The organism is Pseudofulvimonas gallinarii, assembly GCF_004343305.1.
Lineage (GTDB): Bacteria > Pseudomonadota > Gammaproteobacteria > Xanthomonadales > UBA2363 > Pseudofulvimonas > Pseudofulvimonas gallinarii.
This window is the reverse complement of the sequence record NZ_SMAF01000010.1, coordinates 1-57,671: the sequence shown is the minus strand read 5'-3', so window position 1 is coordinate 57,671 and position 57,671 is coordinate 1. Positions and strand designations below refer to the sequence as shown.

At 68.4% G+C, this 57,671-nt stretch carries 45 protein-coding genes (1 of these 45 running past the window's edge); 31 read left to right on the top strand and 14 right to left on the bottom strand.

What is annotated here, in order from left to right; genetic code table 11:
• Positions 1–2,603 carry the 5' portion of a S8 family serine peptidase gene (locus EDC25_RS08545; RefSeq protein ID WP_164483892.1) on the bottom strand. Its footprint begins 166 nt before the window's first position, so only the first 2,603 of its 2,769 coding nucleotides appear in the window; the start codon lies at positions 2,601–2,603; the stop codon falls past the left edge of the window.
• 250 nt (positions 2,604–2,853) lie between these two features.
• On the opposite strand from EDC25_RS08545, the gene EDC25_RS08540 reads away from it, so the two are divergent.
• Both EDC25_RS08540 and EDC25_RS08535 read left to right on the top strand, forming a co-directional pair.
• On the top strand, positions 2,854–3,477 hold the full coding sequence (locus EDC25_RS08540; protein WP_164483893.1) for an ECF-type sigma factor: 624 nt from the start codon (positions 2,854–2,856) through the stop codon (positions 3,475–3,477).
• 4 nt (positions 3,478–3,481) lie between these two features.
• Positions 3,482–6,292, top strand: coding sequence for a serine/threonine-protein kinase (locus tag EDC25_RS08535; protein ID WP_164483894.1), 2,811 nt, complete (start codon positions 3,482–3,484; stop codon positions 6,290–6,292).
• Positions 6,293–6,479: 187 nt separating this feature from the next.
• Here the strand turns inward: EDC25_RS08535 and EDC25_RS08530 are convergent, their stop codons facing one another.
• The 8 genes from EDC25_RS08530 to aroQ form a co-directional block, all read right to left on the bottom strand.
• The gene (locus tag EDC25_RS08530; protein WP_123520940.1) at positions 6,480–7,751 is read right to left on the bottom strand and encodes a hypothetical protein; all 1,272 of its coding nucleotides are present in this window, start codon (positions 7,749–7,751) and stop codon (positions 6,480–6,482) included.
• A gap of 310 nt (positions 7,752–8,061) precedes the next feature.
• Positions 8,062–9,657: a bifunctional phosphoribosylaminoimidazolecarboxamide formyltransferase/IMP cyclohydrolase gene (gene purH, locus EDC25_RS08525; RefSeq protein WP_123520941.1), complete on the bottom strand. Its 1,596-nt coding sequence runs from the start codon at positions 9,655–9,657 to the stop codon at positions 8,062–8,064.
• Between the two features lie 74 nt (positions 9,658–9,731).
• Positions 9,732–10,019 carry a helix-turn-helix domain-containing protein gene (locus EDC25_RS08520; RefSeq protein ID WP_377600611.1) on the bottom strand — a complete coding sequence of 96 codons (288 nt, stop codon included), beginning with the start codon at positions 10,017–10,019 and terminating at the stop codon, positions 9,732–9,734.
• A 217-nt stretch (positions 10,020–10,236) separates the two neighbouring features.
• Positions 10,237–11,034, bottom strand: a complete 798-nt coding sequence (locus EDC25_RS08515; RefSeq protein ID WP_123520943.1) for a zinc-ribbon and DUF3426 domain-containing protein — start codon at positions 11,032–11,034, stop codon at positions 10,237–10,239.
• 39 nt (positions 11,035–11,073) lie between these two features.
• Complete coding sequence (gene prmA / locus EDC25_RS08510) at positions 11,074–11,976, bottom strand: 50S ribosomal protein L11 methyltransferase (RefSeq protein WP_123520944.1); 903 nt, start codon at positions 11,974–11,976, stop codon at positions 11,074–11,076.
• A gap of 5 nt (positions 11,977–11,981) precedes the next feature.
• On the bottom strand, positions 11,982–13,346 hold the full coding sequence (accC, locus tag EDC25_RS08505) for an acetyl-CoA carboxylase biotin carboxylase subunit (protein ID WP_123520945.1): 1,365 nt from the start codon (positions 13,344–13,346) through the stop codon (positions 11,982–11,984).
• Positions 13,347–13,351: 5 nt separating this feature from the next.
• Positions 13,352–13,828: an acetyl-CoA carboxylase biotin carboxyl carrier protein gene (gene accB, locus EDC25_RS08500; RefSeq protein WP_132577412.1), complete on the bottom strand. Its 477-nt coding sequence runs from the start codon at positions 13,826–13,828 to the stop codon at positions 13,352–13,354.
• Positions 13,829–13,883: 55 nt separating this feature from the next.
• Positions 13,884–14,324, bottom strand: a complete 441-nt coding sequence (gene aroQ, locus EDC25_RS08495; protein ID WP_132577411.1) for a type II 3-dehydroquinate dehydratase — start codon at positions 14,322–14,324, stop codon at positions 13,884–13,886.
• A 489-nt stretch (positions 14,325–14,813) separates the two neighbouring features.
• Between aroQ and trhA the strand changes: the two genes are divergently transcribed.
• Positions 14,814–15,452 (top strand): PAQR family membrane homeostasis protein TrhA, encoded by a 639-nt coding sequence (gene trhA / locus EDC25_RS08490; RefSeq protein WP_205985009.1) that lies wholly within the window; start codon positions 14,814–14,816, stop codon positions 15,450–15,452.
• A 69-nt stretch (positions 15,453–15,521) separates the two neighbouring features.
• Entirely contained in the window at positions 15,522–16,988 is a 1,467-nt protein-coding gene (gene pyk, locus EDC25_RS08485) for a pyruvate kinase (protein WP_132577410.1), read from the top strand.
• A gap of 329 nt (positions 16,989–17,317) precedes the next feature.
• Here the strand turns inward: pyk and EDC25_RS08480 are convergent, their stop codons facing one another.
• Positions 17,318–19,588 (bottom strand): DUF5916 domain-containing protein, encoded by a 2,271-nt coding sequence (locus EDC25_RS08480; protein ID WP_123522559.1) that lies wholly within the window; start codon positions 19,586–19,588, stop codon positions 17,318–17,320.
• Positions 19,589–19,819: 231 nt separating this feature from the next.
• Between EDC25_RS08480 and EDC25_RS08475 the strand changes: the two genes are divergently transcribed.
• The 17 genes from EDC25_RS08475 (at position 19,820) to EDC25_RS08395 (ending at position 40,688) form a co-directional block, all read left to right on the top strand.
• Entirely contained in the window at positions 19,820–20,824 is a 1,005-nt protein-coding gene (locus EDC25_RS08475) for a class I fructose-bisphosphate aldolase (RefSeq protein WP_123522558.1), read from the top strand.
• Positions 20,825–21,291: 467 nt separating this feature from the next.
• Entirely contained in the window at positions 21,292–21,738 is a 447-nt protein-coding gene (gene mraZ / locus EDC25_RS08470) for a division/cell wall cluster transcriptional repressor MraZ (RefSeq protein ID WP_123522557.1), read from the top strand.
• Between the two features lie 213 nt (positions 21,739–21,951).
• Positions 21,952–22,869 carry a 16S rRNA (cytosine(1402)-N(4))-methyltransferase RsmH gene (gene rsmH / locus EDC25_RS08465; RefSeq protein ID WP_240639680.1) on the top strand — a complete coding sequence of 306 codons (918 nt, stop codon included), beginning with the start codon at positions 21,952–21,954 and terminating at the stop codon, positions 22,867–22,869.
• Positions 22,866–23,141, top strand: a complete 276-nt coding sequence (gene ftsL / locus EDC25_RS08460; protein ID WP_377600603.1) for a cell division protein FtsL — start codon at positions 22,866–22,868, stop codon at positions 23,139–23,141. Before rsmH ends, ftsL begins: the two co-directional genes overlap by 4 nt.
• Entirely contained in the window at positions 23,138–24,907 is a 1,770-nt protein-coding gene (locus EDC25_RS08455) for a peptidoglycan D,D-transpeptidase FtsI family protein (RefSeq protein ID WP_123522556.1), read from the top strand. Before ftsL ends, EDC25_RS08455 begins: the two co-directional genes overlap by 4 nt.
• Entirely contained in the window at positions 24,904–26,397 is a 1,494-nt protein-coding gene (locus tag EDC25_RS08450; RefSeq protein ID WP_123522555.1) for a UDP-N-acetylmuramoyl-L-alanyl-D-glutamate--2,6-diaminopimelate ligase, read from the top strand. The genes EDC25_RS08455 and EDC25_RS08450 overlap by 4 nt, the downstream gene beginning before the upstream one ends.
• Positions 26,391–27,755, top strand: coding sequence for a UDP-N-acetylmuramoyl-tripeptide--D-alanyl-D-alanine ligase (locus tag EDC25_RS08445; RefSeq protein ID WP_123522554.1), 1,365 nt, complete (start codon positions 26,391–26,393; stop codon positions 27,753–27,755). The genes EDC25_RS08450 and EDC25_RS08445 overlap by 7 nt, the downstream gene beginning before the upstream one ends.
• Positions 27,745–28,830: a phospho-N-acetylmuramoyl-pentapeptide-transferase gene (gene mraY, locus EDC25_RS08440; RefSeq protein WP_123522553.1), complete on the top strand. Its 1,086-nt coding sequence runs from the start codon at positions 27,745–27,747 to the stop codon at positions 28,828–28,830. Before EDC25_RS08445 ends, mraY begins: the two co-directional genes overlap by 11 nt.
• Positions 28,830–30,041: a putative lipid II flippase FtsW gene (gene ftsW / locus EDC25_RS08435; protein ID WP_123522552.1), complete on the top strand. Its 1,212-nt coding sequence runs from the start codon at positions 28,830–28,832 to the stop codon at positions 30,039–30,041. The genes mraY and ftsW overlap by 1 nt, the downstream gene beginning before the upstream one ends.
• Positions 30,038–31,114: an undecaprenyldiphospho-muramoylpentapeptide beta-N-acetylglucosaminyltransferase gene (murG, locus tag EDC25_RS08430; RefSeq protein ID WP_123522551.1), complete on the top strand. Its 1,077-nt coding sequence runs from the start codon at positions 30,038–30,040 to the stop codon at positions 31,112–31,114. The genes ftsW and murG overlap by 4 nt, the downstream gene beginning before the upstream one ends.
• Entirely contained in the window at positions 31,111–32,538 is a 1,428-nt protein-coding gene (gene murC / locus EDC25_RS08425) for a UDP-N-acetylmuramate--L-alanine ligase (protein ID WP_123522550.1), read from the top strand. The genes murG and murC overlap by 4 nt, the downstream gene beginning before the upstream one ends.
• The gene (locus EDC25_RS08420; RefSeq protein ID WP_123522549.1) at positions 32,535–33,479 is read left to right on the top strand and encodes a D-alanine--D-alanine ligase; all 945 of its coding nucleotides are present in this window, start codon (positions 32,535–32,537) and stop codon (positions 33,477–33,479) included. Before murC ends, EDC25_RS08420 begins: the two co-directional genes overlap by 4 nt.
• Positions 33,476–34,276 carry a cell division protein FtsQ/DivIB gene (locus tag EDC25_RS08415; protein WP_123522548.1) on the top strand — a complete coding sequence of 267 codons (801 nt, stop codon included), beginning with the start codon at positions 33,476–33,478 and terminating at the stop codon, positions 34,274–34,276. Before EDC25_RS08420 ends, EDC25_RS08415 begins: the two co-directional genes overlap by 4 nt.
• Positions 34,273–35,505: a cell division protein FtsA gene (gene ftsA, locus EDC25_RS08410; RefSeq protein WP_123522547.1), complete on the top strand. Its 1,233-nt coding sequence runs from the start codon at positions 34,273–34,275 to the stop codon at positions 35,503–35,505. The genes EDC25_RS08415 and ftsA overlap by 4 nt, the downstream gene beginning before the upstream one ends.
• A 163-nt stretch (positions 35,506–35,668) precedes the next feature.
• Entirely contained in the window at positions 35,669–36,847 is a 1,179-nt protein-coding gene (gene ftsZ, locus EDC25_RS08405) for a cell division protein FtsZ (RefSeq protein ID WP_123522546.1), read from the top strand.
• A gap of 331 nt (positions 36,848–37,178) precedes the next feature.
• Positions 37,179–38,912, top strand: coding sequence for a type IV-A pilus assembly ATPase PilB (gene pilB, locus EDC25_RS08400; protein ID WP_123522545.1), 1,734 nt, complete (start codon positions 37,179–37,181; stop codon positions 38,910–38,912).
• Positions 38,913–39,023: 111 nt separating this feature from the next.
• Positions 39,024–40,688 carry a sensor histidine kinase gene (locus EDC25_RS08395; protein ID WP_132577409.1) on the top strand — a complete coding sequence of 555 codons (1,665 nt, stop codon included), beginning with the start codon at positions 39,024–39,026 and terminating at the stop codon, positions 40,686–40,688.
• 23 nt (positions 40,689–40,711) lie between these two features.
• Here EDC25_RS08395 and lpxL read toward each other — a convergent pair whose 3' ends face one another.
• Entirely contained in the window at positions 40,712–41,623 is a 912-nt protein-coding gene (lpxL, locus tag EDC25_RS08390) for an LpxL/LpxP family Kdo(2)-lipid IV(A) lauroyl/palmitoleoyl acyltransferase (RefSeq protein ID WP_123522543.1), read from the bottom strand.
• Positions 41,624–41,684: 61 nt separating this feature from the next.
• Here lpxL and waaA point away from each other — a divergent pair, with 61 nt between their 5' ends.
• The 3 genes from waaA (at position 41,685) to aqpZ (ending at position 45,588) form a co-directional block, all read left to right on the top strand.
• Positions 41,685–43,013: a lipid IV(A) 3-deoxy-D-manno-octulosonic acid transferase gene (gene waaA, locus EDC25_RS08385; protein ID WP_205985007.1), complete on the top strand. Its 1,329-nt coding sequence runs from the start codon at positions 41,685–41,687 to the stop codon at positions 43,011–43,013.
• A 152-nt stretch (positions 43,014–43,165) separates the two neighbouring features.
• Positions 43,166–44,674 (top strand): peptide MFS transporter, encoded by a 1,509-nt coding sequence (locus EDC25_RS08380; protein ID WP_123522542.1) that lies wholly within the window; start codon positions 43,166–43,168, stop codon positions 44,672–44,674.
• A gap of 194 nt (positions 44,675–44,868) precedes the next feature.
• On the top strand, positions 44,869–45,588 hold the full coding sequence (aqpZ, locus tag EDC25_RS08375) for an aquaporin Z (RefSeq protein ID WP_123522541.1): 720 nt from the start codon (positions 44,869–44,871) through the stop codon (positions 45,586–45,588).
• Positions 45,589–45,637: 49 nt separating this feature from the next.
• Here aqpZ and EDC25_RS08370 read toward each other — a convergent pair whose 3' ends face one another.
• Complete coding sequence (locus EDC25_RS08370; RefSeq protein WP_123522563.1) at positions 45,638–46,075, bottom strand: MarR family winged helix-turn-helix transcriptional regulator; 438 nt, start codon at positions 46,073–46,075, stop codon at positions 45,638–45,640.
• 93 nt (positions 46,076–46,168) lie between these two features.
• Between EDC25_RS08370 and hppD the strand changes: the two genes are divergently transcribed.
• From hppD to EDC25_RS08340, 6 genes are all read left to right on the top strand, one after another.
• Positions 46,169–47,242 carry a 4-hydroxyphenylpyruvate dioxygenase gene (hppD, locus tag EDC25_RS08365; protein ID WP_240639679.1) on the top strand — a complete coding sequence of 358 codons (1,074 nt, stop codon included), beginning with the start codon at positions 46,169–46,171 and terminating at the stop codon, positions 47,240–47,242.
• A 14-nt stretch (positions 47,243–47,256) separates the two neighbouring features.
• Positions 47,257–48,564, top strand: coding sequence for a homogentisate 1,2-dioxygenase (gene hmgA, locus EDC25_RS08360; RefSeq protein ID WP_132577408.1), 1,308 nt, complete (start codon positions 47,257–47,259; stop codon positions 48,562–48,564).
• A gap of 166 nt (positions 48,565–48,730) precedes the next feature.
• Positions 48,731–49,732 carry a fumarylacetoacetate hydrolase family protein gene (locus EDC25_RS08355; protein ID WP_123522540.1) on the top strand — a complete coding sequence of 334 codons (1,002 nt, stop codon included), beginning with the start codon at positions 48,731–48,733 and terminating at the stop codon, positions 49,730–49,732.
• Between the two features lie 96 nt (positions 49,733–49,828).
• Positions 49,829–50,497, top strand: a complete 669-nt coding sequence (maiA, locus tag EDC25_RS08350) for a maleylacetoacetate isomerase (RefSeq protein ID WP_123522539.1) — start codon at positions 49,829–49,831, stop codon at positions 50,495–50,497.
• Entirely contained in the window at positions 50,481–51,050 is a 570-nt protein-coding gene (locus EDC25_RS08345; protein WP_123522538.1) for a GNAT family N-acetyltransferase, read from the top strand. Before maiA ends, EDC25_RS08345 begins: the two co-directional genes overlap by 17 nt.
• Positions 51,051–51,147: 97 nt before the next feature.
• On the top strand, positions 51,148–52,383 hold the full coding sequence (locus EDC25_RS08340; RefSeq protein ID WP_123522537.1) for a M61 metallopeptidase family protein: 1,236 nt from the start codon (positions 51,148–51,150) through the stop codon (positions 52,381–52,383).
• A 34-nt stretch (positions 52,384–52,417) separates the two neighbouring features.
• Here EDC25_RS08340 and EDC25_RS08335 read toward each other — a convergent pair whose 3' ends face one another.
• Entirely contained in the window at positions 52,418–53,854 is a 1,437-nt protein-coding gene (locus EDC25_RS08335; RefSeq protein WP_123522536.1) for a M28 family peptidase, read from the bottom strand.
• A gap of 115 nt (positions 53,855–53,969) precedes the next feature.
• On the bottom strand, positions 53,970–54,662 hold the full coding sequence (locus tag EDC25_RS08330; RefSeq protein WP_123522535.1) for a fumarylacetoacetate hydrolase family protein: 693 nt from the start codon (positions 54,660–54,662) through the stop codon (positions 53,970–53,972).
• 216 nt (positions 54,663–54,878) lie between these two features.
• Here EDC25_RS08330 and EDC25_RS08325 point away from each other — a divergent pair.
• Positions 54,879–57,671 (top strand): S8 family serine peptidase (locus EDC25_RS08325; RefSeq protein ID WP_165910887.1); only part of this gene is annotated, 2,793 nt, incomplete at its 3' end.

The window sequence follows — 57,671 nt, the reverse complement described above, 5'->3', positions numbered from 1 at the left end:
TGTGCACGCACGAGGACGTCGCCCGCGGTCACGGTGCCCGGCATCGCATCGGCGGCCGTCGTGCAGCGGACGTGGCGGCCGCCACCGACGCATTCCCAGGCGCCATTGTCGGAGCGGCGGACATGCCAGAGGCCTTCCGGCAGTTCCAGGTCCACGCGCAGTTTCTGCGTTTTGCCCGGTCCGGGCTGCACGATGGAGAAGGGCAGCGCAACCGTGCCGCCCGGCGTGACGACCGGCGTGGTCGATGGCGCCTGGAGCGCCAGATCGACGGCTGTCGATTTCGCGTCGATCCGCGTCGTGCAGTTGTAGCAGGCCAGCGCGAAGTCCTGTCGCGGACCGGCCAACTGCGGATTGCGCGGGGCCAGCGCATCGCCGGCGATGTTCGTGGCCAGGACGGCGATCTCGAGGACATCGCCGCCGTGCTGCGCCGGCGACAGGAAGACGCCCTCGAGGTTGTTCGCACCGTCCGGCACGCCGCCAGCGCTGGACCAGCCATCGGCGCCGACCGCATTGCCGCGGAAGGCGTGCGCGCCAGCGCGGACACGCAGGTCGAGGTCGTTCACCCATGCGGCGGTCGCGCCACCCAGGCCATGGCCGGGCGCATCGGTCCACGCGAGCATGACCTGCACCGGCAGGTCGGGATCATCGGCCTCGACCTGCAGCAGCCACTCCTCTCCGGACTCGTGGAACACGTGCGTCTGGTCGACGTGGATGACCTCGGCGGCGGGATTCACGGCGGCATCGAGGTCCAGTCGCCCGAAGCCCTGGAAACGGTCGGGGCGGTGTCCCATCACCACCTCGCCTTGCGTGTTCGCATTGCGCTGGCCGGCAAGGTCGTGCGCGACGGCGGTCAGCGCCGCCTTGACCAGTGCCGGACTGGGCGGCATGCGGGTCCGGGCGTAATGCTGCGCCGAGAACAGGGCGGCGGCGCCGCTGACATTGGGCGCGGCCATCGAGGTGCCGCAGAAACTGCTGGCGCGCGAATGCGAACGATCGCCGGCGGCGCTGGCGTTGTCGGTCGTGCAGCCCGGCGCGACCAGGTGCGGCACGCGGCGGCCGTCGCAGGCATTGCCGTGTGCGGAAACGTGGGCGAGGCGATCGAATTCACCGGCACGCTGGCCGGCACCGTCGAGCAGGTAGGTCGCGCCGACGGCGAGGATGTTCTTGGCTTCGTCCGGCGATCCCAGCGAAGCCGGTGCGCAGGGCCCGGTCATGCGGTCGCCCTGGCCATTCATGATCGCCCACACCGCAAGGAGCGGCTCGTTCTTGGTCGTGGCCGGATCCGCATCGCGGGTGCCGATATCGACCTGCAGGGTCGGGATGTCATAGCCGCGCGCGGTCGATGAAGGTCCCCACGAGTGGTTGCTGATGAGGGCGCCGCTGCGGACGGCTTCGGTGAAGATCACCGACATGCCGTCCGGAACCATGCCACCCTCCTCGTAGGACAGCAGCGGCACGAAGTCCTGCGCGACGATGCGCGCACCGGGCGCGACGCCGATGCCGCGGAGGAATCCCTCTCCATCAACGATGCCGCTGGCGCCGGTACCGGCAATGGCGCCGGCGACATGCGTGGCATGGTCGCTGTAGGCGTTGCCGCTGCAGCTGCTCAGCGGTCCGGGCAGCGGTACGCAGCCCGAGACGTTGTCGGCCAGGTCGAGATGGCTGGCGCGGAAGCCGGACTCGTCGACGACGCTGACGGTGACCGTGCTGCCGTCATGGCCGGTGCCGTCCAGCCATGCCAGGTAACCGGTGTGTGCCCGGCCCGAGGCATCGAGCTGTCCGGCATTGACCTGGTTCTGGATCTCGCCGCGGACGCCGCCATCCATGGGGACATCCTGCAAGGCGTACACTTCGGGAAATTCGGCGATCTCGCCGCCGCGGATGCCGGTGGCGGAGAGATAGATGACGCTGAGCAGGCTGTTGACCGCGGTGATCGCACGGATGGCCGCGCCGACGGCCCCCATGCGTCCCTGGAGCGTCGGCACATACTCGTTGGCGACGAGCGCCATCATTTCGCGCTGGTGGCCGACGGCAGGCGGGAACCCTTCGTCCGGGCGGAACTTGTAGTCGGGGCGGAATTCGGACACCGCGCGCACCTGCGGCAGGCCGGCCTCCTGCAGCGATGCAACCGTCGCCGCCTCGCCCCATGTGACGTAGGTGAACGGGTGGATGTACTGGACCGGCTTGAGCCCGCGCGCCGTGAGGTCGCCCAGCCAGTCGCGTCGCGTCGGGCCGACGAACTGCACCAGCCACCAGCCCGGTCCGGTTGCCGCCGTCGATTCGCGACCGGCGAAGGTCAGGGGGCGGTCGGCGGGATCGAACGACTCGCCACCCAGCGTGATCCGGAAGGGCGCTTCGATGACCGTGACCCGCGCCGGATCGACCGGCGCCCGGGTGGCGAGAAGATGCGCCGGGATCCACTGGAAGGCGCCGTAGTCGACGCCGGCAACCGGCCCCAGCCATGCGGTGAGCGTGTCGCGATCCATTTCGACCCGCGCCCAGGCGTCATCGGCCGCGGGCGGGTTCACGGCTGCGGCGGCACAGGCGGCGGCCAGCGACAGCGCGGTGACGGACGCGGTGACAAGAGGATGGGCGCGGCGCATGGCTTGACTCCTTGGCGGGCAGGTAGCGGGCCGACGGGCGGAATGACCCCATGAAGCAATGCGACGGAAGACGGCGGAACCCGACATCCGGCCGGCGGCTGACCCGATTTTTGCCAAGATTGCCACGAATCGGCTTTCCGGGCCGGCCCAGGCGCCGGTCTTGTCCGGTCGCCGGCCATCCTTCAGTATGCGGGTGTCGCCGCAACGCAGCAGTGGCGCGGGCGGCGTGGCGTTCCGTGGAAGGGCGGGAATGGATGAAACCATCGAGCCGGGCCTCAATCTCGGTGTCGTGACCCAGCAGCTCCGGCGGGCACAGGATGGCGACGCCGAGGCACTGGGCGCGGCCTACAGCACCGTCTATGACGACCTGCGCCGCTGCGCGCGCCGCTACCTGCGCAATGACCGCGTCGCCATGAGCACGATCTCGCTGATCAACGAGACCTTCCTGCGCGTAGCGACGGACGCCGGCTTCCGCCCGAAGGACCGCCCCCACCTCATCGGCCTGACTTCGCGCGCCATGCGCCAGGTGCTTGTGGAAAAGTATCGCAGCATGGTGGCGATCAAGCGCGGCGGTGGCGAGGCGGCCGTGACCCTTTCCGAGGATCTGGTCGGCTTTGGCGAGAACGCCATGGATGCCATCGAGCTGGATCGCGTGCTGGCCGAGCTTGAGGCGGTGGACCAGCGCATGGCGCGCATCGTCGAATGGCGCTATTTCGGCGGCTACAGCGAAATGGAAATCGCCGAGGCGCTGGGGGTCACCGATCGCACCGTGCAGCGCGAATGGCGAAAGGCACGCGCGTTCCTGCTGGTGGCGCTGTCCGGCGCCGACGCCTCTGGCGCGGATGCCGATGGCGCGGAGCACGGAAACGGCTGAGACGGTGTGCAGCGTACCGACCGGGAACACCGATGCCGACGGCAGGCGCTGGGCCGAAGGTCTGGCACTGCTCGACGAATTGCTGGATCTTGCGCCCGCGCACCGGAACGGCCGCATGGCGGAGATCCGCCGGCGCGATCCGCAGTTGGCGGAAGTCGTACGGCAACTGCTGGAGGCCGATGCCAGCGATGACGATCGCCTGGACGCCCGGCCCCGGTGGACGGACGACCTGGTCGAGGAGCCGGTCGATGCCGCAGCCTTCATCGGCCGGCAGTTCGGCGCCTGGCGGCTGATCGAACTGATCGGGCAGGGCGGCATGGGCCTGGTCTTCCGCGCCGAGCGCGCCGATGGCCAGTTCGAACAGCACTGCGCGCTCAAGATCGTCGCCTCCGCGGTCGCCGGCGTAGGCGCGCAACGACGCTTCCTGCGCGAGCGCGGCATCCTTGCCGGGCTTCGCCACGACAACATTGCCAGCCTGATCGATGGCGGCGTCAGCGGCCAGGGCGAACCCTGGTATGCGATGGAACTGGTCGACGGCGTCCCCATCGACCGCTGGTGCGACGAACAGCGCCTGTCGCTGCGCGGCCGCGTCGAGCTGTTCGGCCAGGTGCTGGACGCGGTCCGTTACGCGCACTCGCGGCTCGTCGTTCATCGTGACCTGAAACCGTCGAACATCCTCGTCACCGGCGAGGGACGCGTGAAGCTTCTCGACTTCGGTGTCGCCAAGCTCTTCGATCCGGAGGGTGATGCCACGCCCGGCCAGACCATCGACCTGACGCTGACGCCCGCCTATGCCGCGCCCGAACAGCTGCTCGGCGAGCAGGCGGGGCCGGCCACGGACATCTATACGCTGGGCGTGCTGCTGTATCGGCTGCTTGCCGGTGTCGGCCCCTTCGCCGAGGACGCCAGCGGAACAACCTTGCTGCGCCATCGCATCGGCGGACAGGGCGAGGAGGTCGAACCGGTATGGCAGGCGGTCGCGCGCGCGCCCACGGCCGCGCTGGAAGGGATCGGCAACACGCGCGCCGCCATCCGCCGGGAACTCGCCGGCGGGCTGGGCGCCATCGTCCACGCCTGCCTGAAGCGCGAACCCGATCAGCGCTACCTCAACGTCGATGCGCTCGACGACGACCTCGGGCGCTGGCGGGACCACCGTCCTGTCCATGCCCATACCGGTCGCTGGCGTTATCGCCTCGGCCGGTTCCTGCGCCGGCACCGGGTCGCATTGGCGGTATCCGCGCTGGTCGTGGCCGGTGTCGTCGCCTTCACCGCCTATCGCAGCGTGCAGCTTGCGCAGACGCGCTACGAACGCGACCTGTACACCCGCACCTTCGATTTCGTCACCGATGTGCTTGCGCGTTCAACAGCGGGCGAGAAAGGTGCGGATCTCAGCGTTCGCGACGTGCTGGAACTGCTGAAGACCGAAATGGGCCAACGCGACCTGCCGCCGGAGGTCCGCGCCTGGCTGATGGGCATGATCGCCGACGTCTATGCCGGCGCACGCGACACCCCTTCGGCCGTCGATGCCTCGCAGCGTGGCCTGGAACAGGGTGAGGATCTCGATCCCATCGTGCAGGCGCGCCTGCATGAGGGCCAGGCGATGGCGCTGGAGCTGTCCGGGCGCCACGCGGCTGCGATCGAAAACCTGGATTCGGCGATCGCCCTGGTCGAGCACGCCAGCGAAGACGCGCAGCAGGTCTCGACGCTGTCGCGCCTGCTGACGACCAAGGTCCGGGTCGGAACCCGCCATGGCCTGTTGCCGCCCGCGCAGGCGCGCGAACTGGCACAGCGCGCGATCGCGCTGGGCCGGCCGCGTCGTGGACGGGCGGGCACCACCATCGAGGACCAGGCACAGGCACGCGCGGCGCTGGTCGACGTCCATATCCAGGCGGGTGAGTTCGCCGCCGCGGCCCAGGAGTCGCAACGCCTGCAGGCCACCCTGTCCACGGCCGGGCTGCTCGGCGAACACCTTTTGCTGGACACGCTGCTGGCGGGACACCGGCTGGTACTCGGCCATTCCGATGCCGTGCTGGCCGACTACGGCAGGCTGATCGAACGCTGGCAACGCCAGTACGGGCCGGAGTTCCGCACCGTCGCCAGCGTCCGCGCGCAGCTTGCCGAGGCGCTCGAGCGCAGTGGCCGTTTCCAGGAATCGGTCGCGGAGACGCGGGAGGCCCGTCGCGTGGCGCGTCGCACGCCGACCGATAGCATGGATGTCATCGGGCTTGACCGCTTCCTGGCACGTCGGCTCATCCGCGCCGGCCAGCTTGACGAGGCCGGTGCCGTGGCGCGCACGCTCGAGGGCGAGCTGGACGGACGGCCCCAGCCCGATGCGCGTGCGACACGCGTACAGACGCAGGTCCTGCTCGCCGACGTGGCCTTGCTGCGCGGTGACATCGATGACGCCGGGCGCTGGCTGGCTGCCGCCCGTACAGGCCTGGAGCACGTCCCGTCTTCGCATCCCTTCCGGGAACGTGCGGTCCGCAGCGCCGACCGCCTGCATGCGGAGCTGTGCCTGCAACGGGGCGATCCGCGTTGCGCCAGGATGCTTGCCGGCGCCATCGTCGACGCGAATCCGGACCTGCGCGCCGATCCCACCGAACTGTCGATGGCGCGGCTGATCCTGGTCCGGGCGGCCGCCGCCGACGGCGATGCCGATGCGGCTGCCACGCTGCGTCGGCGCTTCCGCGAGGAAGCGTTCGCGTTCGCCGGCGTGTGCAGCGTCTATGCGCAGGCCATTGCGGACACAACCGGTGAACCGGCCATGCGGGTCATGTCGACCACACCGCCGGCCGACTGCCGCCAACTCGATTGAGCCGGCCTGTCCGGACGGCGATTCCTTCGGTGCGAGCCGCCGCCCGCCTGCGGAGGTTGTCGGTTGCACTTACGATGGAGCTGACAGGTTTTCCGCCAGCCTGCGGCGGCTGCGTGGTCGGATCGCGCGGCGCGTGTGCGCCACGCGATCACGAAGCGTCCCGCCGAAAGCCCGGCGGGGCGCGGCGTCAGCTGTAGCGGCGGGCAGCCACCAGGCCGACGAGCAGCATGCCGACGACCAGCAACACCAGTCCGGACCCATCCACCGCCGGTACCGGTCGTACCGGACCCCCGGGCAGCGGGCCACCCGAGCTGGTGACGCGGAAACCGGCCACCAGCGTGTCGGTCAGGGTGGCGGTGTCGTTGGTGCCGACGACATCACGCGGACCGACCGTGGCCGAAGGTGCGATCGTCAGCGTCGCCGTCGCGGTGGTGTCATTGACGACGACCAGGTTGGACAGCGTGATGCCGCTGCCGAAGTTCAGCTGCATGCCCGGCGCGAAGCCCAGGCCCGAAATAGTCACGTTCACCGTGCTGCCCTGGGCGCCGTTGTCCGGGGTGACGCTGACGACGTCGAACAGGAGGATGCTGGGGATGTCACCGAACGAGGTCAGCGCCTCGACCGTGGTGCTGCCACCCGCCGGAATCGTCCGGTTCCACTGCAGGGCCGCGCCATTGTCGATGCAGCTGGTGGTGGACAGGGTATTGCTGAGGGTGCCGCCGGCAATCTGCGACCAGACGTTGCCATAACCCGAGCCGGTCCATGCATTGGCCGGCGTCTGCGGGATATAGAGGATGTAGTAGCTCGCGGGCGTCCCGCAGTCGCTGCCGCCGACGCTGCCGGAAGCAGACTGGCGGTAGGGAACGCCACTGTCGTCACCGGCGAGATAGATGTCGCCGCCGAGGAAGATGCTCACATCCTGGCTGGCGGCGCTGTTGTTGGTCAGCGTGAACGACTTGCTGAAGTAGTTGTCGCCATTGACGTACCGGACGGTTTCGCGGCTGCTCAGGCCGCTGGTGCCGAGCTGGTTTTCCACCACGACGCGGAAGGGATCGGCAGCGGTGCCGGTGCCGGTGACCGCGCTGATCGTGCGCCCGCTGTAGGCCGTGTACGCGCCGAGGCTGCCGGTCGCCGATCCGGACGGATGGGTGCTGTAGGCGGGTGCATACAGGACGCCGCCGGTACGCACCATCCAGCCCATGTCGGCGGTGCCGGAAGAACTGGACGGATAGATCTGCCCAACGCCCGGGATGTCGGCGTTGATGATCTGGTAGGAGTGCTCGTCGCCGACGCGGATCGTCAATGGAGCGCCATTGATGGCCTGGACGACGGGTCCTGCGCCACGGATGGTGGTCACCGTGCCGGGCTTTTCAGCCAGGGCGGGGGCGGCCGCCGACAGCGTCAGCACTGCGCTGGCGGTCAGGCTGGCGATGGCGGAACGGATACGGCTGGCGTGCATGTAACTCTCCGTCTTGGGCAAAAGTCTGGTACCGGGCAATAACGCGATACGGCGCCAGAACCGGCCACCCTATCGCAGATTCGACAAAGACTTCAGTTTCCGTTCATTAAAAAATCAGGCGCGAGCGCCGGCATGGACACGGCTTCGCATGCGCCGGTGCGGCCAGCGGAGGCGGAGGTGAATGCGGCCCCGGCATAGACCGACGCGGTGTCTGGATGTCGGCCGCGGGTCGCCGTCGTCGCTGTCGGTGCGACGTCGTGGGGGCGACGGTAGGCGAGGCGCGCAGACGTGAGCGCCGCGCCGATGCGGCTCAGTGCCGGAAGTGGCGGACGCCGGTGAACACCATGGCAATGCCGTGCTCGTCGGCGGCGGCGATCACCTCGCTGTCGCGCATCGATCCGCCCGGCTGGATGACCGCCTTGATGCCCGCCTGGGCAGCGGCGTCGATGCCGTCGCGGAACGGGAAGAATGCGTCCGACGCCATCACCGAGCCCTGCACCACCAGGCCGGCGTCCTCGGCCTTGATTCCGGCGATGCGCGCGGAGTAGACACGGCTCATCTGGCCGGCGCCGACACCGATGGTGCGCTGGTCGCGGGCGTAGACGATGGCATTGGACTTGACGAACTTCGCGACCTTCCAGGCGAACAGCAGGTCGGCGAACTGGCTGTCGGTGGGCGCCAGCCGCGTCACCACCTTCAGTTCGTCGCGGCTGACGACGCGGGCGTCGGCGGTCTGCATGAGCATGCCGGAACCGACGCGGCGGGTGTCGATGAATCCGGGCGCCGCCGCGGCCAGTGGAATGCGCAGCACGCGCACGTTCGCCTTGCGCGTGACGTACTCCAGTGCGGCGTCGTCGTAGCCAGGGGCGATTAGCACCTCGACGAACTGGCGGTCGAGGATCGTCTTCGCCGTCTTCGCGTCGAGCGGACGGTTGAAGGCGATGATGCCGCCGAAGGCGCTGGTCGGATCCGTGCCGTAGGCGGCCTCGTAGCTGTCGCCGCAGCCGGCGCCGACGGCGACGCCGCAGGGATTGGCATGCTTGACGATGACGCAGGCCGGGGCGTCGAACTGGCGCACGCATTCCCAGGCGGCATCGGCATCGGCGATGTTGTTGAAGCTCAGTTCCTTGCCCTGCAGCTGCTCGAACGTCGCCAGCGAGCCCGGCGCCGGGTACAGGTCACGGTAGAAGGCGGCCTTCTGGTGCGGGTTCTCGCCGTAGCGCAGGTCCATCACCTTGACGAAATTGCCGTTGGCCTGTGCCGAGAAATGCGCGCGAACGGGCACCTCGGTGCTGGCGTCGGTGATCGCCGACAGGTAGTTGCTGATCGCGGCGTCATACTGCGCCACCCGGTTGAAGGCGGCCACGGACAGCTCGAAGCGCGTCCGGCCCGACAGCTGGCCCGCGTTGCCGTCCAGCTCGGCGACCAGCGCATCGTACTGGTCGGGCGAGGTCGCGACGGCGACGCGCTGGAAATTCTTGGCGGCCGACCGCAGCATGGCCGGTCCGCCGATATCGACGTTCTCCACCGCTTCCGCGAGGGTGCAATCCGGTCGTGCCGTGACGCGCTCGAAGGGATAGAGGTTGAGCACCAGCAGGTCGATGGCGGCGATGCCGTGTTCGGCCATCACCGCCTCGTCGAGGCCGGCGCGGCCGAGCAGGCCGCCATGGACCACCGGATGCAGCGTCTTCACCCGTCCGTCCATCATTTCCGGGTAACCGGTGAGCGCGGACACGTCCTGCACGGCCAGTCCGGCTTCGCGCAGCGCCTTCGCGGTGCCGCCGGTAGAGACCAGTTCAATGCCGTGGCGCGCCAGCGCGCGGGCCAGTTCCAGCAATCCGGTCTTGTCGGACACGCTCAGCAGGGCGCGCTTGACGGGCAGGCGCGAGTCAGGATCGAACGTCATGATGGCAGTCTCGGCAGGGCATCCATGCACCGCCGGAAGCTCAGCCGAGGCGGTGCGGCTCGGCGGTTGGAACGTCAGAGCAGGCCGTGCGCCTGGAGCTTCTTGCGCAGGGTGGCGCGACTCAGTCCGAGCGCCTGCGCGGCGCGGCTCTGGTTGTTGTTCGACCAGGCCATGACTTCACGCAGCAGCGGACCTTCCAGCTCGCGCAGGAACAGGTCGTAGACGTCGTTGACATCGCTGTTGCCCAGGTCTTCCAGGTAGCGGCGCACCGACTGCCCGACGCACTCCGCCAGGGTTACGCGCGTGGCCTGCGGATCGCGCTGGGGCACGGGCAACTGGACGACGGCGTTCAAGGGCGGCACTCCTGGGCAGCGAAATGACGGGGCCGGATTCCGCCCGCGCCTGCAGTGCGGCGTGGTGTCCTCTCCGGGGCGGGCAGTGTACCCCCGAGGCGATGACGATGAAACCTTGACAACGCATCACAGTCGTGGCGAGGCAGGTGTCACGGCAGTGCTGCGATGGTGGCATGCGCGGCCGTACCACAGCGCCGCAAGCGCACGCCGATGCCGGTCGGTTCGATCAGCGTGGCGGCAGGAAGCGGAATTCAAAGGCGACCGCATCCGCGCCCGGGTCGAGCACTTCGAACTCCAGCGGCACCGTCGAGTGCGGTGGCATGCCTGCCGGCACGCGGGCGCGATCGGAGAGATAGTCCTCGGGCATGAAGCGGCGCATCGCCACCGGCCGCTCGTCGAGATCCGACAGGCGCAGCTCGAGGATCGGATAGGGTCGCGCGCGCTCCCCGGTATTGGCCATGGTCGCGGTGATCAGCAAGGCGCCTTCGACCGTCGGATGCTTCCGGATGTCGCGGGAGATGAGGCGGATGTCGGCGATCGCGCGCGTCGAACCGGGCACCAGGCAACCGAAGCGCTCGCACAGCGATTCGGCCCAGGCGCGATAGGTCGGAATGGCCAGCAGTCGCTGGCGTTCGGCATAGACGATCTGGGCGAGCAGCACCACGGCCAACACGACCACCGCCAGCCACAAGGCCACGCGCCGTCGCGTCCCGGCCGCAGCCACGGCCGCGCGCGGCTTGAGGAAGCTTTCCGCCTGCTTGCGGGTATTCGGATCGAACAGCGACGGCTGCAGCGGTTTCGGTCGCAGGACCGCCTGGCGCAGCACCGGCACCGGCATCTGCGGAGGCACGACGTCGAGGCGGTCGATGGGCTCCGGTGGCAGCTCGGCACTCAGCGTCGCCAGTACGTCGAAGGCCTGGTCGCAGCTGCCGCAGGCGGCTTCGCCACGACCACCGGCGAGTTCGCCCAGGGCGACCCGGTAGATGGTCAGGCAGTGCGGGCATTGGCTGTACATGGCGGACATGGTCGGTCGCAGGCCGTCAGCGTAGCGAAGCGCCGGCGATCATGCGTCGACCATTTCCGCATTCGTGGCCAGCAGCACCCAGCCGTCGAGATCACGCCGTTGCAACTCGACGCCGAGCACGGCATAGGCGGCGGCGACGTCGTCCGCCTGCTCGGGCAGGATGCCGGACAGCGCCAGCGCGCCACCGGGCCGGATCGCCGCGACCAGTGTCGGCGCCAGCTCGACCAGCGTATTGGCGAGGATGTTGGCGACGACGACATCGTTTTCGGCCGTGGGCGACCAGTCTTCGCTGGCGACGATGTGCAGCGCCGGCTCGACGCCATTGGCGGCGGCATTGTCGGCGGTGGCCGTCAGCGCCTGCGGATCGTTGTCGGTCGCGACCACGCCGGCGGCGCCCAGGCGCGCGGCGGCGATCGCGAGGATGCCGGAGCCGCAACCGAAGTCGAGCACGCGCCGGCCGTCCAGCTTCTGCGCGTCCAGCCATTGCAGGCACAGCGACGTGGTCGCGTGGGTGCCGGTGCCGAAGGCGAGCCCTGGATCGAGCCGGATCACCACCGAGTCGTCCGCCTGTGCTTCTTCCGGCACCGCGTGCGTGGTCGGCACGATCCACAGCCGGCGGCCGAAACGCATGGGATGGAAATCATCCATCCAGGCGCGTTCCCAGTCCTGGTCCTCGATGCGCTGCACCTGCAGGCGACGCAGGTCCAGTCCGGGCTGCAGCGCGCTCAGCCCGAAGACGATGCCGGCTTCATCGGCTTCGCCGGGAAACAGCGCCTGCATGGTCAGGCGACGCCACAGCGGCGTTTCGCCGGGACGCGGTTCGTAGATCGGCTGATCCGCCGCATCCAGCAGGGTCACGGCGACCGCGCCCAGGTCTTCGAAGGCGCTGCTCAGGCGCTCCTCGAAACGCGCCTCGGTCTCGACGGTGATGGCCAGCCACATGGTACTCAGTGTCCCCCGCGCTGTTCGGCCAGCCGCTTCTCGAGATAGTGGATGTTCATGCCGCCGGACTTGAAGCCTTCGTCGGTCATGATCCGCTGCTGCAGCGGGATGTTGGTCTTGACGCCATCCACCACCGTTTCGCTGAGCGCCACGCGCATGCGTGCGATCGCCTCGGCGCGGTCGGCGCCGTGCGCGATCAGTTTGCCGATCATCGAATCGTAGTTCGGTGGGATCCGGTAGTCGTCGTAGACATGGGTATCGACGCGGATGCCCGGGCCGCCGGCGGCGTGGAAGGTCTTCACCAGCCCGGGTGACGGCATGAAGGTATCCGGGTCCTCGGCGTTGATGCGGCATTCGATGGCGTGGCCGCGCAGGACGACGTCTTCCTGGCGGATGCCCAGCGGGTGCCCGGCGGCGACGCGGATCTGCTCGCGCACCAGGTCGATGCCGGTGATCATCTCGGTCACTGGATGCTCGACCTGGATGCGCGTGTTCATTTCGATGAAGTAGAAGCGTCCGTCCTCATAGAGGAACTCGAAGGTGCCGGCGCCGCGGTAGCGCATGCGGCGGCAGGCTTCGACGCAGACGCCGCCGATCTCGGCGCGCTGTTCCGGCGTGATGCCGGGGGCCGGCGCTTCCTCGACCACCTTCTGGTGGCGGCGCTGCATGGAGCAGTCGCGTTCACCGAGGTGCACGGCATTGCCCTCGCCGTCGCCGAGCACCTGGATCTCGATGTGCCGCGGGTTTTCCAGGAACTTCTCCATGTAGACCTGCGGGTTGCCGAACGCCGCCTGCGCTTCCTGGCGCGTGGTCACGATGGCGTTGAGCAGCGCGGCTTCGGTGTGCACGACGCGCATGCCGCGGCCGCCACCGCCGCCGGCGGCCTTGATGATGACCGGATAACCGATTTCGCGGGCGATGCGCAGGCTGCGCTCGCCGTCGTCGTCGAGCGGGCCGTTGGAACCGGGAACGGTCGGCACGCCGGCTTCCTTCATCGCCGCGATGGCGGTGACCTTGTCGCCCATCAGGCGGATGGTCTCCGGGCGCGGGCCGATGAACACGAAGCCGGACTGCTCGACCTGTTCGGCGAATTCCGCGTTCTCGGCGAGGAAGCCGTAGCCTGGATGGATGGCGCGCGCGTCGGTGACCTCGGCGGCGGCGATGATCGCCGGCACGTTGAGGTAGCTCTGGCCGCTCGGCGCCGGCCCGATGCAGACGCTTTCGTCGGCCATGGCGACGTGCTTGAGGTTGCGGTCCACCGTGGAATGGACGGCGACCGTGCGGATGCCCAGCGCCGCGCAGGCGCGGACGATGCGCAGGGCGATCTCGCCACGGTTGGCGATGACGATCTTCTCGATGCGGTGTGGCATGGCGGTCAGCCGATCACGAACAGCGGCTGGTCGAATTCCACCGGCTGGCCGTTCTCGACCAGGATGGCCTTGACCGTGCCATCACTTTCTGCCTCGATCGGATTGAACATCTTCATCGCTTCGATGGTCGCGAGCGTGTCGCCCTTCTTGACCTGCTGGCCGATGCGCACGAACGGATCTGCGCCGGGCGAGGGCGCGGCGTAGTAGGTGCCGACCATCGGCGAGCGCAGCACCTGCCCGGCCGGCAGCTCGGGCGCGGCGTCGCTGCTGCCGGCCGCAGGCGTCGGCGCCGTCGCGGCGGCTGCGGGTGCTGCGGCCTGCGGCGCCGCGGTCATCACCGGTGCGGAGCTGTAGGTCGCCATCGGCACGCTGGCCGGGTGACGGCTGAGGCGGACCGTCTCCTCGCCCTCGCGGATCTCCAGCTCGGACAGGTTCGATTCTTCCAGCATCTCGATCAGCTTCTTGATCTTGCGCAGATCCATGGGGTCGTCCTTGTTTTGCAGATGAATGGGGTCGGCGGTGCCGCGCTCGCCCGGCTCAATGCGCCAGGCGTGCCAGGGCGGCGTCGAGCGCCAGCCGGTAGCTGTCGGGGCCGAACCCGGCCACCACGCCGACCGCGAGGTCGGACAGATAGGAGTGGTGGCGGAACGGCTCGCGTGCGTGCGGGTTGCTCAGGTGCAGCTCGATGAACGGGATGGCCACCGCCGCGAGTGCGTCGCGCAGTGCGACGCTCGTGTGCGTGAAGGCTGCTGGGTTGATCAGGATGAATGCGGTGCCGTCGGCGCGCGCCGCCTGGATGCGGTCGACGAGCACGTGTTCGGCATTGCTTTGCAGGCACTCGATCTGATGTCCGGCCGCCTGGCAGCGGTCGCGCAGTCCGGCCTCGATCTGCGCCAGCGTCGTATGGCCGTAGACCGCCGGCTCGCGCGTGCCGAGCAGGTTGAGGTTGGGTCCATTGAGCAGCAGCAACCGGGCCACGGTTCGATCCGGAGTGGCGAAGCGGTGAAGTGTGGTGCGAGCGCTGGGTCTTGTCCAGTTCCCGGCGAGTTCGCCGACGTTCGCCGATTTTCACGATCATCCATACGCCTGCGTAGGATGTGGGGCTCGCACGTGGCCGGTCGGGGTGCGGTGCACACCGCCTTGGACGGCAACCGGGACAAATTGACAGATGTCAACGTGTCCATCCGTTTTGCCAGGGCACCAGCGTGGCACGCCGCCCCCCCCCCGGTCCTCGCCCGTCGCCGGTTGATGAAGGTTGACGGCGGAGCCCATCGAAGGCGACCCGGCCGGCATCACTTCGTGTAAGCGGGGCAGGATGGGCGCTCTCCCGAAGGCAGGATCCACGCTCCGCCCCCTGCAGCCTGAACGCAATCCGCCCCTCAATACGCAGGCGTATTGAAACCCGTTGTCATGGATTGGGGCCTGCGCTACGGTGCGTGCTGCAGTGCCGCAGGCCCGGTGACCGTCATGGAATCCCGCTATACCCCGCGCGAGGAAATCGCCAACAGCATCATCCATGGCCTGGGCATCATCGCCAGCATCGTCGGGCTGGCGGTGCTGGTCGGGTTCGCCGCCCGGGCCGGCGACACCCGCGCGCTGGTCGCCGGCAGCATCTTCGGCACCACCCTGATCCTGGCCTACACCGCATCGACGCTCTACCACGGCGTGCCGGTGGCGCGTGCCCGCCCGGTGCTGCGCAAGCTCGACCATGTCGCGATTTTCCTGCTGATCGCCGGCACCTACACACCCTTCACCCTGCTGGCGCTGGATGGCCCCGTGGGCTGGACGCTCTTCTGCGTCATCTGGGGCCTGGCCATCTTCGGCATCATCTTCGAGTTCACGCCGCTGCGCCGTTATACCGGCCTGGCGGTCGCGCTCTATCTGCTGATGGGCTGGGCAGGCATCGTTGCCATCAAGCCGCTGGCGGCCTCTCTGGAACGCGGTGGCCTGATCCTGATGCTGCTCGGTGGCGCCGCCTACACGGTTGGCGTGGTGTTCTACGTATGGCGACGCCTGCCGTACTCGCATGCGATCTGGCATGCCTTCGTGCTGACCGGCAGCGTGCTGCATTACCTGGCCATCCTGTTCTACATCATCCTCGATTGAGCGGTGCGCCCGGCCCTATGGACGTTCCCGTCGGCGTGCTAACTTGCCGCCGAAATGAACGGGACTGCCATGAGCGACGAACTTCGCCGCACCAAGATCATCGCCACGCTGGGGCCAGCCAGCGACAACCCCGTTGCCATGCAACGGCTGCTTTCCGCCGGTGTCGACATCGCCCGGATCAACTTTTCCCACGGCCACGCCGAGGAACACCGCAGGCGCTGCGCGCTGGTGCGCGAGGCGGCGCAGGCGATCGGGCAGGAAGTGGCGATACTCGGCGACTTGGGCGGGCCGAAGATCCGCATCGAGAAGTTCGCCGAAGGTCGCGTTGAACTGCAGTCCGGGCAGGCCTTCACGCTGGACTGCCGCGAGGATGCGCCGCCCGGCGACGAGCAGGGCGTTGGCGTCAGTTACCTGGGCCTGCCGGCCGATGTCTCCAGTGGAGACACCCTGTTGCTGGATGACGGCCTGATGGCCTTGCGCGTGGAACGCGTGGACGGTCCCCGCATCCATACCACCGTGCTGACCGATGGCGTGCTCTCCAACCGCAAGGGACTGAACAAGCTGGGCGGCGGCCTGTCCATTGGCGCGCTGACGCAGAAAGACGAGGATGACATCCGGCTGGCCGCCGAACTGGGCCTGGATTTCGTCGCGGTGTCGTTCTGCCGCAATGCCGAAGACATGGAACGCACGCGCGCGCTGATCGCTGCGGCGGGCGGCGAGGCGGCGGTGGTCGCCAAGATCGAGCGTGCGGAAGCGGTCGAGAACCTTGCCGGGATCATCGACGCCTCCGACGCGGTGATGGTGGCGCGCGGCGACCTCGCCGTCGAGATCGGCGATGCCGAACTGCCTGGCCTGCAGAAGAAGATCATTCGCGAAGCCGTGCTGCGCAGTCGCGTCGTCATCACCGCGACGCAGATGCTGCAGTCGATGGTCGATGCGCCCATTCCCACCCGCGCCGAGGTGCTGGACGTCGCCAATGCCGTCATCGACGGCACCGACGCGGTCATGCTGTCCGCCGAGTCGGCCGTAGGCCGATACCCCGATCGCGCCGTTGCCACCATGGCGCGCATCTGCCGCGGCGCCGAACGCCAGTTCGAACCGGATCCCGGATTCGGTGCGGCAAACGGCAATCTCGAGCGCACCGACCAGGCGATCGCAATGGCGGCCATGTTCCTTGCCGGCCGCGTGCACGTGCGCGCGATCATCGCGCTGACCGAATCCGGCGGCACCGCCCGCTGGCTTTCGCGCTACCGGACGCAGGTGCCCATCTTCGCGCTGTCGCGCAACGAGGGAGCGCGTCGGCGGATGCGGATGCTGCGCGACGTGTTTCCGATCGAGTTCCAGGCGCCGCCAGGCAATCCGCTGCTGGCGGCGCGTGCCGCGATCAGCCGGCTGCATGGCCTGGGCCTGCTCAGCGAAGGCGACCGTGTCATCGTCACCAATGGCGACCACACCGGCGAGCTGGGCGGCACCAACACCCTCAAACTGCTGCGCGTCGGCCCGGGCGGCATTGCCGAAGGCCTGGGAGATCTCTGATCCCGGGAAGAACGGCGCAATCAGATCGACCGCGTGGTCGACACCGCGTTTCGAATGGGGACCTGTGGGCAACCCGAGGAGGTGTCTGTGCCCCACAGCCCAGGCGGCGAAACTGCGCAGCCTGCTCCGCCGGCATCACGACGAGGCAGGCCGGAAGCGGGCAGCCAGGTCGCCGGGTGATCCGGGAGACGGGCTCGACCCGCTGGCGCCGACACCCGGCCCCGCTCGGCGCCTGGGCAGCGGACTCGTGTTCACCGGGTAATCGACGTTCCCGGGCGGATCGCCGGAGGCGCGATACACCGCACCGGCCCAGGCACCGCGTTTCGCCTTCAGAACGCCCAGCGCAGTTTCACCAGCACCTGGTCGGCGTCGCGCAGGTCGGGTATGTCGGCGAACAGGCCGCCCAGTCCGTCGTGGCTATCGCGAGGGTGTCCGTCCTCGTACACGGTGCGTTCGTCGCCGCCGCGGGCGTAGACGACGTAGAGTTCGCGCTGCGGCGCGAATTCGTAGCGGTAGCGCAGCTGCACGCCGAAGGTGTTGCTGGTGAAGGCGGGCACGCTGTCGCCGCTTTCGAGCAGGCGGCCACCGGCACCGATCCGGTAGGCGGTGGGATCGTAGGCGTCGATGCCCAGCCACTGCGCCTTGAGGCGCAGTTCGTGCCGGCTGCCTGGGAACCAGTTGACGTCCAGGTCCAGGCGCTGCTGCTTGCGGCGATAGCTGGCGAACAGCGTGTCCTCGCGCCAGATCAGCCAGTCCTGCGACCAGCGTGGAAAGAACTGCAGGCGCACATTCAGATCGTCGCGGATGAAGTAGCGCGCGATGAGTTCAGGCTGGATCGCGAAGCCCTCGTTGCCTTCCTGGGTGACATACACGCCGGCGAACCACAGCCAGCGTCCCACGCGTGGCGACTCGTAGTAGTTGTAGAAACTGCGCAGGCGCGGCTCCAGCTCGACCTTGCCGTGGCCGCGTGAGACGAGGTCGTCGTGGCCGCGCCATGCGTAGAGCAGGTCGCTGTACAGCGTGCCGCCTTCGCGCAGCGACACGTTGGCGGTGAGCAGCAGTTCCGGCGGCAGGCGGTCACCGCTGTCGTTGTAGCGCACCTGCGGCTCGACGGCCCAGGTGATGCTGCGACGCCAGTCGTCGTCGCCGAAACCGGTCTGGCGGTAGGTGCTGGTCCATTCCAGTTCGTTGAGGTTGCCGCGTCGCTGGTAGCCGACGTCGTTGAAGTCCAGGCGGCGGTCGAAGTGCGTGATTTCCAGTTCGTGCTGGAAGCGCGGTTCCGGCGTGTAGAAGGCGCGGAACCAGGCGCCGCTGCCGTTGCGGGTTTCGCCACCCTGTTCGATGGAACTGCCAAGCACCTGTCCGGACACCAGCCATTTCGCGGAAGGTCGCCAGATCGCATCGATGGCGTGCACCTGCGCCTCGCGATCCAGCCATGGCCGGTCGGTCCAGGTGCCCAGGTAGCCCAGCGTCGCGTTGCCGAGGTTGCGCACCAGCCGCTGTACGAAGAAGGCGCGGCCGATGTCGTCGGCATGACCGGATTCGATGGCCACCAGCGTGCCATAGTCGAAGCCGCCAGCGCTGCCGTTGAGCTTGATGGCGGCATCGATGTCGGCGGCGCCCTCGCCGTCGTCGCGGCCGCCACCGATGCGCCGGGTATAGACGAGGCGGCCGCTGTCGGGCGTGGTGACGTTGAAGATGCCCTGGTTCTCGGTGAAGAACGGCCGCTTGTCGGAGAAGAACACTTCGATGGCATCGAAGTTCACCACCAGGTCGTCGGCCTCGACCTGGCCGAAATCGGGATTGAGCGCGGCGCTGAGCTGGAAGCGCCCGGACGGCTTCCAGAACAGGTCCAGCCCGGCGCGACCCTCGCCGCGGTCGTGCAGCAGGTCGTACTGCACGGATGCGTAGGGCACGATCGCAAGCACGCCGCCGCCGCGATGGCGTGGCACCTGCACGCGCGCGAACTCCGAGACGAAACGCGGACGTGTATAGCTGGCATGCGGAGCCGCGCTGCGTTCATTGCGCGCGGCGATGACGCGGTCGAAATAGACCGCGATGCTGCGCTCGGCGCCTTCGCCCTCGCGCATCGCGGCAACGCTCCAGGGGATCAGCATCTCCACCGACCAACGGTCTTCGCCTTCATGCAGTGCATGGCGCCAGACGCCGTCCCAGTCGGCGTTGTACTGGTTCTCGTTGGTGATCACCTCGTCGCCGATGGCATTGCCCAGCGTGACCATGAAGTTGTAGGCCAGGCGGCCGTCACCATCGAGGTCGACGGCGAAATTCACGCGGTCGGCGTTGCTGCCGCCATCACGGTTTGCGCGGGGTTTCACGCGCGGCGTGCCTGCCGGCTGGTCACAGACGAAAGCGACGGCCAGTCCTTCCGGCAGCGCCAGCAGGCGTGCGACCGTCGCGTGCGTCGGCGGCCCCAGCGTGTACGGGTTGGTGATCCGGAAGTCGTCGAAAACCTGGGCGTCATGCCAGATCGGCTCGTCCGGGATGCCGTCCAGCTTCAGTACCGAGGCGGCAGCAGGACCGGATGCAAGCGCCGACAGCAGGGCCAGGGCAGGAAGGACCGGAGACGGTGCAGCCGACATGGGGGTGCTTCGGGACAATGGTGGAATGCGCCCGCACTCCGGCCGGGATGTCCGCTTGCCGCCTGGAAGCCGGGCGCAGTCACGGACATGCGGAAAATGTTCCCGGTCGCGCCGGCCAGCGGCAAGTGCCATTGGTCGTGGCGACAGGTCCGTCCGGCGCGGGCGGGCTATACTTGCCGGCCCATGCCGGCCGCCTGCGCGTCCGGCACATTTATGCCAGGAGTTGCAGACATGAGCATCGAAGACCTCGAAGACATCGCCCAGGCCATGGTTGCCCCCGGCAAGGGCATCATCGCCATCGACGAATCCAATGCGACCATCAAGAAGCGCTTCGATTCCGTCGGCGTCGAGTGCACCGAGGAAAACCGCCGCGCGTACCGCGAGATGCTGCTGACCGCCCCGAACCTGGGCCAGCATATCTCCGGCGCCATCCTCTATGACGAGACGATCCGCCAGGCCACCCGCGACGGCGTGCCGTTCACGAAGGTGATGGCGGATGCCGGCATCCTGCCGGGCATCAAGGTCGACAAGGGCACCGCGGCGCTGGCCGGCTGTCCGGGTGAGCTGATCACCGAAGGCCTCGATGGCCTGCGTGGCCGGCTCGAGGAATACGCGCGTCTCGGCGCCCGTTTCGCCAAGTGGCGTGCCGTCATCAACATCGGCGAGGACATCCCGACCGGCACCTGCATCGAATCCAACGCCCACGCGCTGGCACGCTATGCCGCGCTCTGCCAGGAGCAGGGCCTGGTTCCGATGGTCGAGCCGGAAGTCCTGATGGACGGCGTCCACGACATCGAAGTCTGCTACGACGTCACCGAAGCCACGTTGCGCGCGCTGTTCACGGCGCTGTACGAGCACAACGTCATGCTGGAAGGCACCATCCTCAAGGCCAGCATGGTCATCGCCGGCAAGGATTGCGAAGAGCAGGCCGAGGTCGAGGATGTCGCCGACCTGACCGTGCGCTGCCTGCGCGCGTCAGTGCCGGCGGCGCTGCCGGGCATCGTGTTCCTGTCCGGTGGCCAGAGCGACGAGCAGGCCACCGCGCACCTCAACGCGATGAACCAGTACGAAGACCTGCCGTGGCCGCTGTCGTTCTCCTACGGTCGCGCCATGCAGTCCGCGGCCCTGAAGCTCTGGGCGGCCGACATGAGCGGCAACTACGCCAAGGCCCAGCAGATGGTGTTCGAGCGTGCGCGCGCCAACGGCCTGGCCGCGCTCGGCGAGTGGGAAGGCTGATCCGGGTGCGTCCCGCGGTCTAAGCTGCCGGCGGCGGATGGCCCGTTTCCCCGGCGGCAGCTGCCGCCACGCAGCATCGCAACGGCCGCCTTCGAGGCGGCCGTTGCCGTTCTGGCCGGCGCAACGGAAGCGGCGGCCGGCCGCCGACCGCCCCGTTCATCAGCTGTGGCCGCGGGGGGGGGCGAAGGTCGGGCCGCGGCTGGAAGTGTCGGTTGGGCGCGCCCCTTTCCTGCCGGAACGGTCGCGGCGCCGGCCCGCCATGCTGCGGCGCAAGAAAATGTGATCAATCCATGAACAACAAGGCCTGTTGTTCGAATATTCAAGGGCTTGCGAGTAGAAGCTAATGTGCTCAGAAAAGTGAGCTAAGTCCTTGGCGCGCCTTGGATTTTCTTCTTGACAGCGCTTTGGGGCACGCGTAACGTGCGCCAGGTGGAGTTTTGTGGGAAATCGTGGGTAAACAGGCGGGCATGTTCCAGGGTGAGTCCAGCATCAGCGTCGACGACAAGGGACGGATGGCCATTCCGACGGCCTACCGCGAAGCCCTGTCCGTCGCCTGCGGCAACTGTCTGGTGTTCACCTACAACCCGTTCGATGCCCACTGCCTCTGGCTGTTCCCGGTTGACGAGTGGCAACGCGTCCGCGACCAGGTGAACGCGCTGTCCAGCTTCAATCCGGCCCATCGCGAGCTGAAACGCAAGCTGGTGGGTGCAGCCACGCACGTTGAGCCCGACGGCCAGCATCGCCTGCTGTTGCCTCACAGCCTGAGACAGACGGCCGCCATCGAAAAGCGCGCGGTGCTGCTGGGGCTGGGCGACAAATTCGAGTTGTGGAGCGAGGAGGCGCATCTCAAACGGATCGCTACCCCGATCTCTCCCGAGGACATCACCGCCGAAATGCAATCACTCAACTTCTGACGCCGAAACTGGAATCCGCCGATGTTGTGCACCGGAACGGCCGTTGTCCGTGACGCGCTATCCAGTTCGATGCATCGAGCGTCGGATGTGTTCATGCGCTTCGCCGGCACGACGGTCGCGGGCGCGGCGGCATACGCGGTCGCCGACGTGGCGGCCGGCGCCAGGACAAAGGTGGAGCAGCCCGCCGTTGCAGCGACGGAAGGAAGTCCTGACGTGAATACCTACAGCCATCAGCCCGTTCTGCTCGAGGAGGCGGTGGCCGCCCTCGCGCTGCGACCCGACGGTCGCTATCTGGACGGCACGTTCGGCCGGGGCGGCCACGCCCGCCTCGTGCTGTCGCGGCTCGGCCCGACCGCTCGACTGCTGCTGATGGATCGCGACCGCCAGGCGATCGACGAAGCCGAACGCGCGTTCGCCGCCGATGCGCGCGTCGCCATCCGGCATGCGCCGTTTTCGACCATGGCCGAGTGGGACGAGGTGCGCGCCGGGCTGGATGGCGTGCTGCTGGATCTGGGCGTCTCCTCGCCGCAGATCGACGATCCCTCGCGCGGCTTCAGCTTCCAGGCCGACGGCCCGCTGGACATGCGCATGGACCGCAGCCGCGGCGAACCGGTGGCGTCGTGGCTGATGCGCGCCACCGACGCCGAGATCGCCGACGTTCTCTGGCGCTTCGGCGACGAGCGCCGCAGCCGCGCCATCGCACGCGCCATCGTCGCCCAACGCCAGCAGCAGCCGCTCGAGCGCACCGCGCAGCTGGCCGCCCTCGTCGCGACCGTACCCGGCACCCGGGATGGCCACAAGCATCCGGCAACGCGCACGTTCCAGGCGCTGCGCATCTTCATCAACGACGAGCTGGGCGAGGTCACGCGCGGCCTGGACGCCGCGATGGCGGCGCTGAAGCCAGGCGGCAGGCTGGCGGTGATCAGTTTCCATTCGCTGGAAGACCGGCTGGTGAAGCAGTTCATCGCCGCCCATGACGGCCGCGCCACCGGAGGCCGCCGCCTGCCGGTGGCCGTGGCACGGCCGGCGCTGCTGCGCCCGATCGCACGCATCATGCCGGGCGAAGCGGAACTGGCGGCGAATCCACGCGCCCGCAGTGCGGTGCTGCGCGTGGCGGAAAGGCAGCCATGAGGCCGGGCCTGCGCGCCATCGGGATGCTGATCCTCGCCGCCGGCGTCATCGCCAGCGCGATCGGCGTCGTCCAGGTGCGCCACGAGGGCCGGCAGCGGTACATCGACCTGCGGGCGCTCAACGCGGAGCGCGATGAACTGGACATCGAGTACGGCCGTCTGCAGCTGGAGCAGGCGACCTGGGCGGAGATGAGCCGCGTCGAGCGCGTCGCGCGCGAGGAACTCGGTCTGGTCCGACCCGATCCCGCCCAGGTCACGGTGGTGCGCCGATGATCCGGCGCCGCCCGCAAACCAACCTGCGCCTGCGCCTCAGCGTGGTGCTGGTGCTGCTCGGCCTGGGCACGACGGCGCTGGTCGTTCGCGCCGTCGACCTGCAACTGGTGCGCAAGGATTTCTACCAGCGCCAGGGCGACGCGCGCTTCCTGCGCGAGATCGCCATCCCGACGTCGCGTGGCCAGATCCTCGACCGCAACGGCGAGCCGCTGGCGGTCTCGACGCCGGTGGAGTCGCTGTGGGCGAACCCGACCGTGCTCGCCGAACACGCCGACCGCATACCCGAGCTGGCGCAGGCGCTGGGCCTGAACGCCGACGACCTGCAGCGGCGCATGCAGGAAAAGGCGGCGGCGAAACGGGAATTCGACTACCTGCGCCGGCACATGAATCCGGAGCAGGTCGAGCGCGTGCTCGCGCTGGACATTCCCGGCGTCAACACCCAGCGCGAGTTCCGACGCTACTACCCGGCCGGCGAAGTGATGTCGCACGTGCTGGGTTACACCAACATCGACGACCAGGGCCAGGAAGGACTGGAGCTGGCCTTCGACGGCTGGCTCGCCGGCAAGCCGGGCAGCCAGCGGGTGATCCGCGACCGCCGCGGCCGCGTCGTCGAAAACGTCGAGCTGGTGCGTGCGCCGGAGCCGGGCAAGGACCTGGTGCTGAGCATCGACCGCCGCATCCAGTACCTGGCCTATCGCGAACTGACGGCGACGCTGCTGGAGCACAATGCCAGCTCCGGCTCGATGGTGATCCTCGATGCGCCGACCGGCGAGATCCTCGCCATGGTCAACCAGCCGTCCTACAACAACAACGCGCGCGGCAATGCCGAGCCGGCGCAACGTCGCAACCGCGCGGTCACCGACCTGTTCGAACCCGGCTCGGTGATCAAGGCGTTCACCGCCGCCGCCGGCATCGAAAGCGGCCGCTTCCGTCCCGACTCCGTGCTGGATACCAACGGCGGCAGCCTGCACGTCGCCAACCACACCGTGCGCGACATCCGCAATTTCGGCCCGGTGGACCTGACGCGGATGCTGACCAAGTCCAGCAACGTTGCCGCCGCGCGCATCGCGATGGAGCTGGACAACCGCGAGTTGTGGAGCGTCTTCCATCGCATCGGCGTCGGCGAGGTCACCGGCTCCGGTTTCCCCGGCGAGGCCTCCGGCGTGCTGCCCGACGCGCAGCGCTGGGGCCTGCTGCACAAGGTCACCATGTCCTACGGCTACGCGATCTCGATGACCGCGCTGCAGCTGGCACAGGCCTACGGCGCGCTGGCCAACCACGGCATGCTGGTGCCGCCGACGTTCGTCAAGGGTACGCGCAGGACGCCGCGCGAAGTCTTCGATCCCGGGCTGGCGCGGACCATCGTCGCCATGCTGGAAACCGTTACCGGGCCGGAAGGATCGGGCACGCGCGCCCGCGTCGCGAACTACTCGGTCGCAGGCAAGACGGGGACGTCGCGTCGAGCGACCGCCGGCGGCTACGAGAGCCGCTATGTCAGCGTGTTCGCGGGCATGATCCCGGCATCCTCGCCCCGGCTGGTCGGTATCGTGGTGATCAACGACCCGCAGGGCGGCGTCTATTACGGCGGCCTGGTGGCGGCGCCGGTGTTCGGGCGCGTGATGGACGGCGCGATGCGCCTGCTCGACGTCGCGCCCGACCGCGTGCTCGCCGCCGTCGATCGCCTGCCGCCGCCCGAGGACTCCGCCGAGAGCCTGCCCGACCTGCCGGCCGAACTGCTGCAGTTCGCCGAAGGGGTGCAGCCATGAGCCGGTCGTCGATGACGCTGCGCGTGCTGCTGGACGGGATAGCGCCCGTACCGCACGACATCGCGGGCACGGTGGTCGGCGGTTTGTCGCTGGACAGCCGTCAGGTCACCGCCGGCGATGCCTTCGTGGCGCTGGCCGGATCGCGCGGGCATGGCCTGGCGCATGTCGCGCAGGCCGTGGCGCGCGGCGCCGCCTGCGTCCTCTTCGAGCCGCCGGCGACCGATCCGCTGCCAGCATCCTTGCCCGCCGTGGCCGTGCCGGCGCTGCGTGCACACCTGGGTACGCTGGCCGAGCGCATCCATGGCGCGCCGTCGCGGCAGCTGCGCATCGTCGGCGTCACCGGTACCAACGGGAAGACCTCGACCGTCCACCTGCTCGCCCAGGCGATGGCCGCCGCGGACATCGACGTTGCCACCATCGGCACTTTGGGCGCGGGTCGGCCCGGCGCGCTGGTCGAAGGCGAGCGCACCACGCCGGACGTGCTGTCGGTGCATGCGCTGCTGCGCCGCTTCGCCGATGTCGGTGTCAGCCATGTCGCGATGGAAGTGTCGTCGCATGCGCTCGACCAGGGCCGCGTCGACGCGGTGAACTTCGCGGTCGGCGTCTTCACCAACCTCAGCCGCGACCATCTCGACTACCACGGCGACATGGATGCCTACGGCGCAGCGAAGGCCAGGCTGTTCGGCTGGCCTGGCCTGGAAGCGGCGGTCATCAACACCGACGATGCCTTCGGTGCGCGCCTGGCCATGCAGGTACCCGCCTCCGTCCGCCTGCTGCGCTGTGGACTGCAGCCACTGGCCGACGGTTCGCTGCCGGAATTCCACGCCTGCGACATCCGCACCGGGCATGAGGGCCTGTCGTTCACGCTGGCCACGCGCGCGGGCGAGTACGCGATCCGCACCCGGCTGCTGGGCCGCTTCAACGTCGCCAACCTGCTCGGCGTGGCGGCAACCCTGCATGCGCTGGGCTGGACGATCGGACGGATCGTAAGCGTGCTGCCGACGCTGGAAAGCGTGCCAGGCCGCATGAGCCGCCTCGGCGGCGACGGGCGGCCGCTGGTGGTGGTGGACTACGCGCATACGCCGGACGCACTGGAGCAGGCGCTCTCCAGCCTGCGCGAACACACGCCGGGACGGCTGCATTGCGTCTTCGGATGCGGGGGCGAACGCGATCGCGGCAAACGCCCGCAGATGGCGGCGGTCGCGCAGGCGGGCGCCGATGACATCGTCGTCACCGACGACAATCCGCGCGGCGAGGACGGCGATGCCATCGTCGCGCACATCCTTTCCGGCTTCGACACCGGTGCGCCGGTGCGCGTCGACCGCGACCGCGCCCACGCCATCGCGACGGTGATCGCGGGCGCGGCGGCCGCCGACTCGGTGCTTGTCGCCGGCAAGGGCCACGAGCCCTATCAGGAAATCGCCGGACGCCGCCTGCCGTTCGACGACCGCCAGCACGCCGCGCGTGCACTGGAGGCCTGGTCATGTTGAGCGCACAGCTGACCGAACTGGCGCTGTGGTGCGGCGGCCGCGTCCACGGCGGCGACGTCCACATCGAAGGCGTCAGCAACGATACGCGCCAGTTGCGGCCGGGCATGCTGTACGTCGCCCTCCGTGGCGAACGTGTCGACGGCCACGACCTGCTGCAGCAGGCGCGCGCCGCGGGCGCCGCCGCGGCGCTCGTCGGCCGCGCCGTGGATTCGGTGGACCTGCCGCAGCTGGTGGTGGCCGACCCGCTGCATGCGCTCGGCGAGCTGGCCAGCCGCCACCGCGACCGCATGCCGGCGCGCGTGGTCGGCATCACCGGCAGCAATGGCAAGACCACCGTGAAGACGCTGGCCGCGTCGATACTCTCGCAGGTCGCGCCGACGCACGCCAACCCCGGCAATCGCAACAACGAAATCGGCCTGCCGCTGGCGGTGCTCGACTTCACGCCGGAACACCGCTTCGCGGTGCTGGAGATGGGCGCCGGCAAGCCGGGCGACATCGCCTACCTGGCGCAGATCGCGCAGCCGGAGGTTGCACTGGTCAACAACATCGCCTGCGCGCACCTGGAGCGCATGGGTTCGCTGGACGGCGTAGCCGACACCAAGGGCATGATCTACGAAGGCCTGCCTGCCGAGGGCGCGGCCATCATCAATGCCGACGATGCCTTTGCCGAGGCCTTCGCGCGCCGGGTCAGCGCCCGCCGAATCCTGCGCTTCGGACTGGATGCCGAGGACGTCGACATCCGTGCGACCGGCATCGAACTGGGCGAGACCAGCCGTTTCACGCTGCACACACCGGCCGGTCCGATCGCGGTGGAACTGCCGCTGCCCGGACGCCACAACATCGGCAACGCCCTGGCCGCCGCCGCGGTCGCGGTGGCGCTGGATGTGCCGCTGTCGGCGATCCGCGACGGCCTGGGCGCGGCCAGTGGCGTTGCCGGGCGCTTCCGCCTGCTGCAGCAGCCCGGGGGCTACGCACTGGTGGACGACACCTACAACGCCAATCCGGGTTCGGTCGCGGCGGCGATCCGGACGCTGGTGACCTTGCCGGGGGAGCCCTGGCTGGTGCTCGGCGACATGGGCGAGCTGGGGCCGGACAGCGAGGCGCTGCACGCCGGCACCGGCTCGCTGGCAAGGCAGGCCGGCATCGCCCGCCTGTTCACCGTCGGCACGCTGAGCCGTGCCGCCAGTGAGGCTTTCGGCGCCGACGGCCGCCATTTCGACAACCGTGATGCGCTGGTGGCAGTCCTGCGCGAATCCCTCAAGCCGGGCGTGATCTGCCTGGTCAAGGGCTCGCGTTCGGCCGGCATGGAGCAGGTGCTGGCGGAACTGACGACAGGAGGACGCGAGCATGCTGCTTGAACTGGCGCAGGCATTGCAGTCGCACTTCGGCGGCTTCAATGTTTTCAACTACCTGACCTTCCGCGCGATCATGAGCGCGCTGACGGCGCTGGCGCTTTCGCTGTGGCTGGGGCCCCGCGTCATCCGCGCGCTGCAGCAGCGCCAGCACGGCGGCCAGCCGATCCGCGAGGACGGGCCGAAGACGCATCACGCCAAGGCCGGCACGCCGACCATGGGCGGTGCACTGATCCTGCTGGCGCTGATCGTCAGCACGCTGCTCTGGGCCAACCTGTCCAACCGCTACATCTGGATCGTGCTGGCCGTGACCGTGGCTTTCGGCTTCATCGGCTGGCTGGACGACTGGCTGAAGCTGTCGAAGCGCAACAGCAAGGGCCTGCCGGCGCGCTGGAAGTACCTGATGCAGACGGTCTTCGGCGTGGCCGCTGCGTTCGCGCTGTACCTCACCGCCGATGTGCCGGCGAACACCGAGCTGTATGTGCCGCTGTTCAAGGACGTCGCGCTGCCGCTGGGCGCGTTCTTCGTGGTGGTCGCGTACTTCATGATCGTCGGCTTCTCCAACGCGGTGAACCTGACCGACGGCCTCGACGGCCTGGCGATCATGCCGTCCGTGCTGGTCGCCTGCGCACTGGGCGTGTTCGCCTACGCCGCCGGCAATGCGGTGTTCTCCGAATACCTGCAGATCCCGTCCATTCCCGGTGCCGGCGAACTGGTGGTGTTCCTGGCCGCGCTGGCCGGTGCCGGGCTCGGGTTCCTGTGGTTCAACACCTATCCGGCGATGGTGTTCATGGGCGACATCGGGGCGCTCGCCGTCGGCGCCGCGCTGGCGACGATCGCCGTGATCGTCCGCCAGGAAATCGTCTTCATCGTCATGGGCGGCCTGTTCGTGCTCGAAACGGTGTCGGTGATGCTGCAGGTGGCGAGCTTCAAGCTCACCGGCAAGCGCATCTTCCGGATGGCACCGATCCACCATCACTTCGAACTGAAGGGCTGGCCGGAGCCTCGCGTCATCGTGCGCTTCTGGATCATCTCGGTGGTCCTCGTGCTCATCGGTCTGGCGACCCTGAAGGTGCGTTGATGGCACACGCGCGCCGCCACGACGAACTGGAAGGTCGCATCGATCTGCGCCTGCTGTTGCCGATCATTGCCCTGGTCGCGCTTGGCGTGGTCATGGTCGCGTCCAGTTCCATCGCGCTGGCCGAAGCGCAGACCAGCGATCCCTGGTACTACCTCAATCGCCACCTGGTCTTTCTCGCTGTCGGCGTCAGCGCCGGCTGGCTGTTCACGCGCGTGGAACTGTCGCGGCTGGAAGCGGTGGGACAGGGGTGGCTGTGGCTCAGCCTGCTGCTCCTGTTGGTCGTGTTCATGCCGGGCCTGGGCCGCACCGTCAATGGCGCCACCCGCTGGATCAACCTCGGCTTCTTCGGCTTCCAGGCGGTGGAGGCGGTGAAGCTGGCGCTGGTGCTGTACCTGGCCGGCTACATGGTGCGCCAGGGCCACGCGGTGATGCTGAGTTTTGCCGGCGCGATGAAACCGATCATCGCCGTGGTCCTGATGCTGGCGCTGCTGCTGTTGCAGCCCGACTTCGGCAGCGCCGTGCTGCTGGTCGCGATCACCATCGGCATGGTCTGGCTGGCCGGTGCGCGCCTGCGCTACCTTGGCCTGCTCGGCGTGTTCCTGCTGCCCGGCCTGGCCTGGGCCGCGCTCTCGGAATCGTATCGACTCAAGCGCCTGATCAGCTTCATGGATCCATGGAAGGATCCGTTCGCCGATGGTTTCCAGCTCACGCAGGCGCTGATCGCCATCGGCCGCGGCGAATGGTTCGGCGTCGGCCTGGGTGGCAGTGTGCAGAAGCTGTTCTACCTGCCGGAAGCGCACACCGATTTCATCCTCGCCGTGCTGGCCGAAGAACTGGGTTTCGCCGGGCTGCTCGCCGTCATCGGCCTGTTCGCCTGGCTGACGGCGCGCGCCTTCTTCGTCGGTTTCCGGTGCCTGCAGTTGGGCCTGCGTTTCGCCGGCTACTGCGCCTTCGGGGTCGCCCTGTGGATCGCCACGCAGTCGATGTTCTCCATCGGCGTGAACATGGGACTGCTGCCGACCAAGGGCCTGACGCTGCCGCTGATTTCCTCCGGCGGCTCCAGCCTGATCATGACCTGCGCCGCGCTCGGTCTGCTGCTGCGCTGTTCGCGCGAGCTGGATCGCGCCGAAAGGAAGGGTGCGGTCGCGTCCGCCGAAGCGGAAGGCGAGGGCGACAGCGGCGCCGACTTCGAGCGCGAGGTGCCGGCATGAGCAGACCCGTGCTGATCATGGCCGGTGGCACCGGCGGCCACATTTTCCCCGGCCTGGCGGTGGCGCAGGCGCTGCGGGAGCGCGGCGTGCCCGTGCAGTGGCTGGGTGCGGCCGGGGCAATGGAAACGCGGCTGGTGCCGGAAGCCGGCATCGAGCTGCACACGCTGCGCATTGGCGGCCTGCGCGGAAAGTCGCTGGCGACGTTGCTGCGCGCGCCGTTTTCGCTGCTGTCGGCGCTGTGGTCGGCGATGCGATTGTTCTCCCGCATCCGGCCGCGCGCGGTGATCAGCTTCGGCGGATTCGCTGCCGGCCCGGGCGGTGTCGCCGCGGTGCTGAAGCGGGTGCCGCTGATCGTCCACGAGCAGAACCGGGTCGCCGGCTTCACCAACCGGCGCCTGGCGCCCTGGGCGCGTCGCGTGCTTGGTGGATTCCCCGATGCCATCGAGAAGGCCGAATGGGTCGGCAATCCGGTGCGCGCGCAGATCGCCGCATTGCCGGCGCCGGCGCAACGCATGGGCGGACGCCCTGGCGGTGTGCGCCTGCTGGTGCTCGGCGGATCGCTGGGTGCGGCGGCATTGAACAGCGCCGTGCCGGCCGCGGTGGCCGCGGTGCAACCACAGATCCCGGGGGGGATCGAGGTGCGCCACCAGTGCGGACGCGGTCGCGAGGCGGATACGCAGGCGGCCTATGCCGCTGCCGGCGTCGACCAGGTCCAGGTGCAGCCGTTCATCGCCGACATGGCGGACGCCTACGGCTGGGCCGACCTGGTGGTCTGCCGCGCCGGTGCGCTGACGCTGGCCGAACTGGCGTCGGCCGGCGTCGGTTCGATCCTGGTGCCCTATCCGCACGCGGTCGATGACCACCAGACGCGCAACGCGCAGTTCCTGGTCGAGCAGGGCGCCGCCGAACTGCTGCCGCAGTCGCAACTGGATGCGGAAACGCTGGCGCAACGGCTGCTGGTGCTCCTCGGCGATTCCAAGCGCCGCCTGCAGATGGCCGAGTACGCGCGGGCCTGCGCCCGACCCGATGCCGCCGAACGCGTGGCCGCGGCCTGCCTGGAGGTGGCGCCATGAACCAGCGTCGCTTCGCCGATCACAGCGGACCCCTGCAGGCCTTCCGCCGCGTGCACTTCGTCGGCATCGGCGGCGTCGGCATGAGTGGTATAGCCGAGGTGCTGCACACACTCGGTTACCAGGTCAGCGGTTCCGACCTGTCGACGGGCGCCGCCGTGCGCCGCCTCGCGCAGCTCGGCATCCGCATCGGCCACGGTCATGATGCCGCGCATGCCGAAGGCGCGGATGTCGTCGTCGCTTCCAGCGCGGTCAGTCCCGACAATCCGGAGCTGGTCTGGGCGCGAGACACCCGCGTGCCGGTGATCCCGCGTGCGGAGATGCTGGGCGAACTGATGCGTTTCCGCCGTGGCATCGCGGTCGCGGGCACGCACGGCAAGACCACCACAACCAGCCTGATCGCCAGTGTTCTTGCCGAAGGCGGCCTCGATCCGACCTTCGTCATCGGCGGCCAGTTGCTCAGTGCCGGCGCCAACGCCCGCCTGGGCAGCGGGGCCTTCCTTGTCGCCGAGGCGGACGAGAGCGACGGCTCCTTCCTGCTGCTCAACCCGATGATCGCCGTTGTCACCAACATCGACGCCGACCATCTCGAACACTATGGCGGCGACTTCACGCGCATCCGCCAGGCCTTCGCCGATTTCCTGCACCGGCTGCCGTTCTATGGCCTGGCGGTGATGTGCATGGACGATCCGGAAACCGCGCTGCTGGCCGCCGAAGCACCACGCACGGTAATGGGCTACGGCACCGGGCCGGATGCCGACGTACGCGCCGAAGGCATCCGCCAGGACGGCATGCGCATGCATTTCGACCTGTACCTGCCCGAGGACACCGTGCCGGTACCGGTGACGCTGAACCTGCCCGGCCGGCACAACGTGCTGAACGCGCTCGCCGCGGCCGCGGTCGGCTGGCAGCTCGGCGTGCCCGCGCAGGCGATCGCCACCGCGCTGGGCCACTTCCAGGGTATCGGCCGCCGTTTCAACAGTCATGGCGAAGTCGAGCTCGGCGGCCATCGCGTCATGCTGGTGGACGACTACGGCCACCATCCGCGCGAACTGGCTGCGGTGTTCCAGGCGGCGCGTGGGGGCTGGCCCGACCGCCGTCTGGTCGTGGTGTTCCAGCCCCACCGTTACACGCGTACCCGCGACCTGCTCGACGACTTCGCCCAGGTGCTCGCGGATGCCGACACCCTCGTGCTCACCGAGGTCTATGCGGCGGGCGAAGTGCCGCTGGCCGCCGCCGATTCGCGCGCGCTGGCGCGGGCGATCCGTGCCCGCGGCAAGGTCGATCCGGTGCTGGTCGGCCATCCGCGCGACCTGGCGGAAGCGCTGCCGCCGTTGCTGCAGGACGGCGACCTGGTGCTGCTGATGGGCGCGGGCGACATCGGACACATCGCGGCCACTCTGGCCGGCAAGGAGGCCAGGGCATGAGCCGCATCAGCGACCCACGTGAATTCGGCCGCGTCGCCGTCCTGCTTGGTGGCAGCAGCAGCGAGCGCGAAGTCTCGCTGGACTCCGGCGCCGGCGTGCTTGCCGCCTTGCAGCGTCGGGGCGTCGAGGCATTCGCCATCGACGGCGTTCCGGCGCTGGTCGATGCCATCCGCGATGGCGGCGTCGATCGCGTGTTCAACATCCTGCACGGTACCCGCGGTGGCGGCGAGGATGGCGTGCTGCAGGGGCTGCTCGACGCGCTGGGCGTGCCGTACACCGGCACCGGCGTGCTCGGCGCCGCGTTGAGCATGGACAAGATCCGCAGCAAGCAGGTGTGGCAGGCGCTGGGCCTGCCGACACCCGACTATCGCGTGCTGCATCCAGGCGATGACGTCGCGGCCGCGGCGGCGTCGCTGGGGCTGCCGGTGATCGTCAAGCCGGCGCGCGAAGGTTCCAGCGTCGGTGTCAGCCGCGTGCATGCGCCGGACGACCTCGAACAGGCGGTGGCGCTGGCCGCGCGCTACGACGGCCAGCTGCTCATGGAACGGATGATCGAAGGCGACGAATTCACCGTCGCCATCCTAGACGGTGTCGCCTTGCCCAGCATCCGCATCGTTCCCGCCGGCACCTGGTACGACTACCACGCCAAGTACGTCGCCGACGACACCCAATACCTCTGTCCGGGCAGCGACGGCGAGGAGGAGCAGCGCCTGCGCGCGCTGGCGCTGGATGCCTTCAATGCGCTGGACGTCACTGGCTGGGGCCGGGTTGACGTCATGCGCGACCGCCAGGGCGGTTTCTGGCTGCTGGAAGTCAACACCGCGCCCGGCATGACCAGCCACTCGCTGGTGCCGAAGGCCGCGGCCGCGGTCGGCATCGGCTACGACGAGCTGTGCTGGCGCGTCCTCGAAGGCAGCCTGGATCGCGGAGGCCGCGCATGAACGGCGCCACGCTGTTCCGGCTGCTGGCCTGGGCCTTTGCGCTGACGCTGCTGGCGCTGCCGGTGGTGGGCGTGCTCAACGGTTCGTTCGCTTCCGACCGCTGGCCGCTGCGCCATCTGGAACTGAAGGCCGAACTGCGCCGCGTCAGCGCCGAACAGATCCAGCGCACGGCGATGCAGTTCACCGGCGAGGGCTTCTTCGCTCTGTCGCTGACCGAGCTGCGCGACGCGCTGGCGAAGCTGCCCTGGGTGGAGTCGGTGGAAGTCCGCAAGCGCTGGCCGGACACCGTCGTCGTCAAGGTGCTGGAGTTCCAGCCCTATGCGATCTGGGATGGCCGTGCCCTGGTCTCGCGGTCCGGCCGCCTGTTCGAGGTGCCCGGCATCGAGGCGCTGGGTGGACTGCCCCGCCTGGGCGGCCCGGACGCCGGGATCGAGGCGGTCGTGGCCTTCCACGCCGAAGCGGTGCGCGCGCTGGAGTCGTCACGCCTGCAGGTCGCGCAGGTCCATCTCTCCGATCGCGGCAGTTGGACGGTGGTGCTCGATGGCGGCGCCGAACTGGTGCTTGGCCGCCACCAGGCGATGGAGCGGCTGCAGCGTTTCGCCGACACCGTCGACACGCTGATGCAGACGCGTCCGGAGCACGTGCTGCGCCACGCCGACCTGCGTTATCCCAACGGCTATGCGCTGACGTGGAGCGAAAGGGCGCCGCCCTCCGACGGCGGCGGTGACGCCAGCGCACAGGCGCGTGCGGCGGGAAGCAATCGCTCCGCCGACATTCGACAGGACTTACAGGTATGAAAGGCAAGCCGGAAAAAGCCCTGCTGGTGGGCCTGGACATCGGCACCTCGAAGGTGGTCGCCATCGTCGCCGAACACCAGCCGGACGAGGGCATCAACGTGATCGGCGTCGGCTCGCATCCCGGCAAGGGACTCAAGCGCGGCGTGGTCGTCGACATCGAATCGACGGTGCAGTCGATCCAGCGGGCGATCGAGGAAGCCGAGCTGATGGCCGGCTGCGAGATCCGCTCGGTGTACGCCTCGATTTCCGGCAGCCACGTGCAGAGCCGCAATTCGCCGGGCGTGGTGGCGATCCGCGACAAGGAAGTCACCGCCGGCGACGTCGACCGCGTCATGGACGCGGCGCGCGCGGTGGCGGTGCCGGCCGACCAGAGCGTGCTGCACGTGCTGCCGCAGGAATTCGCCATCGACGAGCAGGAGGGCATCCGCGATCCCGTCGGCATGTCCGGCGTGCGCCTGGAGACGCGGGCGCACCTGATCACCTGTGCGCTGTCGGCGCGGCAGAACCTGACCAAGTGCGTGAACCGCTGCGGGCTGGCCATCGACGAACTGATCCTGGCGCCGCTGGCCTCCGCCGATGCGGTGCTTACCGCCGACGAGCGCGAGCTGGGCATCTGCCTGGTCGATATCGGCGCCGGAACCACCGACCTGGCCATCTACACGCAGGGCGCGATCCGGCACACCGCGTCGTTGCCGATCGCCGGCGACCTGGTCACCAACGACATCGCCCAGGCCTTCCGTACGCCGACGCAGTATGCCGAGGACATCAAGGTCCGCTACGCCTGTGCGTTGACGCAGCTGGCCGGCGCCGAGGAAACCATCCAGGTGCCCAGCGTCGGCGACCGGGCGCCGCGCCGCCTCGCGCGGCAGATGCTCGCGCAAGTGGTGCAGAGCCGATACGAGGAAATCTTCTCGATGGTGCAAGGCGAGATCCGCCGATCCGGCTACGAGAGCCTGATCGCCGCGGGCATCGTGCTGACCGGCGGCGCCGCACGCATGGAAGGTGTGGTGGAGCTGGCCGAAGAGCTGTTCCAGATGCCGGTGCGCGTCGGACATCCGCACGGCGTCGAGGGCCTCGGCGAAGTGGTCAACAACCCCGTCCATGCCACCGGCGTCGGCCTGCTGTGCTTCGGCGCGCGGCAGGCGCAGCGCGGTCGCGTGCGCGGCACCCTGGCTGGCGCCGACACCACCATCGGTCGTGCGCTGGCATGGCTGCGGCGGCAGTTCTGAGGCGGCGCATGGAAAAGCGACCCCTTCAATGGAACCGGATCCGGTGGCTGCCACCACCGGCAGGAAACGCGGCGGCTGGCGGCCGCCACGGGGCGACGGGCTGGACCGTCGTCAAGCAGAAGAAAAGCAGGACTCATCGTCAATGAACACGGAGATCGGGACTATGTTCGAACTGGTTGAAAGCGAGATGGCGAATGCCGCCATCAAGGTCGTCGGCGTCGGCGGAGGTGGTGGCAATGCCATCGCGCACATGCTCGACGCCAACGTCGAGGGCGTGGAGTTCATCGGCATGAACACCGATGCCCAGGCGCTCAAGCGCAGCGGCGCCAAGGTGCAGGTGCAGCTCGGCCCGAACGTCACCAAGGGCCTGGGCGCCGGCGCCAACCCGGAAGTCGGCCGCCAGGCCGCGCTCGAGGACCGCGAGCGCATCACCGAGGTGCTGAAGGGCGCCGACATGGTGTTCATCACCTGTGGCATGGGCGGCGGCACCGGCACCGGCGCTGCGCCGGTGGTGGCGCAGCTGGCCAAGGAAATGGGCATCCTGACGGTCGCCGTGGTGACCCGCCCGTTCCCGTTCGAAGGCCGCCGCCGCATGCAGGTGGCCCACAAGGGCATCGAGGAGCTGAGCCAGTTCGTCGACTCGCTGATCACGGTGCCGAACGAGAAGCTGCTCAGCGTGCTCGGCCGCGAGGTGTCGTTGATCAACGCCTTCCGCGCCGCCAATGACGTGCTCCTCGGCGCCGTGCAGGGCATCGCCGACCTGATCACCCGCCCGGGCGTCATCAACGTCGACTTCGCCGACGTGCGCACGGTCATGAGCGAGATGGGCATGGCGATGATGGGCACCGGCAGCGCCCGTGGCGACGACCGCGCCCAGGCGGCGGCGGAGGCGGCGATCAACAACCCGCTGCTGGACGACGTCAACCTGGCCGGCGCCTGCGGCATCCTGGTCAACATCACCGCCGGCCCGTCGCTGAGCCTGCGCGAGTTCGACGAGGTCGGCCGCATCGTGTCCGAGTTCGCCTCGGAGGACGCCACGGTCGTCATCGGCACCGCGACCGACATGGAAATGCAGGACGAAGTCCGCGTCACGGTGGTCGCTACCGGCCTGAACCGGGCGACCGGGCGCCAGACGGGCAAGGACGGCCAGCGCATCCGGCCAACCCTGATCCGCGGCGGTGGCGAAGCGGCGCCGTCGGCCCAGCCGTCCTTCATGCTCCGGACCGGCACGGGTCCCGACGTCGCCATCCACGACGGCGCCACCGGTGTCGAAGCCGCCGCCTCCCCGGGCGGCATCGACTATCTGGATATTCCCGCCTTCCTGCGCCGGCAGGCGGACTGACCCGACCGCGCAGGTCACTGGCCGGTCTCCCGATCGACCGGCCGGATTCGCGGACTGCCAGCCCCCACCGGGGCTGGCAGCCGGCGTTGCCGCATCGCCCGGACGCGGCGGGCATTTCTGTCCAATGCGCCGGTGCGCCTTGTCAAGTCCCTTTATTGACCGGACGGGCACCCGGACCGTGACCGGTGCCTCCGCTGTGCGGATTGTTTGCAAGCTTCATTGAACCGGCTGGCTTGACACCCCATTTCGGGCGTATGCTCGGAGTCGAACACGCCGGTAAACCACGCTTGGCCTGCCGGCGCGCAAGGATGAAGAAGGGGGAGCCGGTCCTATGGCGGCAGCAGCTCAGATGATGTCAGGCCTGCGCGGCCTTGCGCGACGCCTGGTCATCGATGGCGTCATTGACGAGAAGACGGGCCTGGATGCACAGGAGGCGTCGGCGCAGGCGCGCGTCCCGCTGCATCGCTACCTGATCAGCAAGAACCTGGCCGATGCCTCCGCGATCGCCAGTTCCACGGCGGCGGAATTCGGCTTGCCGCTGATCGACGTCGGCGCCCTGGACATCAAGCTGATCCCGCAGAAGGTGGCCGACCAGAAGCTGGTCGAGCAACACAAGGCGCTGCCCATCGCCAAGCGCGGCAACACCCTGTACCTGGCGGTCAGCGATCCGACCAATGCCCGCGTGCTGGACGACTTCCGCTTCCAGACCAACATGGTCATCCAGCCGGTGCTTGCCCTCGAGGGTGCGCTGGAACGGGTGATCGAGGCCGCGTTCGCCAACAGCGACGCGCTGATGAACGACCTCGGCGGCGGCGGCGACGACGAAGGCCTGGATTCGCTCAGCGTCGGCGGCACCGGCGAGGATGCCGAGGAGGGCGGTGGCGTCAGTGCCGCCGCCGGCGATGACGACGCCCCGGTCGTCAAGTTCGTCAACAAGGTGCTGGTCGATGCCATCCGCCGCGGCGCCTCGGACATCCACTTCGAGCCCTACGAGAACAACTACCGCGTGCGCTACCGCCTCGACGGCGTGCTGCGCAGCGTCGCCTCGCCACCAGCGAAGCTCAGCCCGCGCATCGCCTCGCGCCTGAAGGTCATGTCCGCGCTCGACATCGCGGAAAAGCGTGTGCCGCAGGACGGCCGCATCAAGCTCAACCTGTCGAAGACCAAGGCCATCGACTTCCGCGTCAGCACCTGTCCGACGCTGTTCGGCGAAAAGGTGGTGCTGCGTATCCTCGACCCGGCGGCGGCCAAGCTCGGCATCGACAAGCTCGGTTACGAGGAAGACCAGAAGGAACTGTTCCTCGAGGCCATCCACAAGCCCTATGGCATGGTGCTGGTGACCGGTCCGACCGGCTCGGGCAAGACCGTATCGCTGTACACGGCGCTCAACATCCTCAACACCGAGGGCCGCAACATCTCCACCGTCGAGGACCCGGTCGAAATCCGCGTCCCGGGCATCAACCAGGTGCAGCAGAACGTCAAGCGCGGCATGACGTTCGCGGCCGCGCTGCGCTCCTTCCTGCGCCAGGACCCGGACGTCATCATGGTCGGCGAAATCCGCGACCTGGAGACGGCGGAAATCGCCATCAAGGCCGCGCAGACCGGCCACATGGTGCTGTCCACGCTGCACACCAACGACGCGCCGCAGACCATCGCCCGCCTGATGAACATGGGCATCGCCCCTTACAACATCACCTCGTCGGTGACGCTGGTCATCGCCCAGCGCCTGGCGCGGCGCCTGCACGACTGCAAGAAGCCGATCACGCTGGCCAAGGAGCTGCTGCTCAAGGACGGCTTCACCGAGGCGCAGCTGGAAGGCGCGACGATCTTCGACGCCGTCGGCTGCGACCAGTGCAACGAAGGTTTCAAGGGCCGTACCGGTATCTACCAGGTCATGCCGATGATCGAGGAAATCCAGAAGATCATCCTCGAAGGCGGCAACGCCATCGCCATCGGCGAGGTCGCCCAGTCGATCGGCGTGTCCGACCTGGGCCAGTCGGCGCGCAAGAAGGTCTGCGACGGCGTCACCTCGATGTCGGAAATGCACCGCGTCACCGTCGACTGATGACGGAGGCGCCGTGAAGCGCGGCGCCGTCGCCGGCACATCTGGCTCCCGGCGGCCATTTGCGGTTACCGTTGTCCTGCGGGTATCAGGGAGCGGCGTGTGGTCAGCGGCTTGAAGACGGCTTCTGGGAATAGCGAAGGCCTGCGCCAGGCATTCGCGCGCCTGGTGCAGAGCGGACAGATCGCGCAACCGAGCCAGCGCGAGCGCAATTACCTGCGCGCCTACCGGCTTCTGCTGGCCCTGCTTGCCGTTGTCCTCACGTTCGCCGCCTACGACCGCGCCTGGATCCGTTTCGACGACCTGCACGTGACGCGCGCGATGGCCCTGGCCTACTTCGGCGCGGCCGTCGTCCTGGTCCTCTACGGTGTCTACGAGCGGATCACCGCGCCGACCGAACTGGTGCTGGGCCTGCTGCTGGACGTCGCCGCCGTATCGCTGGCGATGATGTTCAGCCGCGGCATGGAGTCGGCACTGCCCCTGCTGCTGCTGGTCAGCCTGGCCGGCACCGCCCACTACCTGCCGGTGCGCCTGGGCATGGGTGCGGCGGCGTTGTCGGTGATCGCCATGCTGGTGGCGATGTTCTCGCACGGCATCAGCGAAGGCATGGACCACGCCACCGCCAATGCCGCCGCGATCGGCGTGGTCTGCTTCGTCGTCGCCGCCGTGGCGTCCCTGATCGGCACCCGGGCGCGCGATGCGGAGGCGCTGGCCGCGCAGCGCGGCGCCGACCTGCTCGACATGGACCGCCTCAACGACCTGGTGGTGCAGCGCATGCGCACCGGCGTGCTGGTGGTCGACCGCGGCGCGCGCATCCAGCGCATGAACGAATCCGCCTGGCGCATGCTGGGCAGCCCGCGCCGCGGCGAATCGCAGCTGGCCACGATCAGCCCGCACCTGGACAGGGCATGGCGGGCATGGATTTCCGGCGGCGAGCAGCCGCACACGCATTCACCGCTGGCCGAAGGCGGCGATCCCGTGTTGCCGCGCTTCCTGCGGCTGTTCTCCGACCGGGACGATTTCACGGTGGTGTTCATGGAGGACACGCGCCTGCTCGACCTGCGCGCCGAGGAGCTGACGCTGGACACGCTGGGCCGCCTGTCGGCAAGCATCGCGCACGAGTTGCGCAACCCGCTGGCGGCGATCCAGCAGTCCGGCCAGCTGCTCGCGGAATCCTCCGACCTGCCGGCGCGCGACAAGCGCCTGGTCGAGATCATCGGCCGCCACAGCCAGCGCCTGGAACGCATCGTGCGCGGCGTCCTCGACCTGGCCAAGCGCGAACGTGCGAAGCCGGAAACGATCGAACTGGAAACCTGGCTGACGACATACCTCGACGAATTCCGGATGACGCGCCTGCCGGAAGGCGACGAGCTGGTCTTCAACTCGCCCAGCAAGGAATGCGAGGTCGTGTTCGACCTTGTCCACCTCGAACAGGTCGTCAGCAACCTGCTCGGCAACGCGATGAACTATGGCCGTTGCGAGGAACGGCCGCTGGTCATCACGGTGACGCTGGTGGCCTCCGACGGCCGTGCGCCGATCGAACTGCACATCGCCGACAACGGCCGCGGCATTCCCGACGACCGCATCGACCAGGCGTTCAAACCCTTCTACACCACCGGTGCGCACGGTACCGGCCTGGGCCTGTACCTGTGCCGGCAGCTGTGCGAGGGAAATGGTGCCGACCTCGACTACGAACCGGCCGATGACGAACCGGGCGCCTGCTTCGTGATGCGCTTCCACCGCCGTGACCTGCTCGGGCCGGCGGACGCCGAAGCCTGAGCGCCGCCGCGGCCGGCGTCGGTTCAATACAGGCCCGGCTCGCCTTCGGGACGGGTCTTGAAGCGCTTGTGGATCCAGAGGTACTGGGTCGGGGCCGCGCGGGCCGCCGCCTCGATCAGCGCGTTGATGCGCGTGGTATCGGCGACTTCATCCGGCGACGGGAAACCTTCCAGGGGTGGCGACAGCCGCATCGCATAGCCCTGGCGGCCGGGCAACCTGCGGTGGCTGAAGGCGATGACGGCGGCGCCGGACAGCCGGGCCAGATGATGGGTCGCGGTGATGGTCGAGGCGGGAATGCCGAAGAACGGCACGAACACGCTGTCCTTGCCGCGCATGTCCTGGTCCGGTGCGTACCACAGCGCGCCGCCCTGCCTGAGATGGCGCACCGTCGCGCGCAGCTCCTTGCGTCCGAACATCGCCTGCGCGTAGCGCAGCCGTCTCCGCTTGACCGCCCACTCGAACACCGGTGAGCCATGTTCGCGGTACAGCCCGGCCAGCGGCAGCTGCTGCGCGATCAGGCGTGCGCACAGTTCCAGGTGGCTGAAGTGGCCGCCGACCAGCAGCACGCCACGACCCTCGGCCTGCGCGACCCGCAGGTGCTCCATGCCTTCCACCGTATAGGGAATGCGGGCGATGTTGCGGTCCGAGGCCATCCAGCTCAGCGCGAACTCGGCGAACATGCGGCCCATGTCGGCGAAGTTTTCCCGCAGCAGCCGCTCTCGCGCGGTTTCATCCAGGTCCGGGAAACAAAGGACGAGGTTGCGCCCGGCGACGCGACGCCGCGAACCGGCCAGCCAGCGCAGCGGTGTTCCCAGGCCGGCGCCCAGGCGCAGCGCCAGCGCCCAGGGCAGGCGGGCCAGCAGCCAGATGACGCCCAGTCCCGACCATGCAGGCCAGTGCCACGGAGCGAGCAGGCGCCAGGGAAATGCATTCATGGCGACATTGTAAGCGCCGCCGGCAGCAGGTCGTTGGCCGCTGGCGGGTAGAATCGTCCGCATGCCCAATCCCGAACCGCCGGCCCTCGTCTATCCGCTGCACTCCCGCATCAAGCTGGTCCTGCTGCGCTGGCTGTACACCGGCATCATGTACATGGCGACGCCGATCATCCTCTACCGGCTGTTCGTCCGTGGCCTGAAGCTGCGCAGCTACCTGCATCGATGGGCCGAACGCTTCGGGTATTTCCGGTCGCCGCGCTTTCCTGTCGATTCGATCTGGGTGCATGCGGTGTCGGTCGGCGAGCTCAACGCCGCCATTCCCCTGATCACCGCGTTGCGGGAGCGCTATGCCGACTGGCCGATCGTCGTCACCACGGTCACGCCGACCGGTTCGGAGCGGCTGCGCCAGGTGTTCGGGGACAGCCTGTTCCACGTCTATCTGCCGTATGACCTGCCGGGATCCGTGCGCCGCTTCTTGCGCCGTATCCGGCCACGGCTGGCGATCATCATGGAAACGGAGATCTGGCCGAACCTGTATTTCGCCTGCCGGACACGCGGCATTCCGGTGTTGATCGCCAACGCGCGCCTGTCGGAACGCTCCCTGCGCGGCTATGGCCCGGTGCAGCCGCTGGCAGGCGAGGCCATCCGTTCGGCCACCTTCATCGCCGCTCAGTCGCAGACCGACTACGAACGCTTCCTCAGCCTCGGCGCGCAGCCGGAACGCCTGGCGCTGGTCGGCAACATCAAGTACGACATCGACATGCCCTACGAGATGGTCGACAGCGGCATCGAGTGGCGGCATCTGGCCGGCAGCCAGCGGCCGGTCTGGATCGCGGCGAGTACGCATGAAGGCGAGGAGCTGGCCGTTGCCCATGCCCATGCCGAAGTCCTGCAGCGCTTCCCCGACGCATTGCTGATCGTCGCGCCGCGGCATCCGGAGCGCTTCAGGCCGATGGTGCAGCTGTGCGAGAGCATTGGCCTGCGCACACGCTCGCGCAGCGAGGACGGCACCGCCGAGCCGGAGACGCAGTGCTTCGTGGCCGATACCCTGGGCGAGTTGCTGCGCTTCTATGCCGCCGCCGATGTCGCCCTGGTCGCCGGCAGCCTGGAACCGATCGGAGGCCACAACGTGCTTGAGCCGGCACTGCTCGGCAAGCCGATCGTGGTGGGTCCGCACACCTTCAACTTCGCCGAGATCACCGAACTTCTGATCGAGCAGGGCGCGGCGGTCCGGATTCCCGATGGCCGCGAACTGGGCACCACCATCTGCGAACTGCTGGGGGATCCCGAGCGCATGCGGAAGATGGGCTGCACCGCCACCGCCATCATCGCCCGCGAACGCGGGGCGCTCGACCGCACCCTCGCGGTGGTCGCCCACATCGTGCACTGATCCGCCGGTTCGATCGGCCCGGTTTGGTGCGGTGCAGCATGCGCCGGGTTTGACGCGCCCCCCTCGCTCCCGCACTCTTGCGCGGCTTTCGACGCATGCAGCGCCCATTCAGGCGCTGCAGCGGTTTTCATTCGCACATCAGGGAGTATTCGATGAGTACGGCGCGTCCGCTAGGCGACAACACCACCCAGGGTCCACCGGATTTTCCGCAGGTCCTCGGCCATCCACGCCCGCTGTGGATGCTGTTCATGTCGGAATTCTGGGAGCGCTTTGCGTTCTACGGCATCCGCTGGGCTATGGTCCTCTACATCGTCGCGCAGTTCCATGGCGGTGATGCCTCGGGCGAACGTCCAGCCAGCGAAATGTACGGCGCATACCTGGCGCTGGTGTACGCCGGTGCGATCTTCGGCGGCTATGTGGCCGACCGGCTGATCGGCTTCCAGCGTTCGATCCTGCTCGGCGCGGTCTTCATGTCCGTCGGCCTGTTCCTGCTCGCCTCGCCGACGGAAGTGTGGTTCAAGCTCGGCCTGGCGACGATCATCGTCGGCAACGGCCTGTTCAAGCCGATCATTTCGACGATGGTCGGCAAGTTGTATTTCCAGGGCGATGCCCGCCGTGACGCCGGCTTCACCATCTTCTACATGGGCATCAACATCGGCGCGATGATCGCGCCGGTCATCACCGGCTGGCTCGCCCGCCAGGTGTTCGGTACGGACGACACGCCGCACTACCAGTGGGTGTTCATCTCGGCCGGCATCGGCATGATCATCAGCCTGGTCTGGTTCTGGGCCGGTCGCCACCAGCTGCAGGGCATCGGCCTGCCGGCGCCGGGGCAGGAGAGCTTCGCCCGTCTCGGCCTGGTCGCGCTGGTCGGCGCCGTGGTCGGCGTGCCGGTGTTCTTCTACCTGCTGACGATCCAGGCGCAGAACCTGCAGTACATCCTGATGGCGCTGTTCGTCATTCCGGCCGTGATGCTGGTGGTCGAGGGCATCCGCGGCGGCAAGGTGGCGCGCGACATGGTGCTGGCGATGCTGGTGATCTTCGGCTTCAACGTGCTGTTCTGGATGTTCTTCGAGCAGGCCGGCAGTTCCTTCACCTTCCTGGCGGATCGCATCGTCAACCGTGAGTTCGGTAGCTGGACCTTCCCTCTGGAGTGGTTCCAGTCGGTGAACTCGATCGCCATCATCACGCTGGCGCCGGTGATGGCCTGGATGTGGGTGAAGATGGGCAAGGCCAATCCGTCGATCCCGCGGAAGTTCGGCCTTGGCCTGATCTTCAACGGCCTGGCCTTCCTGCTGCTCATGGTCGCACTGTCGAGCATGGTCAACGACGCCGGCAAGATTCCGTTCTGGACGCTGTTCGCCGTCTACGTGATCCAGTCCGTCGGCGAGCTGTGCCTGTCGCCGATCGGCCTGTCGATGACCACGAAGCTGGCGCCTGCGCGCCTGGGCGGCATGGCCATGGGCTGCTGGTTCCTGTCGATCGCGATCGGCAACAACCTCGCCGGCATCTTCGCCGGACACGTCAGCGGCGAAGGCGGCATGACCGTCGCCTCGGCGCATGCCGGTTACACCTTCGGCTTCTATGCGCTGGCGGGTGCGGGCGTGCTGCTGTTCCTGATCGCGCCGTTGATCAATCGCCTGATGCACGGCGTGAAGTAACGCCGGCTCACGCAGTTTCATCCTCGCACGGCGGCCTTCGGGCCGCCGTTTCCTTTTCCCCACCCCACCACCAGTCGGCGTCCGGTGTCGGGATGGCGCCCTGCTTTACGCCTTCCTGGAAGACGGACAAAGTTCGGTGCATCGGCGTGATGGGCTGCTTTCCCGTACCACCTGTCCAAAGCGGAGGAAGGTCAATGAGCAGACGTCTGGCGGCAGAATTCCTGGGTACCTTCTGGCTGGTTCTTGGCGGCTGTGGAAGCGCTGTGCTGGCCGCGCAGTTCGGCGGCGAAGGCAACCCGCTGGGCATCGGCCTGCTGGGTGTGTCGCTGGCCTTCGGTCTGACCGTGGTTACGATGGCCTATGCGCTGGGCCATATCTCGGGTGGCCACTTCAATCCCGCCGTCTCCATCGGACTCTGGGCGGGTGGGCGCTTCGCGGCCGCCGACCTGCTGCCGTACATCGTCGTCCAGGTCGCCGGGGCGATCGCCGCGGCGACCGCGCTTTACTGTATCGCCCATGGCCAGGCCGGTTTCAGCATCGATCCCGCGGCGGCCGGTGCGTTCGCGACCAATGGTTATGGCAGCCATTCGCCCGCTGGCTATTCGCTCCAGGCCGCGGCGATCACCGAGCTGCTGATGACGGGTTTCTTCATCCTGGTCATCCTCGGTGTCACCAGCCGTGGGGCGCCCGCCGGTTTCGCGCCACTGGCGATCGGTCTGTGCCTGGCGCTGATCCATCTGATTTCCATCCCGGTCACCAACACTTCGGTGAATCCGGCGCGCAGCACTGGCGTCGCCCTCCTTGCCGGCGGTCCGGCACTGCAGCAGTTGTGGCTGTTCTGGCTGGCGCCGGCATTGGCCGCGGCCGTTGCCGGCGGCGTCTGGCGATGGCTGGGCGGATCGTCTCAGCGCTAGTCCCGCTGACATCACCCGGCCCGCCGCGATCGTCGCCGCGGGCGGTTGTTCAGCCGGTCGGTTCCAGTTTTTCCAGCAGCGCCATCAGCAACGCCAGCTCGTCGCGGTCGAGGGCGCCGAGCAGGCGGCTGCCGGTGGCGAGGACTTCCGGCGCGACCTGGGCATAGATTTTCCGGCCGGCAGCGGTGAGCTGCAGCACCGATCGGCGACGGTCGTCCTCGGCGACATCACGACGCAGTCGGCCCTGCTGCACCAGCCGGGCAACGGCGCGGCTGACCGCAACCTTGTCCATGGCCGTGCGCTCGGCCACCTCGTTCGCTGACAGGCCGGGATAACGCCCGAGCACGGCCATTACCCGCCATTCGGTTACCGACAGGTCGAAACGGTCGACATAGGTACTGGCGATCTGCTGGCTGATGCGGTTGGACAACCGGGAAAGCCGGTACGGCAGGAACCGGTCGAGATCCAGGAGGGCGGGTTCGCTCATGCTGCGCTGCGGCTTGCCAATGGTTTCAAGTGAAACTATAAAGGCGATCCCCGATTCCTGCATCTGGCATCGCACCATACGAGAGGACGCCGCATGAACGCGCAACCCGACCTCGGCATGCAGCCGACCACCTTCGACAATCCGCTGGGCATCAACGGTTTCGAATTCGTCGAATTCGCCGCCGCCGATGCCAGCCTTCTGCACGGGCTGTTCCCGCGCCTCGGCTTCACCGCGGTGGCGCGCCATCGCAGCCGGCCGGTGACGCTGTACCGCCAGGGTGGCTGCAACTTCATCGTGAACGAGACGCCGGATTCATTCGCGTCCGACTTCGCCGCCCAGCATGGTCCCAGTGCCTGCGGTTTCGCCATCCGCGTCCGCGATGGTGGCGAGGCGCTGCAGGCGACGACGGCGAAGGGCGCCGAGCCGGTGACCCACAAGGCCGGGACGCGCGCAGTCGACGCGCCAGTGATCAAGGGCATCGGCGACTGCATGCTCTACCTGGTCACCGATGGCGCCGATCCCTACGGCGACTTCGAGTTCCTGCCCGGCGTGGAACACAATCCGAAGGGGTTCGGCCTGACCTTCATCGACCACCTGACCCACAACCTGTTCTTCGGCAACATGGGCAAGTGGGCGGACTACTACGAGCGGCTGTTCAACTTCCGCGAGATCCGCTACTTCGACATCAAGGGCGTGAAGACCGGGCTGGTGTCCAAGGCGATGACGGCCCCGGACGGCATCGTGCGCATTCCGCTCAACGAGTCGAACGACCCGAAGAGCCAGATCAACGAATACCTCGACGAGTACAAGGGCGAGGGCATCCAGCACATCGCGCTGTTCACGGACAACATCTATGACACCGTCGAAGCCATGCGCGAGCAGGGCGTCGAGTTCCTGAACACGCCCGATACCTATTTCGAGGTGGTCGACGAGCGCATTCCCAACCATGGTGAGGACGTGCCGCGGCTGGCGAAGAACAAGATCCTGATCGACGCCGATCCGGATACCCGACGCAAGCTGCTGCTGCAGATCTTCACCCAGAACGTGATCGGTCCGATCTTCTTCGAGATCATCCAGCGCAAGGGCAATGAAGGCTTCGGCGAAGGCAACTTCCAGGCCCTGTTCGAATCCATCGAGCGCGACCAGATGCGTCGCGGCGTGCTGTAACCACGGAGCGCACCATGACTGCTGCGGCGGGATACCTGAGTGGTTTCGGCAACGAGTTCGCCACCGAGGCGATCGACGGCGCGCTGCCGGTCGGACGCAACTCGCCGCAGCGCGCGCCGCTGGGGCTGTACGCGGAGCAGCTGTCGGGCACCGCGTTCACCGCGCCGCGGGCGCAGAACCGCCGCACCTGGCAGTACCGCATCCGGCCCTCCGCGATGCATGGCTCGTTCACCGGTTACGACCAGCGCCGCTTCCACAACGATTTCGGCGGCGGCCCGGTCACGCCGGACCAGCTGCGCTGGGATCCGCTGCCAATGCCGGCGGAGGAAACGGCGGTCGATTTCGTCGACGGCCTGTACACCATGGCCGGCAACGGCGGTGCCGCGGCAGGCGCCGGCATCGGCGTGCACATGTATGCCGCGAACCGTTCAATGCAGGGGCGGTTCTTCTATGACGCCGACGGCGAACTGCTGATCGTGCCGCAGCTCGGTCGCCTGCGCATCGCCACCGAGATGGGCCTGATCGATGTCCAGCCGCAGCAGATCGCGGTCATCCCGCGCGGCGTGCGCTTCCGCGTCGAGCTGCCGGATGGCCAGGCGCGCGGATACGTCTGCGAGAACTTCGGCGCCTTCCTGCGCCTGCCCGACCTCGGACCGATCGGCAGCAATGGGCTGGCCAATCCGCGCGACTTCGAATCGCCGCAGGCGTGGTACGAAGACGTTGAAGGCGATTTCGAACTGATCGCCAAGTTCCAGGGTCACCTGTGGCGTGCCGACATCGGCCATTCGCCGCTGGACGTCGTCGCCTGGCACGGCAACCACGTGCCCTACCGCTACGACCTGCGCCGCTTCAACACGATCGGTTCGATCAGCTACGACCATCCGGATCCGTCGATCTTCCTGGTGCTGACTTCGCCCAGCGACACGCCCGGCGTCGGCAACATGGACTTCGTGATCTTCCCGCCGCGCTGGCTGGTGGCGCAGGACACGTTCCGGCCGCCCTGGTTCCATCGCAACATCGCCAGCGAGTTCATGGGCCTGATCCATGGCGCCTACGACGCCAAGGCGGACGGCTTCATGCCCGGTGGCTGCTCGGTGCACAACTGCATGACCGGTCATGGCCCCGATGCGGCGACCTTCGAGAAGGCTTCCAGCGCCGACCTCACAAAGCCGGATGTCATCGCCGACACCATGGCCTTCATGTTCGAGGCGCGCGCCGTCATCCGTCCGACCGCGCAGGCACTGACCGCCGCGCACCGCCAGCGTGACTACCAGGCCTGCTGGGCTGGACTTTCCCGGCACTTCCAGGCGCCGGCAGGCTGAGGCGGTCGTGGGCGGGCAGCTCCGGCGACAGGCGCGTGGATCGTGCCCGGCGCCGGATCGCGTCCATTCCGGTCCGGGGACGACCGGCTGGACGTAGTCGCCATTGCGTTCCACGATGACCGCTCGTCCCATCCATCCGATACGTTGCTGCACAAGGACATCTGCAATGAAACTGGCATCTCTCAAGGAAGGCGGCCGCGACGGCACGCTGGTCGTGGTCAACCGTGACCTTACGCGCGCGGTGAAGGTGCCGGAGATCGCCCGCACGCTGCAGCAGGCGCTGGAGGACTGGGATCGCGCCGCACCGGCACTGGCCGGCGTCTACGAGGCGCTGAATGCGGCGGGTGAAGGAGCGCTGGCCGGCCGCGACGTGATTGCAATGGATTTCACGGCGCTGGCGGCCCCGCTGCCGCGCGCCTACGAATTCGTCGATGGCAGCGCCTACCTGCCGCATGTCGAGCGCGTCCGTCGCGCACGCGGCGCCGAGGTGCCGGAGTCGTTCTACACCGATCCGCTGATGTACCAGGCCACCAGCGCCGGCTTCCTCGGCCCGCGCGATCCGGTCGTGGTGCCCAGCGAGGATTACGGCATCGACCTGGAAGCGGAAGTCATCGTCGTCACCGACGACGTGCCGATGGCGGTGAGCGCGGAGGACGCCGCCGCACACATCCAGCTGATCGGGCTGGTCAACGACGTGTCGCTGCGCAACCTGATCCCGGGCGAGCTGGCGAAGGGCTTCGGCTTCCTGCAGTCGAAGCCGCGCTCGGCCTTGTCGCCAGTGTTCGTCACGCCGGATGAGCTCGGTGAAGCGTGGATCGACAGCAAGGTGCATCGTCCGCTGGTCACGCACATCAACGGGCAGTGGTTCGGCGCCCCGGAAGCCGGCGTCGACATGCAGTTCAATTTCGCCCAGCTGGTCGCGCACGCGGCGAAGACGCGCCCGCTCTCGGCTGGCACGCTGGTCGGTTCGGGCACCGTCGCCAACGAGGACACCTCGCTGGGCGCCTCCTGCTTCGCCGAGAAGCGCACCGTCGAAACACTGCAAACCGGCAAGCCGGTCACGCCGTTCATGAAGTACGGCGACGTCGTCCGCATCGAGATGCTTGATGCCGACGGCCGGAGTATCTTCGGGGCCATCGAGCAGACGATCTCGCCGCTGCGGCGGTGAGTCGGGCGGGGACGGCGCCGCCAGGCGGCCGCTGCCTGCGGCAGGCAGCCGCGCCGCCCGTGCCGATCGAACCGTCGCCAACCCGGGGAGCAGGCCATGAACAGCGCGGACATCACCCTCTACGACTACTGGCGTTCCAGCGCCGCCTGGCGCGTGCGCATCGGCCTGAATCTCAAGGGCGTGGCCTACCGCAGCCAGCCCGTCCACCTGGTCCGTGAGGGCGGCGAACAGCACCGGCCCGAATACCGCGCCATCAACCCGGCCGGCCTTGTTCCAACGCTGTTGCATGGCCAGCGACGCATCACCCAGTCGCTGGCGATCCTCGAATACCTCGACGAGGCGTTCCCCGGCCATCCCCACCTTTTGCCGGAAGACGTCCGCGGCCGTGCGCGCGTGCGTGCGCTGGCGCTGACCCTCGCTGCCGACACGCACCCGATCCACAACCTGCGCGTGCAGCAGTACCTCAAGAACACCATGGGCCTGGACGAGGACGCGGTCGCGGCGTTCGTCCGCCACTGGCTGCTCGAGGGCTTCACCAGCTTCGAGGCGCTGCTGGCGTCTTCATCGGAAACCGGCAGCTTCTGCCACGGCGACCATCCGACGCTTGCCGACTGCGTGCTGGTGCCGGCGATGTATGCGGCGCGCCGATTCGGCGCACCTCTGGACGATTTCGGCAACTGCCTGCGCATCCACGATCAATGCTCGTCGCTGCCGGCATTCCAGGCCGCACATCCCGATCGCCAGCCCGATGCACCCGCGGCCTGAGCCCGCAGCGCGCTTCGCCCGTCTTGCGGTCGAACATCCGCGCCTGCGCATCCGGGTCCGGCCCTGGCAGGACGCCGACGCGCCGGCGCTGGCGCAGGCGGCGGACTTCGCCGATGTCGCGCGCTGGCTGCGCGACCGCTTTCCGCATCCCTACGGCATCGACGATGCGCGCTTCTTCCTCGGCCAGGTCGTACCCGCAAGCGCCGGCGCGATCCATGCCGTCGAGGTCGAAGGCGAGGTCGCCGGCGGCATCGGCATCGACCCGGGCAGCGACGTCTACCGGATCGCCGGCGAACTCGGCTACTGGCTGACGCCACCACGCTGGGGTCAGGGCATCATGCAGCGCGTCGTCCGCCACTACATCACGGCGATGGCGCCGGTGCTGGGACTGCGGCGCGTCTTTGCGCGGGTCTACGAGGGCAACCGGGCCTCGATGCGCGTGCTGGAGCAGTGCGGCTTCGAGCGGGAAGGCGTCGAACGCCGCGCGCTCATCAAGCACGGGCAGATCCTGGATGCCCATCTCTACGCGCGCTGTTTCGACGACCCGGACTGAAGCGGTCCGGTGCGCGCCGCCGGCTCCGGACCGGCGCGGCCACACCCCGTTCAGCCGTTGCCGCCAGAATAGGCGGCGACCTATCCAGGAGCGACAGATGATTGAACGTGCCTTTGGCATTCGAACCCTGCTGGCCATCGGACTGCTGCTGTTGGCCAGTGTCGCGACGGCCAAGCAGCGCCGTTTCGACGTCGACTACACCGTCGGCTTCGCGCCGGCCGAGGGCCAGGCCCTGGTCACCTTGAAGCTCACCCCTCGCGATGGCCGCGCCAGCCGCATCGATTTCGCCATGCCGGATGACCGCTATACCGACATCGAAGGCGACGGTGAGGTCGATCGCAATGGTGACCGCGTGGTCTGGACGCCGCCTGGAAACGGCGGCGAACTGCGCTGGCGCTATCGCATCGACAAGCGCCGTCGCGACGGCGGCCATGATGCCCGCATCACCGCCAGCTGGACCATCGTGCGCGGCGACCACCTTTTCCCCAGCGCCCGCGTGCGCATGACGCCGGATACCGACTCGCGCACGCGCCTGCGCTTCGAACTGCCGGAAGGCTGGACCAATGTCGATACGCCCTGGAAGCTGGCGCGAGATGGCCGCAGCTTTGTCGTGGTGAATCCGGAAACGCGCTTCGACCGTCCGACCGGCTGGATCATCGCCGGTGATGTCGGTACGCGCCGCGAGCAGTACGAGGGCATCGAAGTCGCCGTCGGTGCGCCCAAGGGCGACAACATGCCGCGCCAGCAGATCCTCGCCATGGTCGGCTGGACGCTGCCGGAGATGCAGCGCATCTTCGGCAGGCTGCCCAGCAAGCTGCTGATCGTCGGCGCCGGCGACGCGATGTGGCGAGGCGGCCTCTCCGGCCCGCGCTCACTGTACATGCACAGCGGCCGCCCGCTGATCAGCGAGAACGGCACCAGCACGCTGCTGCACGAACTGACGCACCTGATCACCCGCATCAGCGGTCGCAATGGACACAAGTACATTTCGGAAGGCGTCGCCGAGTTCTATTCCATCGAACTGCTGCATCGCACCGGCGGCACCACCGATGCGCGCTACCAGCGCACGCGCGAGCAGCTGCAGCGCTGGAGCCGCAACGTGAAGTCGCTGCGCGTCCCGCGTGCGCACGGACCGGTCACGGCGCGCGCCGTCCTGCTGTTCATGGATCTCGACAAGGAAATCCGCGAAGCCACCGGCGACGAGAAGAGCTTCGACGACGTCACCCGCCTGCTGATGGCCAAGCGCAAGGTCGACACCGCCGACCTGATCGAAGCGGCGACGCAGGTGCTCGGTCGCCCGTCCGACACCCTCGACACGCCGCTGATCCGCTGATTGCTCCGCTTCCGGCCGTCGTGCCGGAAGAATCTCAGTCGTCCTGCTTCTGGGCCTGGGTGCTTCCGGGATGCCCGGGCACGCCATGCTCGGCGACCAGGTAGGCCAGCGCGACATAGGCGGCGGTGTTCTGGTCGAGGTCGCTGCGGTCGATCTTGTCGAGCGTGTCGGCGGCGGTGTGGTGGTAGTCGAAGTATTTGCTGCCGTCCTGGACCAGGCCGGCGACGGGCATGCCGTTCTGGCGCATGGCGCTGACGTCGGCGCCGCCGAAAGCGGTGTTGTTGCCGCGCTCGATGCCCAGCGGCTTCAGCACTTCGGCGATGGCATCCATCAGCGGCAGCGCAGCCTCCGGCACGCGCGTATCGAATCGCCAGATGCGGCCGGCGCCGAAATCCGATTCGAAGCCGATCAGATGATCCGCGACCTCGTCCTTGTGGGCTTCGCCGTAGGCGTTGCCACCCCAGACGCCCTGTTCCTCGTTGGCCCAGGCGACGACGCGCAGGGTGTGGCGCGGGCGCTGTCCGCGCGGCAGGTCGGCGATCAGCTTGCCGGCCGCCATGGTGATCGCCACCCCGGCGCCGTCGTCGATGGCGCCGGTGCCGAGATCCCAGGAATCCAGGTGCCCACCGATCAGCACGACCTTGCCGGTGTCCTCGCGGCCGGTGACTTCCGCGATGACGTTCTGGCTGGTGTATTCACCGCGCTCGCTGGCCCCGAGGTGCAGCTCGATGGTGACCGGCTTGCCTTCGGCCAGCATGTGTTCGAGCACGTTGGCGTCGGCGTTGGACAGCGCGGCGCCGGGAATCTTCCGGAACGCGATGTCGTAGCTGAGCATGCCGGTGTGCGGCGTGCGCGAATTGACGTCGGTGCCGATGGAACGGATCAGCAGCGCGCGCGCGCCCAGTGCCGCCGCCTTGGACGCACCGCGCGAGCGGGCGATCACCGCTTCGCCGTAACCGCCGCCGTCCTTCGCGCGCCGCATGCGGTTGCCGATGTAGACGATCCTGCCCTCGACCTGCTCCGCTGTCGCCGACAGCAGCGCCTGGTAGTCGGGCAGTGAAACCACCTCGGCGGTGATGCCGCCTTCGGGCGTGCCGACCGAGCCGCCCAGCGCGGCGATGGCGAAGCTGTGTGGATACGGTTCGACGACGCGCGCGACCTCGATGCCGCGATCCCAGACCGGGAAGGTCACCGGTTCGGTCCAGACCTTGTCGTAACCCAGTTCGCGGAACCGGGCGACGGCCCATTCCACCGCGCGCGCGTCGGCGGCGGTGCCACCCATGCGTGGCCCGATGCGCGTGGTCAGGTCCTCGACGATCGGGTAGGCGCCGGAATCCGCCTGCGCCTTGTCGCGCAACTGCACGGCGATCGCGGTGCGATCGGCGTCGAGCAGCGGCGAAGCGGCAATGGCGGTGACGGACACGGCCAGGCTGGCGGCGAGGGGTAACAGCAGGCGGCTCAGTGACTTCATGGCGGGAGGCGTCGGGATCGGTGGAACAGGAGGCCGCAGCGTCGCACGGAACGCCACGGCATGACCGGTCGATGTGGCGTTCGGGTGTCTCGCCCTGTCGCCTGTGTTCGACCGCTCAGGCTGTGACGTCGGCGTCGAGGCTGCCCAGTCCGGCGATGCGCGCCTGCAGCCGGTCACCGATGGACAGCGCGCCGACGCCGGCCGGGGTGCCCGTGAACACCAGGTCTCCCGGCGCCAGCGTGTACAGGCGCGACAGCGCGGCGATGATTTCGGCAACCGGGAACAGCTGGTCGGAGAGATCGCCGCGCTGCCTGGTTTCGCCGTTGACATCGAGCTCGATGGCGCCCCGCGACGGATGGCCGACGTCCTCGGCGCGATGGATCGGGCCGATGGGTGCGGCGGCTTCGAAGGACTTGCCGGTGTCCCAGGGCAGGCTTTTCGCCTTGGCGGCGGCCTGCAGGTCGCGACGGGTCAGGTCCAGTCCGATGGCATAGCCGTACACGCAGTCCAGCGCCTGCCCTGGATCGATGTCGCGGCCCCCGCGATGCAGGGCGGCGACCAGTTCGATCTCGTGGTGCAGGTCGGCGGTGCCGGGCGGGTAGGGAATCGCCCCCGGCAACGGCGTCAACGAATCCGCCGGCTTCAGGAAAAAAACCGGCGTGCCCTTTTCGGCGGGCGCGCCCATCTCGCGCGCATGCTCGGCGTAGTTGCGGCCGATGCAGTAGACGCGGTGGACGGGAAACACGGCGTCGACGCCGGCGATGGCCAGGCGAGGCGGTTGCGGGGCAGGAAAGAGGTCGTTGCTCACGATGATCCAGCGACAGGGCCAGGGACGGCGGGATAGCGGATGTTAGCGCCGGCTTCCCCGGTGGCGAAGGTGGTCCGGCAGTCGGAGCGGGCGGCGCGTCACGCCGACCAAGAAAAACCTGGAGGGCAGCCCGCCTGGCGCTGCCGACCCGCGCTATCGTAGTCCCCGTCCGGTCGGAGGGTCTGCCCGGGCGGTCCATCCACCGAGGGATATTCCATGTCGACGTTGAGAACCGTGGGTCTGGCCATGGCGGTCGCCGCACTGGTGGCCGGTGCCGGAATGAACACCGTGCAAGCGGCATCGTTGGAGGATGCAGGCGCATCGCAGGGAGCCGCAGCGAAGATCATCAGTTTCGGCGACCTGGCCTTCGATCCGCTGGCTGCCACCGCGAGCCCTGGGAGCACGCGCTACCGCACCGCGGCGAATGGCAAGGGACTGCGCTTCGTGCAGTTCGAGGGCGCCATCCGTGGCGAATGGCTGGGCGACCTGCGTGCCTTCGGCGCGCGGCCGCTGCAGTACTACCCGCATGACACCTATCTGGTCTGGGCCGACGAACCGTCCAGCCGCGCCGTGGAATCGCTGCCGGACGTGCGCTGGCAGGGCGACTACCTGCCGGAATGGAAGATGGAGCCCGGCCTGCGCAAGCGCGACGGCGTGATCCGCAACGTCGGCGTGCATTTCTTCAATGATGGCGATGTCGAAGGCGTGCTCGCGGCGCTGCGCGCCAGCGGAGCGAACGTCGTCAACCACGGTCCGGCGCAGACCGATCGCACCTTCTTCGATGCCTGGGTGGAAGTGGATGCCGACCATCTCGACAAGCTGGCGGAGATCCCGCAGGTTGTCTGGCTGGAATACGCCAGTGCCCGGCCGATCCTCGATGACGAGATGTCCTCGCAGATCCTGGCGCGCAACTACGATGCGTCAAACGTGCCGCTGCTGGGCTATCTGGGCTGGATCAACAACCTCGGCTACAACGGCGACAGCCTGGTCTGGGCGGTCATCGATACCGGCATCGACTATGCGCATCCGGACTTTACCGGCCGCATCGCGGGTGGCACCAGCTATCCGGGTTGCACCGTCAGCAATCCGGGCGACGATGCCGCGTCGGGCGGCCACGGCACGCACGTCGCCGGCATCATCGGCGGCAATGCCGCCGCCGGCTTCGGCGACGCCGGGGGCTTCAAGTACGGCCTCGGCATGGCGCCGTCGGTGCGCTTCTATGCGCAGAACCCGATCTGCGGCAACGGTCCCTGGCCGCCGACGGGCGGCTGGCAGGTACTGGCGAAAGACGCCCTGAATGGCGGCGCCATCGGCGGCAATGCCAGCTGGACCTCCGGTGAAAGCGGTGGCACCACCTACACCGCCGGTGCCCGCGCCTGGGACCAGCTGGTACGCGACGGCAATGTCGATACGCCGATCAATGAAGCGTTCATCATGGTGTTCTCCGCCGGCAACAGCGGTCCCAGCCCGGGCACGCTGACAGCGCCGAAGGCGGCGAAGAACCCGATCATCACCGGTGGCACGCAGAACTACCGCGTCGCCAGCAACATCAATGGCGTCTACAACGCCTCCAGTCGCGGTCCGACGCAGGATGGCCGCATCGGCATCACGATCGCCGCGCCCGGTCAGCAGATCGCGTCCGCCCGCCGCATCGCCGGAGGCAGTTCCTGCGCAAGCGCGATCGCGGGGACGAGCAACCACTACGCCTTCTGCTCGGGCACCAGCATGGCGGCACCGCACGCCTCGGGTGCCGCGGTGATCCTCAGCGACTGGTGGCGTGAAAACAATGGGGGCGCGCAGCCCAGCCCGGCCATGGTCAAGGCACTGCTGGTCAATGGCGCCAGGGACTACGGTGGCGGCGGTCCGATCCCGAATGCCACGCAGGGCTGGGGCCGCGTCGACGTGCCGGGCAGCCTGGGTGCGGACTTCGACTACAGCGAATACGTGGACCAGACGGAAGTGCTGACCAGCGTCGGCCAGGTCTGGGAGGCGACCTACGGCGTGCCCGAATCCGGCAAGCCGCTGAAGGTGTCGCTGGTGTGGACCGATGCCGCGGCGGCGGCCGGTGCGAATCCGGCACTGGTGAACAACCTCGACCTGGAAGTGGTTACCGGCGGCCAGACCTACCTCGGCAATGTGTTCAGCGGCGGCCTGTCGGTCGCCGGGGGCACGGCCGACAACCGCCACAACATCGAGAACGTGTTCGTGGCCGATCCGGGCGGGACCGTGACCATCCGCGTGCGCGCCAGCAACCTCCCCGGCGACGGGATTCCCAATGTCGGCGGCGCTACCGACCAGGATTTCGCACTGGTCTGCCGCAACTGCATCGAGGAGGCCGGTTTCAGCCTGGCCGTTTCTCCGTCCTCGGCATCGATCTGCACGCCCGATGCCGCGGCGTTCAGCATCGACGTCGGCTCGGTGCTGGGCTACCAGCAGCCGGTGACCCTGGCGGCCACGGGCCATCCGGCCGGCACCACCGCCACGTTCCTGCCGAATCCGGTCACGCCGCTGCCGGGCAGCAGCAGCCTGGTGCTGGGTAATACCGCCAGCGCCGCACCGGGGACCTATACCGTGACCATCACCGGCACCACGATCGACCGCATCCAGGAAAGTGCCGTGACGCTGCTCGTCGCGACCGCGGTACCGGATTCACCCGTCCCGGTGACACCGGCGCCGGGCGCCACGAACATCAGCACCTCGCCGACGCTGCAATGGGCGGCTGCGCCGGGTGCGGACGAATACCTCGTCGAAATCGCCACCGATGCCGCTTTCACGGACATCATCCACAGTGACGTCACCCTCGGCACCAGCCTTGCCGTGGGCGGGCTGTCCACCAGCACGCGCTACTACTGGCGCGTGGTGGCGCAGAACGGCTGCGGCAGCGCCTATTCCTTCGTCGCCGATTTCCGAACGCTCGCGGCGCCCGGCGACTGCGGCGTCGACCAGGTGGCTGTCAGCCTGCTGGGCGAGGACTTCAGTGGCGGCCTGGGCGCCTTCACCACCACCGGC

Excerpts from the sequence above, each read along its gene's own strand:
- lpxL (WP_123522543.1), bottom strand. The coding sequence starts at position 41,623 with ATGAATGCATTTCCCTGGCGCCTGCTCGCTCCGTGGCACTGGCCTGCA.
- ftsW (WP_123522552.1), top strand. The coding sequence starts at position 28,830 with ATGGCACACGCGCGCCGCCACGACGAACTGGAAGGTCGCATCGATCTG.
- waaA (WP_205985007.1), top strand. The coding sequence starts at position 41,685 with ATGCCCAATCCCGAACCGCCGGCCCTCGTCTATCCGCTGCACTCCCGC.
- aqpZ (WP_123522541.1), top strand. The coding sequence starts at position 44,869 with ATGAGCAGACGTCTGGCGGCAGAATTCCTGGGTACCTTCTGGCTGGTT.
- mraZ (WP_123522557.1), top strand. The coding sequence starts at position 21,292 with ATGTTCCAGGGTGAGTCCAGCATCAGCGTCGACGACAAGGGACGGATG.
- maiA (WP_123522539.1), top strand. The coding sequence starts at position 49,829 with ATGAACAGCGCGGACATCACCCTCTACGACTACTGGCGTTCCAGCGCC.
- pilB (WP_123522545.1), top strand. The coding sequence starts at position 37,179 with ATGGCGGCAGCAGCTCAGATGATGTCAGGCCTGCGCGGCCTTGCGCGA.
- EDC25_RS08415 (WP_123522548.1), top strand. The coding sequence starts at position 33,476 with ATGAACGGCGCCACGCTGTTCCGGCTGCTGGCCTGGGCCTTTGCGCTG.
- prmA (WP_123520944.1), bottom strand. The coding sequence starts at position 11,976 with ATGTGGCTGGCCATCACCGTCGAGACCGAGGCGCGTTTCGAGGAGCGC.
- accB (WP_132577412.1), bottom strand. The coding sequence starts at position 13,828 with ATGGATCTGCGCAAGATCAAGAAGCTGATCGAGATGCTGGAAGAATCG.
- EDC25_RS08420 (WP_123522549.1), top strand. The coding sequence starts at position 32,535 with ATGAGCCGCATCAGCGACCCACGTGAATTCGGCCGCGTCGCCGTCCTG.
- ftsA (WP_123522547.1), top strand. The coding sequence starts at position 34,273 with ATGAAAGGCAAGCCGGAAAAAGCCCTGCTGGTGGGCCTGGACATCGGC.
- accC (WP_123520945.1), bottom strand. The coding sequence starts at position 13,346 with ATGCCACACCGCATCGAGAAGATCGTCATCGCCAACCGTGGCGAGATC.
- EDC25_RS08475 (WP_123522558.1), top strand. The coding sequence starts at position 19,820 with ATGAGCATCGAAGACCTCGAAGACATCGCCCAGGCCATGGTTGCCCCC.
- trhA (WP_205985009.1), top strand. The coding sequence starts at position 14,814 with ATGGAATCCCGCTATACCCCGCGCGAGGAAATCGCCAACAGCATCATC.
- EDC25_RS08335 (WP_123522536.1), bottom strand. The coding sequence starts at position 53,854 with ATGAAGTCACTGAGCCGCCTGCTGTTACCCCTCGCCGCCAGCCTGGCC.
- EDC25_RS08340 (WP_123522537.1), top strand. The coding sequence starts at position 51,148 with ATGATTGAACGTGCCTTTGGCATTCGAACCCTGCTGGCCATCGGACTG.
- EDC25_RS08345 (WP_123522538.1), top strand. The coding sequence starts at position 50,481 with ATGCACCCGCGGCCTGAGCCCGCAGCGCGCTTCGCCCGTCTTGCGGTC.
- murG (WP_123522551.1), top strand. The coding sequence starts at position 30,038 with ATGAGCAGACCCGTGCTGATCATGGCCGGTGGCACCGGCGGCCACATT.
- EDC25_RS08455 (WP_123522556.1), top strand. The coding sequence starts at position 23,138 with ATGATCCGGCGCCGCCCGCAAACCAACCTGCGCCTGCGCCTCAGCGTG.
- EDC25_RS08355 (WP_123522540.1), top strand. The coding sequence starts at position 48,731 with ATGAAACTGGCATCTCTCAAGGAAGGCGGCCGCGACGGCACGCTGGTC.
- EDC25_RS08450 (WP_123522555.1), top strand. The coding sequence starts at position 24,904 with ATGAGCCGGTCGTCGATGACGCTGCGCGTGCTGCTGGACGGGATAGCG.
- EDC25_RS08540 (WP_164483893.1), top strand. The coding sequence starts at position 2,854 with ATGGATGAAACCATCGAGCCGGGCCTCAATCTCGGTGTCGTGACCCAG.
- EDC25_RS08370 (WP_123522563.1), bottom strand. The coding sequence starts at position 46,075 with ATGAGCGAACCCGCCCTCCTGGATCTCGACCGGTTCCTGCCGTACCGG.
- EDC25_RS08480 (WP_123522559.1), bottom strand. The coding sequence starts at position 19,588 with ATGTCGGCTGCACCGTCTCCGGTCCTTCCTGCCCTGGCCCTGCTGTCG.
- EDC25_RS08380 (WP_123522542.1), top strand. The coding sequence starts at position 43,166 with ATGAGTACGGCGCGTCCGCTAGGCGACAACACCACCCAGGGTCCACCG.
- hppD (WP_240639679.1), top strand. The coding sequence starts at position 46,169 with ATGAACGCGCAACCCGACCTCGGCATGCAGCCGACCACCTTCGACAAT.
- murC (WP_123522550.1), top strand. The coding sequence starts at position 31,111 with ATGAACCAGCGTCGCTTCGCCGATCACAGCGGACCCCTGCAGGCCTTC.
- purH (WP_123520941.1), bottom strand. The coding sequence starts at position 9,657 with ATGACGTTCGATCCTGACTCGCGCCTGCCCGTCAAGCGCGCCCTGCTG.
- EDC25_RS08445 (WP_123522554.1), top strand. The coding sequence starts at position 26,391 with ATGTTGAGCGCACAGCTGACCGAACTGGCGCTGTGGTGCGGCGGCCGC.
- EDC25_RS08515 (WP_123520943.1), bottom strand. The coding sequence starts at position 11,034 with ATGTCCGCCATGTACAGCCAATGCCCGCACTGCCTGACCATCTACCGG.
- mraY (WP_123522553.1), top strand. The coding sequence starts at position 27,745 with ATGCTGCTTGAACTGGCGCAGGCATTGCAGTCGCACTTCGGCGGCTTC.
- ftsL (WP_377600603.1), top strand. The coding sequence starts at position 22,866 with ATGAGGCCGGGCCTGCGCGCCATCGGGATGCTGATCCTCGCCGCCGGC.
- pyk (WP_132577410.1), top strand. The coding sequence starts at position 15,522 with ATGAGCGACGAACTTCGCCGCACCAAGATCATCGCCACGCTGGGGCCA.
- ftsZ (WP_123522546.1), top strand. The coding sequence starts at position 35,669 with ATGTTCGAACTGGTTGAAAGCGAGATGGCGAATGCCGCCATCAAGGTC.
- EDC25_RS08530 (WP_123520940.1), bottom strand. The coding sequence starts at position 7,751 with ATGCACGCCAGCCGTATCCGTTCCGCCATCGCCAGCCTGACCGCCAGC.
- hmgA (WP_132577408.1), top strand. The coding sequence starts at position 47,257 with ATGACTGCTGCGGCGGGATACCTGAGTGGTTTCGGCAACGAGTTCGCC.